This is a genomic window from Shewanella sp. (assembly GCF_041630135.1).
In the GTDB taxonomy this organism is placed as follows: domain Bacteria; phylum Pseudomonadota; class Gammaproteobacteria; order Enterobacterales; family Shewanellaceae; genus Shewanella.
The window spans coordinates 1-57,671 of record NZ_JBFKLW010000002.1 but is presented as its reverse complement, the minus strand read 5'-3'; the positions used below and the strand labels follow the sequence as shown (position 1 = coordinate 57,671).

Genomic DNA, 57,671 nt, shown 5'->3' with positions numbered 1-57,671 from the left:
AAAGACCAAGGCGCCCTTCTGGAAACTGGAGAGCAGCGACAAGGGTCAGGGCTGGGTCGAAGCGCGCGATGCCGACGAACAGGCCGCCAAGGCCTGGGAGAAGTAATTCATGCTGCCGCGCCTGTTGTTATTGCTGACCAGCCTGCTGGCGCCGCTGATCACCATGGCCGATACCATTACAGTCGCGGCAGCGGCCAATATCAAATTCGCCATGGAAGAGATTGCCCGTCAGTTTGAAACAGACAGCGGCCACAAGCTCAGGGTCAGTTATGGCTCATCGGGCAACTTTGCCTCGCAAATTCGCCATGGCGCCCCATTCGAGCTGTTTCTATCGGCAGACGAGCGCTATGTAACTCACCTGCACCAAACCGGCGTGACACAAAACGACGGCGATATCTATGCCTACGGCCGATTGGCTCTGGTGGCGGCCAAGGGCTCACCGCTGAAGCTTGATGACAACCTGAACGGCCTGAGGGCGCTGGTCGCTTCCGGTGAGCTACGCCGCTTTGCGCTGGCAAACCCCGAGCTGGCACCTTATGGCGAACGCGGCCGCGAACTGTTGCAGACTGCCGGCCTATGGGATGATTTAAAAAACAAAGTGGTGTTAGGCGAAAACGTGTCTCAGGCGGCACAATTCGCTATTTCAGGCTCAGCCCAGGGCGGTCTGGTGGCGCTGTCGCTCGCCAAGACTCCTCAGTTTATTGCCCGCGCCAATTATGTGGCCATTCCAGAAGACAGACATGCGCCACTGGCCCAGCGGATGGTGCTGCTGCCCAAGGCATCCGCTGCCACCCGGGAACTGTATACCTTCCTTCAGGGCGACAAAGCCCGCGCTGTTTTTGCTGACTACGGCTTCTCACTGCCGACAAAGGAATCTGCGCTGGAGGCCGGTCACTGATGGATTGGCAGGCGCTTTGGCTCTCAGGCAAGCTGGCACTGGTGACAGTGCTTATTCTGCTGCCGTTATCGATTCTGGCAGCGCGCATGCTGGCTTACCGCCAGTTCCGTGGTAAGAGCCTGATTGAAGCGCTGATCATGGTGCCGCTGGTGCTGCCGCCCACCGTGGTGGGTTATTACCTGCTGGTCAGTTTTGGCAGCCAAAGCGTACTGGGGGTGTGGCTGAGAGACACCTTCGGCATTGAGCTGGTATTTCACTTCTCCGGCCTTGTGCTGGCCTCGGTGCTGGTGAATATTCCCTTTGCGATTCAGCCCATTCAGCGCGCCTTTGAAGCCATACCCATGGATGTGCGCGACGCCGCCGCCTGCTGCGGCATGAGCCGGTTTAACATTCTGACCCGCATCGAACTGCCGATGATCTGGCCCGGGCTGGTGACAGCGCTGGTGCTTACCTTCTCCCACGTGCTCGGTGAATTCGGCGTGGTGCTGATGATGGGCGGTAATATCAGCGGCGAAACCAAAACCATCTCCATTGCCATTTACGACAGTGTGCAGGCGTTTGATTTTGACTCTGCCGGTGCCATGTCGCTTATTTTGCTGCTGTTTGCAATAAGCGCGCTGGCGCTGACCACCAGTTTGTCGCGCCGCATGGGAGGCAGCCATGGCCGCGGCCACTGATTTGCACGTACGCATTCTTCAACAACACGGCATTCGTATCGAAGCTGAGTTTTGCTGCCGTGCAGGGGAGTTTCTGGCGGTGGTCGGTCCCTCCGGTGGCGGCAAGACCACCCTGCTGCGGATGATTGCCGGCCTTGCCAGACCCGAGTCCGGCGAAATCCGCTGCGGAAATACCGTGTGGTTTGATGACAAGACGCATCGTCATCTCAGCCCACAGGCTCGCCATATAGGTTTTGTACCCCAGCACTTTGGGTTATTCCCCAAACTCTCTGCCCTTGGCAATATCGTCGCCGGACTGGATCATTTGCCTAAGGCCGAACGCATGCCAAGAGCATTGGCGGCATTGGAAAAGGTCAACCTGCACGGCCTCACCGACCGGCTGCCAGGGGAGCTTTCCGGTGGCCAGAAGCAGCGGGTGGCTCTGGCACGGGCGCTGGCGCGGGAGCCGAAGGTACTGCTGCTGGACGAGCCCTTTTCGGCGGTCGACAGAGAGACCCGCGAGCGACTGTATCTGGAATTGGCCAGGCTTAAAGCCGAGCTCAATATTCCGGTGATCATGGTGACCCACGACCTCAATGAAGCGCTGTTACTCGCCGACAGTATGCTTTTGATAAGTCAGGGGCAAATGTTGCAGCACGGCGCACCGCAGCAGGTATTTGCCCGGCCGCGCACGGAGGCTGTTGCCCGGCAGATGGGGCTTCGCAATATTTTCGATGCCCATGTTGTGGCTCAGGATAAGCAGAAAGGCGTGACCTGGCTTAAGTTCGGTGAACAACTGCTTGCCTCCGACAGCCTGCCGGATGTGAGCATAGGCCAGAAGGTACGCTGGGTCATTCCCAATCAGGGCATTCGCTTCAATTCCATCGCCAGCGGCCGTTTGTGTCGCAGCTTCAACATCCTGCATATCCGCATCGACACCCTGCTGACTCTGGGCGAGTCAGTGCGACTCGAAGCTACTGTGCTGGGTTCAGGAGAGCAGCTCAACACCGAAATCCCACTACATCTGGCCAAAAAACTTGCCCTTACCACAGGAGTTGAAACTGAAGTGGCGCTCAAGTCAGATCAACTGCATATACTGGAGATGATCAAAGCTTAATCTTGCCACCACAGAAAATTCAGGGCCGCGCCGCTAGACTGGCCTCATAGACAAAACCCATGGCCCCTTATGCACACTACTGATCCTCATACCAGCAGCACTGCCTTTATGGTTTGCTCGACCGACCGGACGTCAAACAACCCAGCCTCGCCGCTACATTTGGGTCCTCACCCTTGTATTCCATCGTCCCGAAAGGCTGATTGGCAGTATTGTCGCTTTCAAGATGGCTGCAGCAAATTAAAATCTGTGATCAATATTTTCCTGCACTCGCGTTCGACAACATGCTCGTGGTGACATCAGCAGATTAGTCTTTTAGGATACGGGCACTGACTTTTTCGGAGGCTTCAATGAGATACTGGCTGCTCGGAGCAATGATGATGGTAGGTGCCGCTTCGGCAAACACCAGTCTGTTCAATTTGCTGAGCTCAGGCGAACGGATAGATCCCCTGACCATGATGGAAAAGGTAGAAGCAGAATATCCGGGATACATTGCCGAGTTCGCGCTGGACCTGAAGGAAGGAGAACTCCTTTATGAGTTCGATGTGATCAATTCCGAAGAAAATACTCTCACTAAACTGACTTTTCGTGCCGCCGACGGCTCTATGGTGGTGCAACGCAACAGTAAACTGGAGGCTGACGATCACGACGAGCTTGAAGCTGTAAAACTGCTTGAACGCAAACAGATGTCGTTTTCAGAGTTGGTACGTCTTGCCACCCAAAAGCATCAGGGTAAGCTGCTGGAAGCTCAACTGGAACACGATCTGGACATCAGCTATCTGGAATTCAAAATGGTAGATGAAAACGGCAAGCGCAAGCACGCATTCGATGTTCACAAACTCAAACCACTGCCTATGCTGCAGTGGGAGAGATAAGCGCCGTTAAGGAGAAACCATGAAAATCCTGTTGGTTGAAGACGACAACACCACATCAGAATACATAGTCAAAGGCTTTTCCGAACAGGGGCACAATATTGAAGCGGCCGCTGATGGTCATCAGGGACTGTTGCTCGCCACCAGCAACCAGTACGACCTGATTATTCTCGACCGCATGCTGCCGGGCCTCGATGGCCTGGCACTGTTGGCGGCACTGCGTGCCAATGCCAACCAAACCCCGGTGTTAATCCTGTCCGCCCTGTCACACGTCGATGAACGGGTAAAAGGGCTTCGCAGTGGCGGCGACGATTATATGACCAAGCCGTTTGCCTTTTCAGAGCTGCTGGTTCGGGCAGAAATCCTGGTGTCTCGGGGGCTGTCTGCTCCGGTACAAACCCATCTGCAGTCGGGACCGCTGGAAATGGAGCTGCTTACCCGTAACGTGACCCTCGATGGTCAGGAACTAATGCTGCAACCCAAGGAGTTTCAGCTGCTCAAGTACCTGATGGAACACCCAAATCAGGTGATAAGCCGCACCCTGTTGTTCGAAGCTGTATGGGACTATCACTTCGATCCACGCACCAACGTAATTGATGTGCACATCGCCAAACTGAGACGCAAATTTGAAGAGCTGGGCCACGGTGAGCTGATTGAAACCGTGCGGGGGGCAGGTTATCGGCTTCGTCAAAGGCATTAAGCCTCACCAGAGTTCCATTTGGGGAATTACCCTTATCTTTACTGCGCTGGTGACTCTGATCACCGGCGCCCTGCTGTTCACCCTGTACCGACAGTTAGTGAAAGAACAGGAATATCAGATAGAACAACATCTTGAAACCGAAAAGCAGCGTTATCTCCAACTTGCACAGACAGTGGACAGGCGTAGCTTTGCGGCTCAAATCCGCGCCGCAGATCCTAAAAGTGTATTGGTGGCCTGGCGCAACAGTTTTGATATCGTCGGCTCCCTGAGTCTGATGCCGGAGGACATCCCGCTACTACCGGACACTGTCGAGTTCCCTATTCTCACCGGTGGCCCGGATAAACTGCATATTCTCACCGGTGGCCTGGTGATCACACGTTACGGCCCTGTACTCATAGCCACCCGAACCGACCAGCTGGCAACCCTGATCAAGAAATTCCTGCGGGCAGCAGTGACAGCCATGACCCTGACCATAGTGCTGACCATGGCGCTGGGGTACCTGTTTTCCAAGGCAATTCTGCGCCGTTTGGTGCAATACAACCGCCTGGCACAACGAATAGAAAAAGGGCACTACGATACCCGCCTGCCCATCAGTTGGCGTCAGGATGAATTCGATATGCTGGCACTGCAATTTAACCGGGTACTGGACACCCTGGAAACCAATCTGCATGCCGTGCGTGGTGTGACCGACAACATTGCACATGACCTGCGCACGCCCCTGTCGCACCTGCGCATAGGTCTTGAACAACTTAGAGATACGCCCACCGAAGAAAAGGCCGAAAAGGCCGAACAACTGATCGAAGAACTGGATTTTTGCCTTGCTACCTTCGATGCCATGTTATCGCTTACCCGCATTGAAGAAGGCCAGCAACAGCTCGATTTACAGCAGGTCGAGCTATCAGAACTCTGTGGCGATCTGGTTGAAATGGCTGAACTGATGGCAGAAGAACGTGGCCAGAGCCTCACCCTGGAATCGGGCCAGCCCTGCCAACTGCAAGGGGATAAGTATTTACTGTTCCAGGCGCTGTTCAATCTGGTGGACAACGCCATTAAGTATGCCGGCGTTGGCGCGGCCATCCACATCAGCCAGAATGACCGCGAAGTGGTGATAAGCGATAACGGCCCCGGGATCCCTGAAGAGAGCCGCGAAAGAGTGTTTGAGCGACTGGTAAGACTCGATCCCAGCCGTCATCATCAAGGCACCGGACTTGGTCTGTCGATGGTGAAAGCGATATTATCGCGGCATCAGGCGGACATTCGCCTCGAAGACAATCAGCCGGGCCTGCGGGTCATAATTGAGTTTAAGTAAATCATGTTCCAACTTGTCCAGGATGAAGCCGATTTTATCGTAATTGATAAAGCGCCGGGGGTGCATTTTCACAGTCAGGATGGCAACGCGGGCGTAGTGGCATATGCCGAGGCCACGCTTGGTTTTAAGCTATATCCTGTGCACCGGCTCGACACCCTCACCTCGGGGCTGATTATTCTGGCCAAGTCCAGCACGGCCGCCGCCGATTTTACCGATCTATTTTCGGCTCACAGGGTGCAAAAGTACTATCTGGCGCTAGCCAAAGGAAAGCCGAAGAAAAAACAGGGCAAGGTGGCCGGTGACATGGCCAAGGCACGCCGCAGTCAGCATAAGCTGTTACGTACCATGGAAAACCCGGCGGTGACCCAGTTCTTTTCCGCCTCGGTAGATGAAGGGCTACGGGCGTATCTGCTTAAACCTCTCACCGGCAAAACCCACCAATTGCGGGTAGCTCTTGCCAGTCTGGGTACGCCCATTTTGGGGGATGAACTCTATGGCGGCGAAGCCGCCGATCGCGGTTATCTGCACGCCTGGCAGCTACATTTCAGCTTCCATGGCCGGGATTATCACATTCAGACTCATATCCCGACTGGCAAGCATTTCAGCTTGAAAGACATGCGGCAACTATTGGAAGCAGATTGGCAACAGCCAGACACGTTGGACTGGCCTAAGCCTTAGGAAAAACATATAGACACGGCCTTTGCATCAAGCCAAACAGGGTTAGCTGGCCACCTGTGGTTCCGAATCCATCACCCTGTTACGACCCGCAGCCTTGGCCTGATACATGGCGTTATCTGCAGACGATATCAACTGAGACACCGACAGCCCCGGCATCACAACTGCACAACCAAAACTGGCGCTCAGGGGAATGTCCTGGCCTTCCCACCTTAACGCCCTTTCTTCCAGGCATGTACGCAACTTTTCTGCGACCTGGTGCGCTTGTTTGATGTTCGCGCCGGACAGAATAACTAAAAACTCTTCGCCGCCAAAACGGCACAATACGTCTGTGTCCCTCAAAGCATGTGACAGCACCAGAGCCGCCTGACGCAGCGCCGCATCACCGGCCTGATGGCCAAATGTATCGTTAATTTGCTTGAAATGATCCAAATCCAGTAACACCAGCGCATACCCTTCACCGCCGCGTTGCCACTTATAGTGTAATTTCTTCATTACTTCTTCGGCACTACGCCGGTTCCAAAGCCCGGTTAGCATATCTCTGTCTGCAAGCATGCGAATTTTTTGAACCAATCTGGTCAGCGCATTGCCAAACGCCAGCACATTGATGGCGATAGCCAGTACCAAATAAAACCAAAGTACCGGTAATGCCTGATTGGATTGAATTGAAATAAATCGCTCTTCGGCTTGCTCATGGTAAAAAATGAATCCCAGGCGCAACACAAACGACAACGCGGCCAAAATCACAGGAGCAACAAGTAACATTGCCATAAATCGTCCGGTGCTCGGTGAAAGCCCCTGAAGTGTCACCATTGCCAGTCTGGCAAACATCGCGGCTGCAGCCAATGAAAACACTATGGCCAAAAATTGCTGGGAACTCTCCTCCGGGGAAACCAATAACATCGCCAGCGCTGCCGCACCCCATAGAAATAAATCCATCCGGTAACTTACGGGCAGGCGAAACAGAAACACGGTACCAAGTCGCAGCATAACAATGCCGGCAAGCAAACTGAGATCGGCACCGAGCCAAGCCACATAACTTGGCCCATCACCCCGCAACGTATTCAATATCAGCCCAAGCATCATCAAAACGTTGGCCACAGCATAACGCCAGCATGCTCGGGGCGCTATCCGCATCGGGCTGGCCATCAATGCCCAAGCAACGGCACTGGTGCCAGTCACCAGAATGATTACCTGAATAAGAAGTTTTGCCTGAAAGTCCATAAGTCAAAAGGCTAAAAAGAGTGCCTTGACTATAGTCCGAATATCTTAAGCCTGATAGTTTTTATTTAACAGCCTTGCAAAGTGCGCAAAGGCTTGCGAATTTGGTACCGATAACAAAAACCAAGGAGACCCCATGGATACCAATAAACTATTACTTGTAATCATCGCCATTTTATTGCCACCAGTAGCCGTTTTTTTAAAAGATGGTGCTGGCAAACATTTGTTGCTTAACATTATCTTATGCCTGTTCTTTTTTATTCCCGGCGTACTCCACGCCGTGTGGGTAATTACCAAAGAGTAACCATCTTTATACCAGCCCTGCGAAGCAGGGCTTTTAATATATAAGTGAATAAAATAGATTCAAAATGATAGACATATCAAAGTGAAGGCAGCAAAATCACACTCATAACTTCTTTTAACTCATCCATAGCATGTACTCTCACCTGCCTTCACTAAATGGACTAAGAGTATTTGAGGCCGCCGCACGGCATCTCAGCTTCAAAATGGCTGCCACGGAACTACAGTTAACTCCGACAGCTGTATCCCATCAAATCCGAAACCTTGAAGCCCACCTGGATATGCCATTGTTTATCCGCCATACCCGCGCCGTCGAACTCACACCTGCAGGGCAGACCCTGTTTGAAACCAGCCGTCAGGTACTGCGCCAAATCGATCAGACCCTCACTGGTCTGGGGGTTGGACGCCAGAGTTTAACCATCAATGCAGCTCAGGGTTTTGCCTCTTTGTGGCTGGCGCAACATCTGCCTGATTTTCAAAATCGCTATCCAGACCTGCGGGTATCAGTCAGTCAATCTGACGAACCGGCAATAGAAGCCACCGACATCAATATCACCAGACAATCCCCAGCTACCTCGCCACCGGCATTGAAATTGCCTGAACAGTTCGGCCTGTATGCCAGCCCTGCGTATCTTGCACGCAAACAGACTCACCAAACCCTGATGCAAGTCCGCCACCAGTCTCAGCCGGAGGTCATCAATTGGCAAAGCTGGCAGCAGGCATACGGAACCTTCCGGGAGGCACAACTCATTGAGTTTGATCGCGAGGATCAATTACTGCAGGCATGTCTGGCCGGGCAGGGGTTGGCGCTCACCAGCTCACTGCTGGTATCGACTCAGGTGGAAAATGGCTGGCTCAAACCCTGTCTGCCGGAAAAAGTGCTGTCCGGCTCCGGCTATCAGGTCATCACATCAGCAGACAATAAGCGGGCTGTCAGGTTACTTTTGGAGTGGCTGTCAGAGCAACTTGGAATAACACAAACGGCGGTTTAACGCGGGGAAATCTTACAGGGATGAATAGAATAATCACCGCCGGAAAATGGTTTTTACTTGCAGCGCTCGTGCTGCTCTGCGGCCTTTATCTCGGCCTCAGGGCCAGCTTACCCATGTTGGATGGGAAGCTGACCCTGCCCGGGCTGGTTAAGCCACTGGAGATTAACCGTGATTCACTGGGCACAGCCATTATTCATTCTGACACCAGAGCAGACGCCGCATATGGACTGGGTTTTGCCCATGGGCAGGACAGATTTTTCCAGATGGACTTGCTGCGACGAAACTCTGCCGGTGAACTGGCTGAGCTGTTTGGCGACGCTGCGCTGAAGCTCGATGAGCGCCACAGGTTTCATCAATTCAGAAAGCGTGCCCAGGCACTGCTGAAGCAGCTGCCCGCCGACGACATGGCCGTGCTTGAAGCCTATAGCCGCGGCGTTAATCAGGCACTGGCACAGCAAACACTGCCAAGCTTTGAATACCTGCTCAGTGGCGCAGCCATTAAGCCCTGGCGCCCCGAAGACAGCCTGCTGACCATATTCAGTATGTATTTGGATTTGCAGGGGAACACCCTTGAACGGGAACTGGTGCTGGAGCGCATCAGGCAACTATATGGCGATGAGATGCTCGCCTTTGTCAGCCAGAACGACCCTATTCAGGCCGCGCTGGATGGCAGTACTTTGCCGACTCAGGCCATGGTGGCACCGCCCCTTTCAGCCAAAGCACTGGAAAATGCCGAGCTGCGCCCTATTGGCAGTGAACTGGACGCCTTTGTCAAAGGCAGCAACAACTGGGCGGTCACGGGTCAGCTCACCCGCAGCGGCCGCGCCATGCTGTCAGACGATATGCATCTGGGTCTGGCCGTACCCATCATCTGGTATCGGGCCCAGCTCAATTACCATCACCACGACAGCGACATTCAGGTCACAGGCGTCAGCCTGCCCGGTGCCCCCGTGATTGTGGTCGGCAGCAATGGTCATGTGGCATGGGGCTTTACCAACGGCTATATCGACACCGCCGACTGGATTGAACTGCCAAAAGGTGAAACCACAGAAACTGTTACCGAGCAGCTCGCCAGCACTGGTGCCGGCAAAGAGATACCGCTGACATTGTCCCGTTTCGGGCCGGTTAAGCGCCTCGGTGATAAAGACTATGCCCTGTCCTGGGTGGCCCATGGCGACTTCGCCATTAACCTGAACCTGATGCGTCTGGAAACCGCCACAGGCGTGGAGCAAGGGCTTGCAGTTACCGAGCACACCGGGATCCCGGTGCAGAATATGCTGATTGTGGATAACGCCGGCAACGCCGCATGGCGACTGACAGGCGCCATTTCGGCACGGGACAATCCGGTTGTGGTGGCGCAATCTGCCACTGACTGGCAAGCCGAAGGCTGGGCAGCTCCGGCAGCCAATGTGCCCCTGGTCGCCAATCCAGCCAATCAGCGGCTGTGGAGCGCCAACAGCCGGGTGCTGTCGGCTGCAGACACCCCAAGATTCGGCGACGGCGGTTATGCCATCGCCAGCCGCGCGGCGCAGATCCGCGACAACTTAAACGCCAAATCCGTGTTTGATGAGTCTGACTTCCTCGCCATGCAGCTGGACAACAGGGCGCTGTTTCTCACCCCGTGGCACCAACTGCTTACCGAAACCCTCAAACATCAACCAAATGAGTTTGAAGAAGATATCAAAGCGCTTGCCGACTGGGGCGCCTGTGCCTGCAGCGAGTCTGTGGGCTACACCCTGGTCAGTAAATTTCGGGGAGCTGTAATGGATACCCTGTTTGCTCCCCTGCAAACAAGGCTGGCGGAAGAAGGGCTGAGTTTGAGCAAGATTAAGGGCAATCTGGAAGTGTCGGCCTGGCAGCTGCTGCAGCAAAAGCCTGACTCCTGGCTGCCGGAGAAAATGACTGACTGGAACGATTTCCTGCTGGATATTTACCGCGCCAATCGCGCCGCACTGCTCAGCCGCCACTCAACTGCTGGCGAGCTTGCAGAACTCAATTGGGGCAAGGTGAATGCACTTAAAATCCAGCATCCCTTCAGTAAGCAAATACCCCTGCTGGCACCGCTGCTGGACATGCCTGAAGTACCCGGGTTTGGCGGCCATTTCGAACCAGCGGTGCAAAGCCCCGGCTTTGGCGCCTCCCAGCGCCTGGTGGTACAGCCCGGACGCGAGCAAGACGCCATCCTGATGCTGCCGGGCGGACAGTCAGGTCATCCGCTGTCGGCCTTCTACCGCAGCGGCTTTGGTGATTACGCCAGCCATACCCCCACACCACTGCTGCCGGGGCAAATACAGCACAGCATCCGCCTGATGCCGCAGTAACCACAACAAAGCCCAATTCGACATTCGGTGGATGACCTTGAACTATCTGCCTTATTCGTGGTGATGGCATACAGCTTCAACATTATTGCCATCGGGATCCAGCAGGAAGGCGCCGTAATAATGTTCATGATAAATAGGTCTCAGGCCGGGTGCGCCATTATCCTGCCCTCCGCTTGCCAAACCTGCATGGTAAAAGTCAGCCACGGCACTGCGGTTGGCGGCAACAAAGGCTGTGTGGCGTGGGGTGGCCGGAGATTTTACCTCTATCACCCAGAAAATTGGCTTATTGTCAGGACCAAAGGCGCACATCCGCCTGGTTGGCCAGTCGTTGTCCAAACTGGCCATCTCTTCAAACAGCATCGGATACTTCAGCGGGGCAAATGCTGCAATATAAAAGTCACGGGTGGCAGTATAGTTGGTCGCGTAGGTGCTCATATGATCTATCACGGCAGGCTCCTGTTCTGCTTATTCAGAGTTTCACACGTTGCCACAGGCAAGCCCGGCAGGCCAATCATAAAGTCAACGCCAATAAACAAGCCGCTCTTTGAGCGGCTTGTTTATTGGCGGGAAACGGTTAACCCGGTGCGCAGCGCAATGGTTATCGCATAGTCACAAACTCTTCGGCGCCGGTGGGGTGAATGGCCACCACGGCATCGAAGTCAGCCTTGGTGGCGCCCATCTTGATGGCCACACCGAAGCCCTGAAGGATTTCGTCCATACCAAAGCCAATACCGTGGATACCCACCACTTTTTCGTCCGGACCGGCACATACCAGTTTCATTTTGCAGGCCTGACGATGGGCTGTTACTGCGGTGTACATGGAGGTAAAGTTTGAGGTGTACACCTTCACCTGATCTTCGCCGTATTGCGCCTTGGCATCGGGCTCACTCAGCCCCATGGTGCCGATGGGTGGATGACTGAATACCACGGTCGGCACCAGGCTGTAGTCCATCTTGGCATTGGGCTGACCGCCGAACAGACGCTCAGACAGGAAGCGACCGGCTTTCACGGCCACCGGGGTAAGTTCAATGCCACCGGCAATGATATCACCCACACAGTAGATGCCGTCTGCACTGGTATTTTGCCACTCATCCACCAACACATAGCCGCGCTCATCCACTTTTACATCGGTGTTTTCAAGGCCAATCTTGTCGGTGGCAGGTTCGCGGCCAATGGCCCAGATAAGGCAATCCACGTTAATGGACTCACCGTTTTCCAGTTGCAGAGTCAGGCTGCCGTCGGCATGTTTTTCCACGGCCTTGGGTACGGCATGGGTGTGCAGAGTCGGGCCGTTTTCGGCCATGGCATCCACCAGCGCCTGGCTCAGCATGGGGTCGAAGCTGCGCAGTGGCGAGTGCTTGCGCACCAGCAAATGGGTTTCACTGCCGAGGGCATGCAGCACACCGGCGATTTCGACGGCGATGTAACCGGCACCAACCACCGCAACCCGCTTGGGCTGGGCGTCGAGGGCAAAGAAGCCGTTGGAATCGATACCGTGCTCGGCACCCGGGATATTGGGGATGCTTGGGCGACCACCGGTGGCGATAAGAATATGATCGGCGGTGTATTCTTCGCCGTTCACCTCGATGGTGCGGTTATCTTTGAAGCGGCCGTAGCCTTCCACCAAAGTCACGCCATTGCCGGTAAAACCACGGCCATAGGCGGCATGAATACGCTCGATATAAGCTTCGCGGCTGGCAACCAGGGTGTTCCAGTCAAAGTTTTTTACTTCAACATCAAAACCATAGTCTTTGGCATACAGGTGCATGGCTTCTGCCACCTGGGCGCCATACCACATCACCTTTTTAGGCACACAGCCTACGTTCACGCAGGTTCCGCCCACGTGTTTGGCTTCAATCAAAAGGACCTTGGCGCCGCGGATAGCAGCGCGGTTGGCGGATGCAATGCCGCCGCTGCCAGCTCCCAGACAGATGTAATCGTAGTGTTGGGCCATGGAAATCTCCGTTGTGACCGACGAGGTAAGGGCTCAATTGTAGGGAGCTTTTTGCCCTGAGGGAAGCAGGGATAAGCCAGCCAAGCCCCCACTCAGACCTAAGACCGACTCAGCACCAGCTTTGTTGCCATTAACGCCGATACATGCAGCGGTCGTGGTCGCCCTGACGGGGACCGTTACTGCCACACTTAAGACAACGCCACTCCTTTTGCCTTGCTTTGAGCTCATCGCCATGATGTTCGCCTGCCCCACGGGAGGTCAGCAGCTTTTCGAGTTGCCCCATGCGGTTATCCAGCCAGCGGCAATTGGGGTCATCGGCCACATAAGGCCTTGAGGCTGTGGCTGCGGCACTCTCCCGCCGCGGAGTGCGCTTGCTGCTGCGCTCGCTCTTTTGTGATTGGTCAACATAGTCGCGGCCACTGAATTCAAGTCCGGGACTGGGGGCGGCAGGAATAACCAAGGGGTTCCCCTGACTGTCCAGCGCCGCAGGTTTATCGGCCAACTGACTGTGATTACCCAGCTGAAAGTGGCCGGGCTCAGCGTGGTCAGGCTCATCGTGAACGGACTGGGTCGATTTTTCAGTTGCGGTGGACGGGGGCGCTTTTTGCATCAGAGCCTGGTAGTCACTGGCGCTCACAAAACTGCAAAACATCAGTGAATACAAGGCGCAAAGCTTACTCACAGAACGCGCCCATGCAGGCGCCAAGATAAAAGCTGACATTCCTTGTCCTCCGGTAACACCGCATCCCGCGGCTGGCAGTACAGCCCCGCAGGGGGCTTCAGCAACAAAGTCTAGTCAAAGCGGGTTAAAACGCCCAATTGAGGTGAACACCGGCAAAGGTTTCATCCAGCCCATCATCACCCAGCTCCAGAGTAATATCATGCCCGGCCTGAGTGCGGCTGATATGGCCTGTAATGGCAAGGCCATCAGCAAGCGCGTACTCGGCCTCTACGCCAAATTGCAGGTGGTTGCGCCCATTATGCGCCTCGGTCACATATTGGTAATCAAGCCCCTGAGTAATATAGGGGCTCAGGGTCAGGCGTTCACCCAAATGCCAATTACTGTGCAGGCTCAGTTCCACAAAATAGCCACCGGCTTCGGTACTGTAGGTATAGGCAAGGGACGGCACCAGATAGTCCCACTGCACCAGAGCCATTTCGGCAAAAAACTCGGTATCGTTGCAACGCTCATCGCCATAGCTTTCAATTCGCTGTAAGCCAACGAAGGCTTCAATCTGGTCATGCAGATGCAGGGCATATTCAACACCAAAGTTCCATTCGGTGTAATGTTCGCTGTCGGCACGACCAACCCGTGCGTAACCGGTAAAATCACCGATACTGGCGGCTAAAGCCCCCCAGCCAATACCGCCACCGGCGAGGTTGTCACGACCTTCAGTGATATAGCGACTGTCCCAGCCGATATCCACCACAAAATCTGGCTCCAGCGCCATGGCAGGTACGCCAGCCAGCCCCAAGGCCAACAGCAACATCGATTTTGCCCCGTTCATTTCACTTATCCTGAAACACTACCTGATCTGCTGCGATCTTATGCTCGCCAATGCGATAGTAAATGCGAATAGCTTGCATTTGCGGCATTGTCAGCAAAGATAACATTGTAAATCACGGGCAGCGCCGATTCGGGATTTGGCTCACGGTTTTTGACCTTTTGACCAGCTAGGAGTGGATAACAAGTAATAGGCTACCTTGATAAATGGCTTGCCAGCCCCTATTTATCCCCTATCGATACTCAGAAAGGTGCGCTCCCCTTCTGCCGGTGGCCAGTCATCACAGAACCGCTCTTTCCTTACAGAGAAAAGGATACCCAATGACCAATCCATTGCTTGAACCTGCCAAGCTGCCTCCATTTTCGGCCATCAAACCCGAGCACATCCAAAGCGCGGTGAAGCAGGCTATTGGCCACTGCCGCGCCGAGATAGAACGCGTACTGGCGGCCGGCGACTTCAGCTGGCAGGGGCTGGTAGCGCCGCTTGAAGAGGCCGACGACCGCCTGAGCAAGCTCTGGTCTCCGGTATCCCACATGAATTCCGTGCTCAGCACCGAAGAATGGCGCGCCGCCCACGATGCCTGTTTGCCGCTGTTATCTGAATACGGCACCTTCGTTGGTCAGCACGATGGCCTGTATCAGGCCTACAAAACCCTGCACGGCTCAGAGGAATTCAACACCCTGCCTCGGGCCAAACAGACTCTGATTGAACACGCCCTGCGTGATTTTGAACTCTCAGGCATTGGCCTGGACGATGCCAAAAAGGCTCGCTACGGCGAAATCGTCAAGCGTCTGTCGGAGCTTTCCAGCAGTTTCTCCAATCAGGTGCTGGATGCCACCCATGCATGGACGAAGCTCATCACTGACGAAGCCGAGCTTAAGGGGCTGCCCGAGTCAGCCCTGGCCGCCGCCAACGCCATGGCCGAAGAAAAGGAACTGCAAGGCTATCTGTTTACCCTCGACTTCCCATCTTATCTGCCGGTGATGATGTACTGTGAAAACCGTGAGCTGCGTGAAGAGTGTTACACCACCTTCGTAACCCGCGCATCCGATCAGGGCCCCAATGCCGGCAAGTTCGACAATGGCCCGCTGATGGAAGAGCTGCTGGCGCTGCGCCACGAACTGGCCACTCTGCTCGGCTTTGAAAGCTTTGCCCACAAGTCGCTGGCCACCAAGATGGCCGAGACACCGGCCCAGGTCATCAGCTTCTTAAACGAACTGGCGCTGCACTCGCGTCCACAGGCCAAAAAAGAGCTGGATGAACTCAAGGCCTTTGCCGCCAGCGAATATGGCGCTACCGACCTCAAGGCCTGGGATTTAAGCTTCTATGGCGAAAAACTCAAACAGCACAGATACGAAATATCCCAGGAAGAACTGCGCCCGTATTTCCCTGAAAACAAGGTGCTGAGCGGTCTGTTCTACACGGTTGAGCGCCTGTTTGGCCTCAAAATCGAAGAGCAAACCGAGTTCGACCGCTGGCATAAAGACGTGCGTTTCTTCCATATTTTTGATGCCGATGGCGAGCACAGAGGCAGCTTCTACCTCGACTTATACGCCCGCAGCGGCAAACGCGGCGGCGCCTGGATGGACGAGTGCAGGGTAAGACGCATCAGCGGCGATGAACTGCAGCGTCCGGTAGCCTACCTCACCTGTAACTTCAACGGCCCGGTGGGCGGCAAACCAGCCCTTTTCACCCACGACGAAGTAGTGACCCTGTTCCACGAATTTGGCCACGGCATCCACCATATGCTGACCAAGGTAGATGTGGCGGGTGTATCCGGCATCAACGGCGTGCCCTGGGATGCGGTGGAACTGCCAAGCCAGTTCATGGAAAACTGGTGCTGGGAAGAACAGGCGCTGCAGGAAATCTCCGGCCATTATGAAACCGGTGAGCCACTGCCCAAAGCCATGCTGGACAAGATGCTGGCGGCGAAAAACTTCCAGTCTGCCATGATGATGGTGCGCCAGCTCGAGTTTTCGCTGTTCGATTTCCGCCTGCATCTGGAATACAACAGCGAAGATGGCGCCCGAATTCAGGAAACCCTGGATGAAGTACGCCAGCAGGTCGCGGTGGTGATCCCCCCCAGCTTCAACCGTTTCCAGCACAGCTTCTCGCACATTTTTGCCGGTGGTTATGCCGCGGGCTATTACAGCTACAAGTGGGCCGAAGTGCTGTCGGCAGATGCTTTCTCCCGCTTTGAAGCTGAAGGGATTTTCAACCCGGATACCGGCCGTGCCTTCCTGACCAACATCCTCGAAATGGGTGGCAGTGAAGAGCCCATGGAGCTGTTCCGCCGCTTTATGGGCCGTGAACCCAACACAGACGCTCTGTTGCGTCACAGTGGCATCAGTCACTGATGGGCAGACAGTAGGACTGCAAAGGGCGCTGTGGCGCCCTTTTTGTTGGCAAAAACGTCGCCGGTTATTGTGGATACGAGCATCGCGAGCGACAGGTTCGATTGCTTGCAGGTACGAGCTCTGATAGCCTTCAGCTTTACGCAATTACTCTAATACAAAGATCAATGAATCTGTACTTTCGACTTATCTGGTTGTTTTTATGGCGGGTTCGCCACTGCAATCGCATTGGATTCCTCGATGTAAGCCGCATCGAGTACCGGGCACTGCCATCAGACTGCGACATCAATATGCACCTGACCAACAGCCGCTATCCGGCCTTTATGGATCTGGCCCGCACCTATATGCTGGCGGAAATGGGCCTGCTGAAGCGCTTTTTGAAGCTCAAGTGGATGCCCATAGTCAATGCCGCCGAATTCACTTATATCCGCGATATCAAGCCACTGCAAAAATTCACCATTGAGAGCCGTGTCGTCGGCTGGGATGATAAATATTTCTATATTGATCAGCGCTTTGTAAGCGAACGCGGCTTGCACTGCATAGTGCACGTTCGTGGGGTGTTTGTGTGCAATCGCAAGCAGGTGCCCATCATCGAGCTGGTTCGCGAGGCGGGTTATGAGGGTGACGCTCCCGAACTATCCCCTGAAGTACAAAAGTGGAAGGCATTTTTGCAACTCAAAAAAGAGCGCAATACCTGACTATCAGGGAATGAACTTCAGTCCGGTCATCTCTTCGGCGGCCGCGAGTGCCGCCTCATCGGCCACCAACTCCCAGGCGCCCCTGAGCCTGGCCTGCTGGCGGTAACGGTTGAGATTTTCCAGTTCCAGTAAATCCAACAGCGTAAAGGCTGGCTCAAGGCAAGGAAGCAAGGCGCAGTCGGCCAGAGTAAAGCCATCACCCACCAGCCAATGGCTGTTGGCAAGCTCTTCATCTATTCCATTGAATACCTGCATCAGCTTCTGACGCACCTGCGCCATAGCAAGTTCGTTCCTGTGTTCCTGCGCCATACTCAGTTGCTGCTCCAACAAAAACAACTGATTACTGATGTCATTGTCGATAATCCGATCCCACAGCCGTACCCGCAGACAATCATCAAGATCAGCAGGCAATAGCCGTGTCCCGGCGCGTATGTGATGGTCCAAATATTCGATGATAATGCTGGATTCGGGCAGCAAACTGCCATCAGCACATTTAAGCAGCGGCAGTTTGCACAGAGGATAGAGCTTACTGAATGCCTGACGCTGTAAAGGGTCTCTGAGTTCAGTGACCCTGGGATAGAAGTTCGCCTGTTTCTCGTACAACCCAAGAAGTACCTTTTGGGAGTAACGGGAAAGCGGATGATAGAAGAGCTCCATGTAATCTGGCCCCCGTTGCATACGCCCGTTCATCAGAAGGCGACTGCCGCACTGGCAAGTTTACGCCTTCCTTAAATTTAGCCCCCTTCAGACGGGTTTGAACAGTTTCTCTTTCAGAAAATCGATAAACACCCGCACCCGTGGCGGAGTATTTTCCTTATAGGGGTGCAGCGCATAGATGCCCCCCTCGCGCAGATGGTAGTCAGGCAACAGCAATTCAAGCTCGCCCGAGGCCAGATGCTGGCCAATAAGATGATCCGGCAATATCGCCACGCCCAAACCTTGAAGTGTCAGTGCCATCAGGCCATTGGTACTGTTACAGCTGATAAAAGGCGTCACCCTCACCCGGTATTGCTCACCCTGACCATTGTGCAGGGTCCAGCTTTTGGGTAAATGGCTGGAGGCATGTGCAAGCCACTGATGATGTTGTAAATTATCAGGGTGTAACGGCCTGCCATGGGCAGCCACATAGGCAGGACTGGCCACCAGTTGCTCATCGAAACTGCCAAGCTTGATGGCCCTGAATTCCGAATCTTCCGGCCAGCCGCCCTGAATAGCCACATCAATCTGATGCTCGAGCAAATTCAGCTTGTTGTCCTCAAGCAGCAATGTCATGCGGATATTGGGGTAGCGCTGATGAAACTCGCCGACAAGCGGTAGCAGGTCATGCTCACCAAGGCCCACCGGGGCGGTGACCCTTAAACTGCCGTGCAAATGCTCATCCGCCGGACGGGTCACAGCTTCGGCCTGACGAGCCAGTTGCAGCAGTTCGCCGCAATAATGGAAAAACTCGCGACCATCTTCAGTGAGACTGATGCGTCGGGTGGTACGATGCAACAGCCCGCAGCCCAAACGCTCTTCCAGCTTTTTCAGATGCTGGCTTACCATGGAGCGACTGATGCCCAGCACCTCGGCGGCCATGGTCAGCGAACCTTGCTCGACAACCGAGGCAAATACCAGCATACGATAGAGTTGGGAAGCGTCCATGGCCCGTCCTTTGTTTAGTTTGAGTTACCAAAGATATAAGTAAATCACTCATTATCTATTTTTTCCACGGAAATACACTGAGCACCTCATCAATCCCAACCTATGAGGTACACACCATGATCCTTATCCTCGGCGCCAGCGGCGAACTGGCCAGCCTGACCACGGCAGCCCTCCATACCCTCGGCAATACAGAAGCAGTACGTCTCGCCAGCCGCTCACCAGCAAAGCTGGCGGCAAATGGCGCTCAGACCCTGTTTGCCGACTACGACCAGCAGGATTCCCTCGAAGCCGCCATGGCAGACGTGTCCAAAGTCTTGTTCATCTCCGGCAACATTAACAACGATGCCCGCCTGGCCCAGCACCTGAATGTAATAGCCGCAGCCAAAAAAGCGGGCGTGAGCCAATTGCTGTACACCAGTTTCCAGTCACCCAGTCTCGACAGTGCCTTTGATTTTGGTGCCAGCCATGCCGCCACTGAAGCTGCCATCCGCGCCGCTGGCGTGCCAGCCACCGTAGTGCGAAACGCCTTTTATGCCGAACTGCAACTGATGAGCCTTGGCCACACCCTCGATAGTGGCGTGCTCACCCATGCTGCAGCCAACGGCCGCTTTGCACCTGTGAGCAAGGCCGACCTTGCCGAGGCGCTGGCCAGACTGCTGATGACCGAAGGCCATGCAGGTAAAATCTATGAGCTGACCGGCCCTGAGCTGATGTCCTACACCGAAATCGCCAAACTTATCAGCGAGCTGACAGGTAAGCACATCCAAACCCATGAAATCACCCCCGACGCACAAATTGCAGCGCTGAGCCAAATGGGGTTGCCCGGCTTTTTGGCCAAGGCGCTGGGCGGCGCCAGCCGTGCCATTGCCGCAGGGGAATACGATACGCGCAGCGATGATTTGGCGCATATCCTCGGCCGCGAGCCCCGCAGCCTTCGCGAGGTGATTGCTGCCGCCCTCGGCTGATACCCCGGATAACCCGACTGCCTGGATTGAAGGCTCCCATGCAAGTACACTGGCAAAGCCATTCATCGTTTCAGGGAAGTCCATGAAAATTGAATCCTTTGCCAGTATTTATCAGCGCGCCGCCGAGCGAAAAGGCGGCGTCGATGCGCTGGAAGCCCTGCTGCCACACTCGTTGTCGGCCGACGAATATCAGGAATATTCTGATGACCGGTTACTGTCGGCCATCAGCAAGCAGATTTTTCAGAGTGGTTTTGTCTGGAAGGTGGTGGACGCCAAATGGGCAGCCTATGAAGAGGCATTTTTTGGCTTCGAACCGCTGAAGATCCTATTGATGTCGCCGGAACAGCTGGATGCCCGCGCCAGCGATCCTGCCCTTATCCGCCACGAAAAAAAGACCCGGGCTATCTACGACAATGCCTTGATGGTTAAAGAAATTGCTGCTGAGCATGGCAGTTTGGCACGTTATATCGGCCTCTGGCCGGGCGAAGAAATCACCTCGCTATGGCAGGTGCTTAAAAAGCGCGGCGCCAGACTCGGGGGCAATACCGGCCCCTACTTCCTGCGCACCACCGGGAAAGATACCTTTCTGCTGACCTCTGATGTGGAGGGCTATCTGAGGGCAACCGGCCTGCTGGATGCCGGGATTGCCACTCAAAAGGGCCTGGCTCAGGCGCAGGCCGCTTTTAACCACTGGCAGGCTGAATCGGGCCGGACGCTGGCTCAAGTCAGCCGCATTATTGCCTGCGGCGTGGGTGACAACCGGATTTAAAACGCCTTGCTTACTCCAATCACGAAACGGTCGCCAAAAATCTCGGTTTGGGTGCCGTATACCTTGTGATCTGTGTCCACAGTGCTGCCGTGGTAACGCAGATCCAGGGTGTAACCGGCCCAGGTCTTGGACACACCCAGGTTCCAGTGGCCCCAGCCTTCGGCGCCTTCACCATCCAGATCCTGATAACCTACTGAGCCTGTCAGCTGGATGCCATTGTCGAAGCTGTAACTTGGATGCACGGCGTAATTCACCCCTTGCCAACCATCCACACCAAACCAGTCATCGATGGTCGGAGTCACTTCCAGTTGCATGTTCAACTTGCCGAATTGTTTGCCCACTTTAAGCCACAACTCGGTGTAATTGCTGTAGGAAGCACCGGGGTACAGATAGGAAAACAGCATCACATCATAGGTGAAACCTGAATCACCAAACTCACCGGCCTTGCCGATAAAGGGGCCTGTTACCACTTCCAGATTGGGATCGGCAAACTTGATATTGGAGCCAAACACACCGGCATACCAGCCAGCGTCATTGCTCCAGCTCAAAGTACCCTGAATAGCGGGAACGTCGCCATCCATTGTCTCGGATTCGCCACGGAATACATAGTCACTGGCGATGGTTAACTTGCCGCCCAGATTGCCGCCAAACACTTTGGCCTCTTCTGCCATGACGCCGTTGGTACATGCAATGGCGGCCAGCGCCAACAAGGTTGTGTTCAATTTCATCATCTACGCCTCTATAGGGTGGGTGCGAATAAGCCAGAGCTGAGCGAGGACTTGTTCGCACCTTCCTTCAATTGGGTTGTCCCCGCTGAAGGTAATGATAAGGAGGTGATATGAATGGCCTTGATGCCAGTCGTGAATAGGTCTCGACAGATTATGAAGAAATATGAACAAACGGTTCCGCGGGTTGCGGCAATCGAGTGGCTGCAGATGTTTTGTTATAAAACCGATAAATATATGCAAATTCAGGCGTTTTTTTTCATTGGTTTACAATTTTCAGACTCAGGTTTACTTGAGCTGCCCTACACGGTGTGAGATAACTGGCGGATCAAATATTCAGTATTAAAAATGGGCAATTTGTCTGGGTATCAAGGTGTTTTTATCTGCACCGCCCCGTGAGCCCAGACACAGAAAGGAGATTTCAATGCGGCAAATGTTAAAAATTGCCTCCGCTGTTGGCCTGGTGCTGTGGGTCAGCGCCTGCGGTCAGGAAGAAGCGCAGCAGGGTGCCCAGCAGGCACGTCCTCCCATGGAAGTTGGCGTAGTTGAAGTAAAAGCAGCTTCCCAGAATATCCTGGTGGAATTGCCGGGCCGCAGCCGTGCTTACCTCGAAGCCGAAGTGCGCCCTCAGGTATCCGGCATCGTTATGGAACGTAACTTCGTTGAAGGCCGTGAAGTAAAAGAAGGTCAGTCACTGTATAAGATTGACGACGCCACTTACAAAGCCACGCTGGAAAGTGCCAAAGCCGATCTGGCCAGTGCTCAGGCATCGCTTGCCAGCGCAAAGGCCCGTGCTGCCCGCTACGAGAAACTGGTGAAGACCAATGCCATCTCCAAGCAGGATTTCGACGAAGCCGACGCCAGTTACAAAGAAGCCCTCGCCCGGGTAAAAGTCGCCGAAGCTCAGCTACACACTGCCGAAATTAACCTCAAGTACACCCAGGTACAGGCGCCCATCTCTGGCCGAATCGGCAAGTCCGCCGTCACCCCGGGAGCGCTGGTAACCGCCAACCAGGGGCAGGTGCTGGCAACGATTCAACAGCTCGACCCCATCAATGTGGACATCACCCAGTCCAGTGCACAACTGCTGGCGCTCAAGGCCAAGCTGCGTGCCGGTAAGCTGCAGGCGGCCGATAACGCCGAAGTGCAACTTGTGCTGGAAGATGGCACCACTTACGAGCACAAAGGCAAGCTGCAATTCGCCGAAGTAAGCGTGGATGAGAACACGGGCTCAGTTATCCTGCGCGCCGAATTCCCGAACCCGGACAATGTCTTGCTGCCCGGCATGTATGTACGTGCCATGCTGAACACAGGCGTGGATCCCAATGCCATTCTGGTGCCGCAAAAAGCCATTACCCGCAACACCCGCGGTGAAGCCGTGGCCATGGTGGTGAACGCCGAAAATCAGGTGGAAGCCCGCAACGTGACCACAGCCGAGGTAATAGATCACCAGTGGCGGATCACTTCAGGTCTTCAGGCCGGTGACAAGCTCATCATCGAAGGACTGCAAAAAGTTCGTCCCGGCTCCCCGGTAACAGCCACACCAGCCGGTTCGACTCAGGCACAGTAATTCAGACCAAGCGAGTTTCAGGAATAAGCTATGGCACGTTTTTTTATCGATAGACCCATCTTTGCCTGGGTGATCGCGATTCTGGTGATGTTGGCGGGTGTACTCGCCATCAAGGGCTTGCCCGTATCACAGTATCCGAACATTGCACCGCCCAAGGTAGTGATCTCGGCCAGTTATCCCGGCGCATCCGCCAAAACACTGGAAGACTCGGTAACTCAGGTGATTGAGCAGCGGATGACTGGCCTTGATCACCTGCGTTACATCAACTCCACCAGTGATGGTTTTGGTAATGCCGAAATCACCCTGACCTTTAACGCTGAAGCCGATGCGGATATCGCTCAGGTACAGGTGCAAAATAAGCTGCAATCAGCCATGCCGCTGCTGCCACAGGAAGTGCAGGCACAGGGCGTACGGGTGAACAAGTCCACCTCCGGCTTTTTGATGGTTCTGGGTTTTGTATCCGGTGATGGCAGCCTGACCAAAAGCGATATCGCTGACTATGTAGGTTCCAACATTCAGGACCCTTTAAGCCGGGTAGCCGGTGTGGGTGACATCACCCTGTTCGGTGCCCCCTACGCGATGCGGATATGGTTAGATCCCCTCAAGCTGACCCAGTACAGCCTGACCACCCAGGACGTAGTGGCCGCGATTCGCGAGCAAAACGCTCAGGTATCGGCGGGTCAGCTCGGCGGAGCCCCTTCGGTTCAGGGACAACAGCTGAATGCCACAGTATCGGCACAGAGCCGTCTGGAAACGCCTGAGCAGTTTCGTAGGATTATCCTCAAGTCCGACACCAACGGTGCCAAGGTTTACTTAAACGATGTAGCCCGGGTGGAACTGGGGGCAGAAAGCTATGTGGTTGAATCATACTATAATGGCCGTCCGGCTGCCGGTCTGGCCATCAGCCTGGCCACGGGGGCTAATGCGCTCAACACTGCCGAGCTGGTTCGGGCCAAAATCGATGAAATGAAGCCCTTCTTCCCTGCCGGGATGGAAGTGGTTTACCCCTATGACACTACCCCCTTTGTTAAGAAATCCATTGAGGGCGTGGTGCACACCCTGCTGGAAGCAGTGGTACTGGTATTCGTTATCATGTACCTGTTCCTGCAAAACTTCCGCGCCACCCTTATCCCCACCATCGCGGTGCCGGTAGTATTGCTGGGTACCTTCACGGTGCTGTCAGCCTTTGGCTTCTCCATCAACACCCTCACCATGTTCGCCATGGTACTGGCCATTGGCCTGTTGGTAGACGATGCCATCGTGGTGGTAGAGAACGTCGAGCGGGTAATGCAGGAAGAGGGCCTAAGCCCGCTGGAAGCCACGCGTAAGTCGATGGATCAGATCACCGGCGCCCTGGTGGGTATCGGTTTGACCCTGTCGGCAGTGTTTGTGCCCATGGCCTTTATGTCAGGCTCTACCGGGGTGATTTACCGTCAGTTCTCCATCACTATCGTCTCGGCCATGGCGCTGTCGGTACTGGTGGCACTTATTCTGACTCCGGCGCTGTGTGCCACCATGCTCAAGCCACTCAAGCCCGGCCATGCCCATGGTCAGCACGGCTTCTTTGGCTGGTTCAACCGCAGTTTCGACAAACTCACATCACGCTACGAAGCCAGCGTGGCAGGCATTCTCAAGCGTACTGTGCGGGTGATGGCGATTTATCTGGCGCTGGTAGTCGCCACCGGCTGGATTTTCATGCGCATGCCCACCGCCTTCCTGCCCGATGAAGATCAGGGCATCCTGTTTGCCCAGGTGATCCTGCCCACCAACTCCACCCAGGAGTCTACGGTGAAAGTGCTTGAGAAAATGGATAAATATTTTCTCGAAGATGAGCAGGAAAACGTAAACTCCGTGTTTTCTGTCGCCGGTTTCTCCTTTGCCGGTATGGGTCAGAACATGGGTATCGCCTTCGTCGGTATGAAGGACTGGGCCGAGCGTGAAGGCGCAGGGCAGGATGTGTTCTCCCTTTCCGGCCGCGCCATGGGTGCCTTCTCGCAGATTAAAGAAGCCTTTGTGTTTGCCTTTGCGCCGCCGTCTGTGATTGAACTCGGTACCGCCAACGGTTTCGATTTCTACCTACAGGATAAAAATGGTCAGGGGCACGACAAGTTACTGGCAGCCCGTAATCAACTCTTGGGTCTGGCCGCACAGAATCCGAACCTGGTGGGCGTGCGCCCCAATGGTCAGGAAGATGCGCCCATGTACCAACTGGATATAGACCACGCCAAGCTGCGGGCTCTTGGTGTGGACATAGGCTCGGTTAACAGCGCCATTGCCACCGCCTGGGGCGGCGCCTATGTGAACGACTTTATCGACCGAGGCCGGGTAAAGAAGGTATTTGTGCAGGCCGATGCCCAATACCGGATGCAGCCTGAAGATCTCAACAGCTGGTATGTGCGTAACGCCAAAGGCGAAATGGTGCCCTTCTCTGCCTTCGCCACCGGTCGCTGGGAGTTTGGCTCACCGCGCCTCGAGCGCTTCAATGGCTTGCCGGCGATGAACATTCAGGGTGCCACCGCGCCGGGATACAGCACGGGTGATGCCATGCTGGACATCGAAAAGATAGTCGAGCAGCTGCCACCGGGCTTTGGTATCGAATGGAACGGTTTATCCTACGAGGAACGTCTGTCGGGTAATCAGGCGCCGGCGCTGTACGCACTGTCGATTCTGGTGGTGTTCCTGGTACTGGCAGCCCTGTATGAAAGCTGGTCTGTACCCTTCGCCGTGGTACTGGTTGTACCGCTGGGCATTATTGGTGCCTTGATCGCCATGAATGGTCGCGGCCTGTCCAACGACGTGTTCTTCCAGGTGGGCCTGCTCACCACTGTGGGTCTGGCCACCAAGAACGCCATCCTGATTGTGGAATTCGCCAAAGAGTTCTACGAAAAAGGAGCAGGTCTAATCGAAGCCACCCTGCACGCAGTGAGGGTGCGTCTGCGTCCCATCCTGATGACCTCGCTGGCCTTTGGTCTGGGTGTGGTGCCGCTTGCCATCTCCACCGGTGTGGGTTCAGGCGCCCAGAACGCCATAGGTACAGGGGTACTCGGCGGTATGATGAGTTCGACCTTCCTCGGCATCTTCTTCGTGCCGCTGTTCTTCGTGATTGTTGAGCGTATCTTCAGTAAGCGCGAAAAGCACAAGTCACCGACGTCCAGGTCACAGGCAAACCTGCCGACAACGCCGGATGAATCGGCTTAATTGCCCTAGGTACACAATACCAAAGCCCCGCAAAGCGGGGCTTTTTTTATGGATATCTGCAGCTAAAAGCCCCATCGGTTTTCATGAAAACTCCGCAGCCCCTCATTACCAGCATTGACTGCTTGTCACCAAACCCCGCCCAACAGCACCCACAAATAGAACAGTATTCGAATTAAAACCTTGTCTGAACTGTCAGAATCTTGGACTCAAAACGCTTTGCATGTTATAAAACTTGGCTGCTGATTTGGCCAAATTGTTAATCAGCCAATGCTCATATTCAGGATTCTATTTTATCAGGCACATTCTATGGATAGAAAACGACTAACTCTGGCAAGCATGCTAATGCTGGTCAGCGCATGCGCAGCCACAACCAAATCAAGTGATGTCAAACCATTAACAACAAATGGTGCCATTTTAGAATCGCCTGAAGAAGCTAAGTTGCTCAAAAAGTCACAACAGACTCACGATGAATTACTGAGTAAAGGTTTGATAATCAGGGATGAGGAAGTAAATGATTATATTGCCAATTTGGCAGCCAAAGTCAGCCCTGACTTCACTCATCCATCCATTAACCTGAACTTTTATGTGTTAAGGGACGCCTCTGTTAATGCGACTGCATTTCCTAATGGCAATATTTATCTGAATGCAGGTTTAATATCCAAACTTACATCTGAAGAGCAGCTGGCATTTGTCATCGCCCATGAAATTGTGCATGTCATTAACAGACACAGTTTGCTGATGAATATCTCCAGCAAAAACACCATCGCCTCTTCTCATGTTGCAAACATGCTGTTGATGGGCACCAACTTAATTTATTTTGCCACCCTAAGCGAATTATCATCCTTCAGCAGAGAAAAAGAAGACGAAGCAGATTATGGAGCCATGAAACTCCTGCACGCATCGGCCATTAATCTATCTGAAGGTGCCAAAGCAATCAGTAATCTTCGCATGGGAAAGAATAACAACGAAAGTGCCTCTATTTGGAGTTCCCATCCCGATATAGATGAAAGACTCTCGAACTTCAGCAAGCGGGTTGAAAGCAATAATTGGCAGGAACAAATACCTGCAACCGACGTGGCTCAATATCAAAAAATCAGAGCAAAGCTGGCAGACCAGGTCATTAATATCAGATTACGCCACAAACAATTTGCACTGGCTGAAGATGTGGTAACACAAGAGTTGGTTATTACCCCTGACAACCCTAAGTTCTACTTTTACATGGGTGAAATTCAAAGGCTTAAAGTGAAGCATCCGGATGCCACTGCAATTGAACACGCATGGCTTTACGGTGTGAAAGATGATGAAAAGCTCAGAACGCTGCTAAGCAAAAAACATGCTGACTTACTCACGTCTGCACAACAGAATTATGAAAAAGCCTTGCTCGTGGATGATAACTTTACTCTGAGCTATCGTGGGCTGGCCATGCTCGCTTTGCATAGAGGGGAAAAAGACCAGGCAAAAGCGTTTTTTGACAAATACTTAAGCACGAAAAACATCAGCGATCGCCGCTACATTACATCTATTAGAGATAGTATTCATTAAGGGAAATAAAATGAAGAAATTGTCCATTAACTTGTTCATGGCCGTTTTGGTCGTCGTATTGACAGGGTGTTCAAATACAGCAGTAAGACATCACAAAGATTATCAGGAAGCAGCAAAGAACGTCGGTTCTGTTGTTATTTTCCCAGCCGATGCAGAAGTCGAACTGGTCGTGTTTGATGGCGATAATGAAAGACTCACTGAAAAAGAAGTCATTATAAAAAATGAGCTTTACAAAATTGCTAAAGCCAAGCTTGAAAAGGAAAACCTGCAAGTTATTGAGTTTGATTTCCAGCAAGAAGCTGAAAAAGATGAAAATTTTGCTTATGCCATCACTCAGGCAAAAGAAGCCTGGAATGTCGCTAAGCAAGACATGTACAAAAAAGGCGTTGTCAGCGAAAAAAACAAAGCGGACTTTCAAACCAACCTGGGCAGTATTTTGAATTTTGTTGCCGAAAAAACCAATGCTGATTCGGCATTGTTGATGCACTTCAATGCGTTTGAAAAATCTGACGGGGTTATTGCCAAAGATGTTACCACCAGCATTTTAGTTGGCCTGTTAACCGCTGGTGCAGTGGTGCCTGTGCAAACAACCCAGGGCTCATTCCTGGATGTGGCACTGGTTGAAACAACCAGCGGCAAGATCCTCTGGGCCAACCGCAGAGCCGGCGCGGCAGCTGACTCAAGCGTTGCCAAAGGCGTTCTGAAAGAATTACCGGATCTGGTTTGGAAAACTGAAGTTGTCACGCCGGAATTGGCCACAGGGGAAGTAAGCAACAGCTCCAAGCAATAAGGAGACAGCTATTCCTGCTCAACACGAAATAAGGCCTCAGCAGAGGCCTTATTTCTCCCCGCTTTTCAAGCTATGCAGGTCGGCATTACAAATGAAAACCCCGCAGCAAAGTGCGGGGTTTTCACAACATCGGTATATATCAGTTGGCTGAAACAGCTTTTCTTGGATTAGCGGCTTTACCCGGCATTACCAATCGATTTTTATGACCGACAAATGACTGTGACTGTACCGCTTCCTGGCTGACAACCTGCGCACTGTGAGTAGTTGCACAGCCGCTGGCAAAAATGACAAGGATCGCTGCAATAGCGTATTTCATGAGTGTCCTCGAGATTTACTGGATCGTTATTGTTATTACTGCAATAGCTTTATATTCCCGAAAGCACCCGCTTCGGCCGCCTTCACAGACGCAGCGCAGTATTCAGGAGGCCGTCGACTTGCCCGGCGGGCGCAAGATACAGCGCATCCGCTCAATTGTCGAGCAAAAGCCGCTTAAAAATTCACATATTGAACACGGGAAAGGTAAATTCACCACAATCAACATGATATGCGGTTATGAACACTGCATATAGGGCATCAAAAAACATGTTCAAGAGCCCTCAGTTCCTTGATGCGGAACCATCTCGTCGGTATTGGCTGACATAATCTGGCGGTCTAAAACAAGCTCTCTTTCTTTTCATTAACCAGGGTTTGCCAACAAGTCGACCTTAAAGAACTCAAAGCAGGGAGAGCCTGGTCAGGCTCCCGGTTGTTTTTTCAAACTCAGCCAATTCTCTGCCTTGTACAGCACATGGCACAGGGCGCAACCTACTCTGGTTTCTTTTCGATAAAATCAGCACTGAATACCAAAGATATGCCGAATTAGCAGCGGTTAGCTGTCTTCAGGATATACCTTTACACTTTTGGCAACTTGGCGAGCCAACGATCCAGCTGATTGGCAAAGGCCTGTCTGTCGGCCTGGGACAGAGGCGCCGGGCCACCGCTCTGAATGCCACTGGCTCGCATGGTTTCCATAAAATCGCGCATATTGAGCCGCGCCTTCACGTTTTCGACTGTGTAAAGCTCACCACGGGGATTGAGCGCCAGCGCGCCCTTGGCGATGACCTCAGCAGCCAGCGGAATATCAGCGGTAATCACCAACTCGCCCTTGCTGACAAGTCGGACAATTTCGTTGTCGGCCACATCGAAACCCGATTCGACCCGAACCGACTTAATGAAAGGAGAAGGGGGCACCCGCACGTTCTGGTTGGCCACCAATGTCAGCGGGATTTGCCTGCGCTCCGCGGCGCGGAACAGTACTTCTTTAATCACCGATGGACAGGCATCGGCATCGACCCAAATTTGCAAAAAGAACTCCTCAATTCGCCACCCTCACTGGAGTGTCAGAGTATAACGGTAAAACTCTGTATCCCGCAGCCAGCCTTCAGCCTGGTAAAGCCCTTGAGCCCTTAAGTTGTCAACGGCGGTTTCGAGCTGCAAACTGCAGGCTCCCGAAGCCAGCCCTAAGTCCCGGGCGGCGGCCAGTAACATTTTACCAAGCCCCTTACCTCGGTGAGAATCACAGACAAAGAGGTCATTCAGGGTCCAGCAGGGTTTGGCTGACAGCGATGAAAAGCCCGGGTAAAGCTGCATAAAACCCAATGCACGGCCATCGGCATCCAACACCAGGAATACTGCCGATTCGTTGTTCAAAAGGCGCTGCTCCAAAAATCCACGGGCAAGCGGCAAGTCATCTGCCAAATCGTAAAAGCAGCGGTATTGATTAAAAAGCTGCGCGGCCAATTCAAGCTCAGCCAGAGTAGCGCGAATAACCGTGAATTCTCTCATCTGTCCTTCCTTTTTTTGCCGCTCGGCTTTCAGCCATAGATTGCCGACAGCCTAACACAATCACTGGGGTAACAAAAAAGGAGGCCGAAGCCTCCTTTTGTGATTCCAGCCAAATTAAGGGATGTAGTAAGTGGCGGCACCCGGCCCTACCGGCAAGCCAAAGCCAAATACCCACAGGAAGAAGAAACTGGTCCAGCCGACGAAAAACACCAGGGTATAAGGCAGCATGGTGGCAACCAGGGTGCCTATGCCCATGTCCTTCTGATATCGGCAGGCCACGGCGAGGATGAGTCCAAAATAGCTCATCATCGGGGTGATGAGATTAGTCACCGAATCACCAATACGATAAGCCGCCTGAATGGTCTCCGGGGCATAACCAACGAGCATCAGCATGGGCACGAAAATTGGTGCAGTTACCGCCCACTGGGCCGAAGCCGAGCCCAACATCAGGTTGATAAAGCCGCACATGGCGATAAACAGCAAAAACAGCAACGGGCCTGTGAGCCCGATGGCGCTGAGGGCATCGGCGCCCATCACCGCCAGCACGGCGCCCAGATTGGTCCACTTGAAGAAGGCCACGAACTGGGATGCGAAGAACACCAGCACTATATACATGCCCATGGTGCTCATGCTGTGGCTCATGGCATTGATCACATCCGTGTCTTTCTTCATGGTGCCAACCACCTTGCCGTACACCAGACCCGGAATGGCAAAACAGACAAAAATAAACACCACTATGCCCTTGAGAAACGGCGATCCGGCAACCAGCCCTGTGTCGGGATGACGCAGCGGCGCGCCTTCCGGCACCACGGTCAGCGCCAGAACAGCGCCCAGCACCAATGCTGCCAGACCGGCCATCTTCAGGCCACGGCGTTCGATGTCAGTCACCTGTTCCATGGCCTGCCCGGCAAGGTCAATGGACGCTTCACGGTCGTCGTACTTGCCAAGTTTGGGCTCAACGATTTTCTCGGTGACCCAGGCACCCATAATGGACACCAGGAAGGTGGAGGCAAACATAAAGTACCAGTTCACTTCCGGACCAACGATATAGTCAGGGTCAATCATCTGCGCCGCGGCTTCGGTGATACCCGACAGCAGAGGGTCTATGGTGCCCAGCAGCAGGTTAGCGCTGTAACCACCTGAAACACCGGCAAATGCAGCCGCAAGACCCGCTAAAGGGTGACGCCCGAGGGAATGGAAAATCATCGCCGCCATGGGGATGAGCACCACATAGCCCAGCTCAGAAGCGGTGTTGGAGACGATACCGGCGAACACTATGGTCACGGTCACCAGCCGGCGGGAGCGGCCAATCACCAGCGCACGCATGGCAGCACTGAGCAGGCCGGAGCGTTCGGCAATCCCCACCCCCAACAAAGCCACCAGTACTGTGCCCAGTGGGGTGAAGCCGGTGAAATTGGTCACCAGATTGGAAACTATCATCCGCAGCCCTTCGGCATTGAGCAGGCTGACCACAGAAATCATGCCATCGGCACTGCGACCGGAGGCGCCTTCGGGGCGCGGGTCGGCCACCGACAGCTCAAGGTAACCCAGCAGGCCAGAGAGCAATACCACACCGAGACAGAACAGGGCGAACAGAGTGATGGGATGGGGCAGTAGATTACCCAGCCGTTCCACCACGTTCAGAAATCGGACAAACCAACCGCTGTTGGCGATGTCTTCCGGGGTTTCAGAGGCGGTAACCTCCTGGGCGTTGGTGCTCATGGTCTTTCCTTCGGGCCTGGGCTGCTTTGCAGCACTCGTTATGGGTATTATCCGCGGGAGACGCCATGCAAAATGTGGCTGCTGACAGTCCTCAGCGGACCCGGCACGCTAGCACAACAGGGTTAAGTCAAACTTAAGTGGCTGGAAGCCGCAAAGACCATAAAGGCGGGGACGGGTAAAAAAAAGGATCCCTGCGGGATCCTTTCACGGCAAATTGGTCGCCAAATATAAATGTTGTTCATCCGTTACTTTATAAAACCCAAACTGAACTGAAGCTTAACCATCTTTAGGTATTCTATGACGTTCATGTAAAAAAGCCGCTTAGCACGCTAATTTTTGCAGCATATTGCAGAAACCCCACTCTTACCCAGCGGATAACTTTGCAGCAGAGCTGTTTTTTTCACCCCTACGAACCGTGCAATAAACCCTTTTATTTCATATGGATATTGTAGATGCGCCATATATTTCCATCTTTAAAAGTCTTTTTTACCCGACTCACACCAATTGCCAACAAAAGCAATTAAAATCATAACTTTACACATCAGATACCAGCTCCTTGTTAAACATCACCCCGGAAAGCTGGTCAGTTTTCCGCCGTGTAAAGATGCAATTTCTGCCGATTTATGGTTAGCTTTGGCTGCAATGGCCCAGCGGGTGTCTGTAATATAAGGATTTAAGATGGAAGGATTGTTAATCGGTCTTGGATTGGTATTGATAGTTTCCTACCTTTGGTACGTCAGCCTGATCAAAAAGCGCAACACCGCCCGTGAAGCGCTGTCTGGTGTCGATGTTCAGCTGAAAAAGCGTGCCGATCTGGTGCCGAACATTCTGACCATTGCGCAGAAATTTATGGATCACGAAAAATCACTGCTCACTGAAATTACCGCGCTGCGAGCGCAAATGTCAGCTGGCTATGATAAGGGTGATGCCGAAGCTGTTCGTCAGCATCTGGCACAGGCCGATGCTCTCAACAGCAAAATGGGACAACTGATGGTAAATGTTGAAAATTACCCAGAACTTAAAAGCGACCAAACCATGGTGCAAGCCATGCAAACCTACAACGAGGTTGAAGCCCATATCAGCGCGGCACGTCGCTTTTACAATTCAGCCGTGTCTGAACTGAACACAGCGGTAGAAATCTTCCCCGGTTCTCTGATTGCCAACATGGCATCGGTACAGGCTATGCCCTTCTTTGAGGCTCACGAAGCCGACCGTGCGCCGGTAAACGCCAGCGACTACCTGAAGTAAACCATGAATATGTTGTCGTTTCTGCTCGGTGCGCCCATTAAGGCGCAGCGGGCAGCCAAAGGGCTGTTTGCCGATGCCAATGACCTTGACGCCCTCAAAACCTATTACGAATCAGAAATAGCCCCATTATGCCGTAAATTTGAAAATCAGCGGTTAGGGGCATTAAAGCAAGCCCGCAAAAGACTGTACCTGGGTGCCGCCATCTACCTTGGTCTGTTGTTGCTTGCCTTTCCCATGATGCGTACCAACGCCGATTTCGCACCATTTATTTGGATGCTTGCCATCATGTTTGCCTTTGCTGTGTGGCATATCGGCAGCCGTCCGCTGCGGCAATACAGTGGTGCCGTGCGGGCAGAAATTTACCCTCGCATCTTCCGCTTCTTCGGCCCTGATTTTGTGTTTTGCAAAGGTCAGGACATGGGGCTGCGCCACTTTAAAAATGCCAGCATTTTACCCTCCTATGACAAAGCTCGCTTCGATGACGGAATACTGGGCAGCTATCGGGGTGTCGAGATTGTCATTAACGAAATTCATCTGCTCAAAGAAGTACGGGATAAAGACAACCGCACCAAGCAAATAACCGCATTCAAGGGATTGACCATTTCGCTCTCAAGCCATAAACCTTTCAAAGGGCACACAGTGGTCATTCGTGCCCGCGGCGCCATTACCAACTTTTTCTCTGACAGCCATAGCGGCCTTGAGCGGGTGCGGCTGGAAGATCCCCGCTTTGAAAAACAATTTGATGTATTCTCAACTGACCAGATAGAAGCAAGGGTACTGCTGACCACCGCCTTTATGGAGCGGATGCTGGAGCTGGCGGGGTTCTTTCAAAGCCGTATCCAATGTGCCTTTTATCAGGACAGGTTGCTTATTACCCTCGAAAGCAGCAAAAATCGCTTCGAGCAAGCCTCAATCTTTGATGGGGCTACCTTCGAATATGAATTCAGCCAAATCCATGCCGAAATGAAGCAACTCTTTGCTATTATTGAATTACTTAAACTTAACGAATATACGGGTCTTTAATGTCAGCTCTTCGCGCCCTGCTGCCAATACTGCTGTTGCCGCTCCTGATGGGAGCGGCGTTGGCCAATGGCGCTGAGACCAAAGAGAAAACCCGCATCACTGCAAAATACTCAGATCAAGGCACCAGCAACCAAACCAAGGTTTACCGCTACGTTCAGCCCAATGGCACTGTAAGCTTCAGCGATAAAGCGCCCGCCAACAGCAAATACGAAATCCTGCTTTTTGACTGCTACGCCTGCAACCCCTCATCCAAGGTAAACTGGCGCACCATTCGGCTAAATCGCAGCTACGAACGCGACATACTGCTGGCGGCAGAAACCTTTTCACTTGAGCCGGCGCTGATCAGGGCCGTTATTCACGCAGAGTCCAATTTTGATCCAAAAGCGATTTCCCGCACCGGAGCTGTGGGTTTAATGCAACTGATGCCCGGCACAGCCAAAGATATGGGTGTACGCAATGCATTACTGCCCAAGGACAATATCCAAGGTGGAAGCCGTTATCTGTCGCAAATGCTGGTGCGCTTTAAGGGCAATCTAAACCATGCACTGGCGGCCTATAATGCAGGCCCCACCAGGGTAGAGGAATACCGGGGTATTCCTCCTTACCCGGAAACCAAAGCCTATATTGAAAGGGTAAATATTCTATTGAGCCGTTATCGCAATTTGCGCATTTGAAAAAAGCACTTCACTTCATTACGCTGGAACAACCTGCGCTTACAACCAATAAAAAACGGGCATGAAGCCCGTTTTTTAGATTCAGTAGCCAGCGTTACTCGCCCACTTCCCATTCAACCCGCACATTGCCGCCTTCAACATTCAGCACCGGCTGTAAATAATCCAGCATCTCAGTGGCAAGGGTATCAAGCTGCCAGGGTGGGTTGATGACCCAAAGGCCTGCGGCTGTCATGCCAAACTCGTCTGAGTCGGGCTTGATGGCTTGCTCAATGCGCAGCTGACGACGAATACCGCTTTGTTTCAGCTTGTCCAGCATGGCTTCAGTCTGGGCGCGATTCACCACTGGATACCAAAGCATGTACACCCCAGTGGCAAACTTGCGGTGCGCCTTGATGATGGCATCGGCCACCGCATCATAGTCGGTTTTAATTTCGTAACTGGGATCAATCAGCACCACACCACGGCGCTCAAGCGGCGGCACATTCGCCAGCAAGCCACTGAGGCCATCCCACTTGGTGACCTGTACCTGACGGGCCGTTTCGAAATATTCGTTCAGCAGCTCAAAATCGGTACCGTGCAATTCATGCAGTACCATGCGGTCATTATCCCGAAGGTGCATATCCACAAATGCCGGTGAGCCGGGATACCATTCCAGATCATCACCACCATTTTCGTTACCTGCATTAAAGTGCCGCACCGCCTCTACATAATGAGCCAGCGAAGCAGGCAGGTCGGTGCGGTTCCACAACCGGGCGATGCCATCCTTGTATTCACCGGTCTTCTGGGCAAACTCATCCTTCAGACTATAGCCACCGGCACCGGAGTGAGTGTCGATATAGACAAATGGCTTGTCCTTTTTCTGCATCAGTTCAATTGTTTGTAGCAAAATGGCGTGTTTAAGAACGTCAGCATAGTTGCCGGCGTGAAAGCCATGGCGATAACTCAGCATAAAAATTTCCGAATTGGTCGGCAGAGTGAAAACTGCGGCTATTATAACCTCAGCGGTAGCATCTGTATCCTTAAAGGGGTCGCTTTTCCCCACAGGCTTTAGTTCCGGGCAAAGGCCACAAAGGGTATACTGCCACCAACTTCCGTTGAGGGTCTTCACTGTGTTTGCAATCCATATCGACAAAGACGACAACCGCCTGAGTGACATTTGCCAGCGTTGGCAGCTGCTGCCCGCGGATAACGCCGACTTTGCGCTGCTGTTTGAAGACGATGCCTTAACTTTAAAAAAGCGGGATGAAGCCAAGCTAGGCGGGATCTCGGTGGACTTTGTCTCGGGTGCCGTAGCCCACAGACGCAAGTTTGGCGGCGGTCGCGGTCAGGCCATTGCCAAGGCCGTGGGTCTCAAGGCCGGTGCCAATCCCAGCGTGGTGGATGGCACCGCCGGGCTTGGACGGGACGCCTTTGTGCTGGCAAGCCTTGGCTGCAATGTGCTGTTGATTGAGCGGCACCCCGTGGTAGCCGCCCTGCTTGAAGACGGCCTGCGCCGCGCCTATCTCGATACCGAAATAGGCCCCTGGATGGCGCAGCGGATGCAGCTCGTTCATGGTTCCAGCCTGGATGCACTGGATAATCTGCAACACAAGCCCGACGTGGTGTATCTCGACCCCATGTATCCCCACAGGGACAAATCTGCATTGGTAAAGAAAGAGATGCGGGTATTTCAGTCATTGGTTGGTGCCGATACCGACGCCGATGGGCTACTGCAACCTGCATTGAAGCTGGCGCAAAAACGGGTGGTGGTGAAACGCCCCGACTACGCCGAAGATCTCGATGGCATCAAACCCAGTACCCGAATTGAAACCAAAAAAAACCGCTTCGACGTCTATGTCAAAGCAGCCATGGGTTGAGCATTCGTTAGCGTTTAAAGCGCTGCCACTGTCTCTGAATCCATAAGTTGACATAAAAAACCCATAAGCTGACAAATTAAATCCATAAACTGACACAAAACCATCATTAGAGTAGTTTGCCTGTGATTTAATTTCATATTTAAATCATTGCCTTAATACAGAATTAAATCTATAAGTTGCCAAATTCACGTTCCAACGTACGCTAGCAATATCGCATCGATTAAAATTTGCCCATGTATATTCGAAATCTACGTAAGCCGTCACCGAACGAAAGTGTGTTTAAGTTCGCCAGCGCTAAAGTGGGGGAAAGGTCATTCTCGTATCTCATGGTGCTAAATGACCACCTGATTGAACAGGTTTTGTATGATGAATAGTCCGATAAAACAGGCAACGGCTGACATTATTGGGGTGATCACCCAACCTATAATTATTCTAAAAAGTATTTTCCAGCGAATAGGTAATCGTTTCAGTAGTGCGATACCGACAACGGCACCGATGACCGCTTGAGAACTTGATACGGGCACTAGCGGGATGGGCGGCAATCCGATACTCACGAAAGCATTCGACAAGGTTTGCGATGAAAAAACAAACAGCACAATAGAGTGAGCCATTACTACCACCCAAGCGGTGACGGGGGTCATGGCAATGAGGTTGTCACCCACCGTCAGCATCACTTTTTTTGAGTAAGTAAACACCCCTATACTGATCGCGACCGCACCGATAAAAAACAGCTGCATTGCTGCTGTGAGTTCAATGTTGAACATTTTAATGGGATCAATCGGTGTACTCAGCACAAAGACGCCCATGACATTGGCGATATTATTGGCGCCTAGGCTATAGGAGCCAAAAGCCCCTGCCAAAATAAGGCCGATACGGGTCCACTTGTCGAGTTGAAACAGCCCCGGGCGAAGTTTGGCAATCGCAGATGTGACGCACTTAAACAGGATAACGGCAGTGATCGCCGCGAGTATTGGGCACAAAACCCAGGTACTTAATATTTTTGATAGCACCTGAGGTTCGGTTTTCATGCCGCTAAACAGGTTCCAGCCAATAATGGCACCAACAATGGCTTGCCCTGTAGAGACAGGCAAACCTGATTTCGTCATGAAATAAACAGTTGTTGCTGCGGCGAGTGCAACGGTAAATGCACCACCTAGTGCTGAGACTTTGCCGAGCGCACCTAAGGTATGTGATGCACCCGCACCACTGATCACAGCGCCTAAGATGACCATCACTGAGCAGATCATCGCAGCGGTCGAGAACTTAACCATGTTTGAGCCGACTGCGGTACCAAAGACGTTCGCAGCATCATTGGCTCCGAGAGACCAACCGAGAAACAGGCCGCTGGAGAGGAAGATCCAAATTGCGATATCCATATTAAAACTCCCTACTGAACGCGTTTCAGAGTAAAAATGGCTATCCGGTCACTAATGTCTTCCGCAAGGTTCGCGACTTGGTCGATACGGTCGCAAAAATAGCGCAGCTGAATTTTGTTGACTAACGGGAGATCGGTATCAAATAGCATCACTTTGGTGCGGGTGCATAGTTGGTCGGCTTGGCTTTCAAAAGCGATAACTTTGGTGTGGTACTCTTGCACTCGCTGTAAATCGGTGAAGAAGCTTTTAGCACACAGCAATGTGTGATCTATGGTGTCGCTGACGGTGTTAAGTAAACTTAACAGTTCATCGCCAATCTCTTTCGAAATAAGCGGCTGCTCAATTTTTAGGTGTAAGCCTATGGTTTCTTGTTTGTTGATTAAACGGTCGGTGAGATCAATTAATGATGCCACGTCAGAGCGTAAGTCAGGGATAAGCGTCTTTTTGTAAAGCGTATGCTCTATCTCTCTTTTTAATAGATCAGCTTGATGCTCAATACTTTGAAGTTCGGCCAGTGATTTTTCAAACTCATCGCTTTTGGCACCGTAATTTAAATAGTTTTTCCACATCTGGATGGATTTATGGTGAGATAAGGTGACCTGTTCGAAAAAGAGGTAAACCTTTGTTTCTGTAGACTCGCTCTTTGAAAGAAGCGAACTGATCCGAGAAAAGCCAAACATGGCATCTCCTTATTCTTGTGTAGATAACGCTGAGGGGAAGGCCAAATATCACAAAAGGGAGCGATTTAGTAGTATTTGGCCTTGGTCTGGCTTAATTAAACCCTTTTGACATCTTAAAAGTTTCGGATGTCTTAGAGCCGTTGTTTTCACTCGGCATGTTCACTTTATTAACTTCTTCTGACAGGTAGTTATAGGCTTCTTCCAGGTAGCTCTTATCGTTAACGTGGCCTTTAAACGAGAACTCGGTAAAGGTCACTCTTGGCTTGCGGTAATAAGGGGTCCACAATTGAAAATCGATCTCTAGATTTTCGTAGCGAGAGTCTTTTAGGCTACCTTCCCAGCCGTGCGTTCTCATGACTAATGTTTGTTGTAGCTTTTCTTTGTTACTTTCGTAGACAGGGCCAACGATTTTCCAGACGGCTTCATTGTTTTTCAATGTATGGAAGACCCGTTCGATATCGACTTTTTTGACATCAATATCAGCTGGAGAGTACGGCACATCGTAACTGACACTGTATGCTGCTTTACCATCAGTAAAATCAATCTCGGCTTTTTTGTAGTGACTTATTTCGCCAAAATCTTCAGGGTTTGCGGCTCTAAGTTTGACCGTTATCTTACTTTTTCTGGGTTTAGTGACATCTTCCCTAACGCGGATCTGAATGTTATCTGCTTTAAAAGCACGATCGGCCGTATCGATATAAGTCACAAGCTTGACTGAAATATCATCATTCAAATTGATAAAGTTAAATGCTTTTTTAAAGGCATCAGTTTGTTTGTCGGCGGCGTAGGGAAGTGTTTTTCCTACTCCCGTGTTGACATGGTATTCGAGTTCTGTAAATGCGTCTGGTGATAATGCATAAGCACTCGCACTGAGGCAGAGGTTGATAGCACCGATTAGAAATAAATTATTTCTCATAATATTGGCTCCTTACCTTAAAATGCGAACTGTAGACGAGCCTGGAAAATGTCACCGTCTTGGTCGTATTGTTCTAAGCCATTGATATCTGTATATGGCGAGACATAATCAGCCTGTGTATGTACGTAGTTAAGCTGGGCTTTAAGGTTTTCTTCTAGATACCAGTTTAACCCCAGTACGTAATCAGTTTTCTTACCGCCTTCGATACCGGCAGCAATATCATCAAAGTTGGCTTGGTCGACTCGAGCTGCTATTTCCCACGCTCCCCAGCCACCTGCAGAGATAGGGTTATCGGGAGAGACCGTTTTGAAGGTGCCCTTTTTGCCGCTGTAACGCCATTTTTCACCAGTGATGGTATAAACAGCCTGGGCATAGTAGGAGTTAACGCTCACTTTAGGATCGTTAATTTGGTCCACTGACGCGGCCATGTATTCTGCTTGTAACAATAAGTTACTATATTGATAAGCGAGCTCTACGCCGTAGTGAATGCCTGATTCAGCTTTGATTTTTCCGGTATCAACAATACGTTCTGTAGGTTTAGTATTAGGGCGTGCACGATAGCGCAGTGCTTTGGCAGCATCATCATTAAGGTCGTTGTAGAGTCCGCTCGCTCCAACATGGAAGAGGTGACCATTACTATTGATGGGAGCCATGGTGAAACGCGCATTAAGCAACTCCATTTTTGCGTGGTTCTGCTCGTCAGTTGATTCAAACTCATTTTCTGTGATCACGCCATAGCCTAAATGTAGGTTGTAGTTATTACCCACATAGCGCCACTGTAAACCTAAAGTTCTTTCTGGAGAAAAACTATCAGTTGAGGCGCGTTCTAAAAAGGCAAGGTCTGCAGAGCTACCCGTGGCTTCCATACCAAAGGCAAATTTTTGGAAACCCATTTTTAAGATTGAATTGTCCCAGCCTTTATATGTAACGTTGGCATCTTTAACTTCTACCTCGGCAAGTCCATCGAAATCAAGTTCCAGTTCATATTCCCAAGAGTTTGAAAAGTATCCCTCTATGCCAAAACGTAGGCGGCGAATACTTGCATCGGTAAAGCTTTCTACATAGTCACCGCCATTTTTGTATAGCTCATCAGCTTTGACGTAATCAGCTTGAATACGTGCTTTGAACTCTAACGTAGAGCGGCCATCTTGGGAAATAAAAGCTGGGCTTGGTGAGTCTTTAGAGAATTTTAGGCGGTCGACTTTATTGGCGGCATCTTTGGCTTCAATCAACTCCATTTCTAATGCATTGAGTCTTTCTTCTAGCTCTAAGACCTTATCTGCCTCCGTGGCCATGACTGCAGATGAAAAACATAGCACTGAGGCGGAAATTGCTAGCGCGACAGGTGAGATTTTAAATATATTTTTAGTGTTCATAAAACGCTTCCTTCAGTAACTTTTCATTGTATACGATTGGTGTTAAACGCTTTCTAAACTTGATGTGTTAAGAGTATGCTTTATACGTGATAAAAAACATGATCGATGTCAACTAATCACTACCAAATCGTACAGATCCGTTCTTTTTTGTGACTGGTTTTTCTTAAGGGCAGGAGAGCTTATGTATAAATGCTGCGATATACAGAGATGCTATCTTACACAGGGGGGATGCGGGTCGTTAACCACTCTGGTGTTGGTTGAAAATGTTGTCAGATTAGGTACGTTTTCTTCATGAGGAATTAACTCGTAGCGCCATGTTTTATATCTACTTTATCTATGCGGTGTATCCCCTTGCGGCTGACAAAAAGCTTGTAGTGATCATGGGTTGTTTGCTCGCGATGTTGCAGTGTAACAATGAGATGTATCGTATTGACTTTGTGGATGTTGGTATATTTGATATTTGACTCATTTTCATACCAGTGTTGACTGACTACCTTGGGAAGGGCTCGCAAGGGCCTGCTTAGGTTTATTGTAAGTTCATCTAAAAGCTTCATGCTTTCATTTAGTGATCTTTTTTGCACAAAGTAGTAACTGCGCTGGTGGATTAGAGCGGTATTTAACTGATTGCTTTCGATATTTTTTATGTGTCTAATGATTGCCTTTACCTCATCGCTAAACTGATGCTGATTTTGTCGGTAATAGGTCTCTTTAATATCGCATAAACTATTGTTATCATTAGTATAGAAACGATAGTGATGTTGAAAACAATTTGAAAAAAACTTCTGCATTAAGTAATTGCGACCAAGTTCTTTAATGCGATCTTTAAAAATATACGAGAGGACTAAAGATACAAAGAAGGGAGTGGAAAAGTTACCAAAAGCTTTCTGAGTTGCGAAGGCTACACCTGTCGCAAATGCCATTGCTAATGCTGCGGAAAATCCAAATATCAGTTGTTCTACAACTACACCATCTTTTAACTTTTTACGACGGATTTTATAGGGGCTATTAATAATCCTACGCCCCATATGTAAACGGCGCAGCAGCTTCTCTAGTCTATCTTCGGTTATTTCTGTTAATTTAACATGATGCTGACTAGCATAATCTTTAATTCTGGTGATGTGTTTTTCAATCTCATCCTTTTCTGTTTTACAGGCTTTGTGTTTATGCCGGATTAGTACTTGGTGGAAATTGTAGATGAGTTGATGATTCGCGAGTTGGAAACGCTTATGGTGAGTTAGGTTTTTCTCATTTTCATGAATACCTTGGAAGGATTCAATCATGTCGGCAATGAGCTCTAACTGCGGAGTATCACCTGTCGATAGCATGTGATTAATGCCAGAGATAAAGTCAGACAACGCGTGAATATAATTGTTGGAGTTATGCTTTGCTTTAGCATATGCGGTTTGTTTAAGGATGAGCAAGTCGCGTTTGACTGAATCGATATCTATCGGAGTCGCTTTTATTAATGACTGCTTTTGCAATAGTGATTCATAGAAGTAAGATTGGGAGAAGAGGTCGCTATGATCGGCCAATTGTGTAGGATAAAAGTAGTGTACTTTTATCCGAGCATTTTTAACGGGAGCAGCAAGCTCAACGTTAATGGCTAAGTGGTATCGGTCGGCAATCGATAGCGACAACATAAATTTTATTCTTACCAGGTGCTATAAGGTTGCTTCATTAACATCGAGTTGTAGTAGCGAGCGTCACCTGTCACTTCTTCTCCTAGCCAGCTAGGTTTGTTAACTGTTTCGGCTTCAGTTGTCAGTTCAACTTCTGCGACAATTAATCCTTGGTTACTTTGGTAGAACTCATCGACTTCAAAAATATGATTTTCATATTCCACCAAATAGCGGGTTTTATCAATAACACCAGGTTCGCAAATTTTGAGAAGCTCTTGTGCCTCATCGACAGATATTTCATTTTCCCATTCGTAACGTGAAGCACCTGATTCACTACCGATGCCTTTGATGGTGAGAAAGCCTTTATCGCCCTTAACCCTCACTCTAACGGTCCTCTCGGGCACGCTACTTAAGTACCCTTGAATGATTCGCACTGAGCGGGCAGCTTGCTGTTTGAATTCATTGCTTCTAACTAAATATTTACGCTCAATTTCTTGTGCCATGATTTTTTCCCTTAAGATTAATTAGCTAGTGGTAAGTTTTTCATGCCAATGACACGCTTTATCGCTTGCAGATAATTAATGTTCTCTACGCCTTCGAGTTTTACATCTTTAATGGTTTTCTGGATATCTTCGAGTTCGGTTGACTCACTGTTAATACTGACAATTCGTGCGCCGTTAACCAGTACATTTGCTACTTCACAAATGGTGTTATTGACCATGTAGCCATAACGCTCTTTATGAATTTTTACTGCTTGTAGATCGGGGTGGGCATCGATAATTGCGAGGAACTCTTCAAAAGTGTAACTCTCCTTATCTAAGGTTGGTTGTTCAACCATGAATGCTGGAAAAATTTCTTCTATTAACTGTGCGGCACTGATGGGAAATTCAGCTTTTAGTTTCGGATCCCACTGCTCAAGACCATCAATAGTTTGCACGTAGCATTTTACGTCCATTTTTCCGTCCCGAATTTTAGTGTTATTTAGGTCGTTAGTTCGAGACATGATGTAGATCTCATCGCTTTCTCGGTGCCAGACTTTTTCTGGGACAGGAACAGACAGACGGGCCATGCGTTTAGCTGCTTCAGTAAAATCTTGACCGAACGTGCGGAATTCGAAACGAGGCTTTGAAATTTCACCAATTTTAAGTTCTGACATAGATGCTTCCTTGATGTGTTTTTAGGTGGCTAAGTACGCTATTTACACTACTCCTAAAAAAATAAAAAAAACCGATCCAGATCAAATTTAACAGATCTAGTTACCACCTGATCTTACACTCCATCACCGAAACCACCACAAGCTAGTATGGAAATCATTGATATCATTTGCTTTTTGTGATTTTATGTTGTGACAAATATTTTTAAAGGATGTTTATGTAATAACTAACTTACATTTATGTTGATCTGGATCCAGTTTCGTTGAAACGCATGATAGTAAGGTTTGCTTATTCACTATCCAGATTAAGGGCGCAGTTTGATGACTAAAGGAAACGTTAGTGCAGCCAATCCGCTAGATATGCATCAAGATTCAACAGGTGGGCTTGCTGTAAGATATAACCCTAGTAACAAAGCGAAGGTAGAAAAGGCTATGAGTGTGGAAAAAAAGGAGGTGAGCCAAGTCGATCCACTCGATATGAATCAATACCGTATGGAAAAGTTACCCGTTAGACATAAAAGCATTATTGAAGTATGGCTAGCTAGGGCGGGTATCTGGATTGCGGCGGCGGTATTCGTATTGTTACTGAGCAGTCAGCCGCTCAGTTTTCTTGTGGATTTTGATCCGAACATGCTGAGTAAAACTGCTGCAGCCCACTTTGCTGAAGTCGGTGGTGTGCTATTTAGTTCGCATGGCCAGGCTATGCTGGCTGTTTTTTGTGCAGCCGTTATTTTATGGATTACAGAGCCAATTCCAAACTATTTGACCTCATTAATGGTGATCATAGCGATGGTCTTAACGGGTGTTCTACCGGAAAAAGTTGCTTATGCTCAGTTAGGCCACCCGATTATGTGGCTGAATATATTGTCTTTTATTTTAGCCTCTATGCTGGTGTCATCGGGTGCTGCTAAACGTTTCGCTCTATGGTTTATTTGTCGATTTGGCACCAGTGCTACTCCTATTTTTTATAGCTTTATGGTCATTAACCTCGCGTTGTCTGCATTTATCTCGGCGACAACCGCGAAAGCTGCGATTTTGATGCCCATTTTTATGGTCGTAGCTGCAGTTTATGGCGCCAGAGGCGGAGATAACAAGAATAACTTCGGTCGTAATTTAGTTTTACAAAATCTGTTGCAAATAAATCTCTGTGCAGGTGCGTTTGTGACCGGATCTGGGGCAAACCTCCTGGCGGCGAGTTTAATTGCAGGGGCTATTGGCGGCAGTTTTTTCTTTGCCGATTGGATGATAGTGGCGATGCCAATTGTCATTTGCATGGTGGTGATTGGTTGGTTAATTGCCACCAAAATTTTCTTCCCATTGGCTGAAGAAGAACGATTACCACAAATTGAGGGAGGAATGGAGCGTCTAAAAGAAGAACTGGCTAAAATGGGAACAATCTCGACGCGAGAGATAAAGTCTATTGTGATTTTTGTGACCATCTTAATATTTTGGGCAACCGATAAGTATCATGGTGTTAGTGCAACCGCAATTGCGTTTATTGGTGCCATTGTCGCTTTAAGCCCTAGAATTGGTGTCGTCAATTGGAACCAAGTGGATGTGCCTTGGCATCTACTGCTGTTTTCGGCAGGTGCTTATACGTTGGGAGCAGGGTTTAAACAGACGGACTTACCTAATTTAGCGGTGAATTTTAGTTTAGAGTACTTTGGTTTAGATGAAGGTACGCCATTTAGTGTCTTCTATATTTTGCTCACCGGGGCCATGCTGTTTAGTTCATTGGTATTTCAGTCTAAAACCATGAGGACTATGCTATTCGTGCCAATAGCCATTGGTATAGCACAACGTTTTAATTTTCCGATTATAAGCTTGGCATTACCTGTCGCATTATTGATTGAGCATGTGTATGTATTACCCTTTAATAGTAAGCCTGCGTTACTTTTGTATTCAACAGATCATTATAGTTTGAGCGATACCTTTAAGTTTGGGTTTACTATGTTATTAATTGGCTGGGTGACAAGTATTTTAATGGGTGAAACCTGGTTTAGATGGTTGGGCTATACACCAAATGGTGTGTTTGGCTAAGGCCGCTCTTCATTGTGAAATTGAATATTATTGAGAGTTTGCTATGAGCGCAAAGAATAATGAAATCCGCAGTAAGCTAGCCCTATTACAATTGGCAACTGAACTTGGCAGTATCAGTAAAGCCTGTGAAATTATGGGATATAGCAGGGACAGTTATTATCGCTTCAAAAAGCAATACGAGACTGTTGGTGAGAGAGGGTTGAAGAATCTGTCGCGGAAAAAGCCTGCGATGAAAAACAGAGTTTCTCAAGAAGTTGAAGATCAAGTTATTGAGATTGCACTCGATTATCCGAACTACGGACAAGCTAAAGTCGCAGAGTTACTCGGTGCGAGAGGCTGTAATATATCTGCCAGCGGTGTCAGAACGATTTGGCTAAGGCATAACTTAGAGACCAAAAAGAATCGCCTGTTGGCATTACACAACAAACTCAAGCAAAATCAAATTATTGCACCATTAGAGCTTCAGCACATTGAACAGCTTTACAAGCAAGATCCTAATGACCCCAATATTGAGTGCCTTTACCCTGGCGACATATGTGTGCAAGATACTTTTGATCTAGGTGTCATTTCTCCACTAGGGCAGCTGTATCTACATACCTTTGTGGACGGGTATAGTCAGTATGCGATATCGACTGTCATGACCGATAACAGTTCGGCGAGTGTAGTTCAATTTTTGCGTGAGGTTGTGCTGCCTTGGTATCGAGATAAATCGATTAACATCAACAGTATTTTGACAGATCGAGGACCTGAATTCTCAGGTAAGAAAAGCCAAGAATTTAGTCAGTTCTTGAGCGAACAACAGATTAACCATATTCAGATGAGGGCGTATAACGGCCCTGTTGTTAACGGGTTAGCGGCAAGATTTCAGACATTTGCCTATAGTGAGTTCTTTGAGCCTTACTTTAAGGCGAATAAAGTCGAATCATTGGCACAGGTCAATCATCAATTTACTGCATGGCAAGCTGATTATAATCAATATCAACCATTGTCGGGGCGCTACACCTTAGGCAGAACCGCGAAGGAGGTCTTAAGTATTAGTCTTCACTTGATTGAAACCAAAGTTTAGTTCAGCTTGAATTTCATTGGCCAGATACATATTTGTCAGCTTATGGATCTAGTTTATGTCAGCTTATTCTTTCAGCGACAACAAACTTGGCAGCAGTGACGACGCTATCATACCGGCCATCAGTAAATACTGTGTCAGGGAATATTGCTCTCCAATCAGCAAGACCCCCAGGGCAATCCCGGTAATCGGATTGGCGATGCCACCAAAGGTAAAGTCCACAATACTCATCCGCTGCATCAAAAACACGTACAGACCGTAAGCCAGCACTGTGTTGAACAGCACTATCCAGCCAATTCCGGCCAATTCGCGGCCGCTGAAACCATCTGCCACAGCAGCAAAACCAGCAGGTGCCAGCAACCACTGCACGGCACTGATCAGTGCAAGGATGGCGCCACCCAGAATAAGCTGCCATACCAGCACGTCCCACCAATGCAGCTTACCACTCAGAGTTTGCGTCATCCGGCTGCCAACAATAATGCAGCCAATTGCCGCCAGCATCGCAACCAACCCTACCGGATTGAGGGTAAGGCTGCCCGGATTGAACAGCATTAACCCGAGCAGTAACAAAGACACACCGGCCACAATTTGTGCAACTGAAGGCTTATGCTTCAACACCAGAAATTGGAAAATCATCGCAAACAATGGCACCGATACCATGCCAACACCTGAGATAGCAGAGGGCAAAGTATGGGCCATCACAAAGATCAAACTGAAGAATAATGCGATGTTCACCGCCCCCAGTTTGAGCAGTGGCCAAAGCTGTTGACCAGAGGGCAAGCGGGGGCGAACACTCCACAGGATAAGTCCGGCGGGCAACGCCCGAATCGCCCCTAAAAGCAGGGGTGGCCAGTCGGGTAAGGTGTACTGAGTGACCCCGTAGGTAGTTCCCCACAAGGCAGCCGTGAGTAAGGCTAAAATTATGTTCATATAAAGTATCTTCACATCAAGATTTATTTCAGCCTATCTCAGAAAAATCTTTCCGTAAAGTATCTTTATGCTAAGATACTTTTATCCCAATGAAAAATTGAGAATTATTATGGATTCTGTAGATAAGATTTTGGCGCAGTGGGAAAAAGAGAAACCCGACATGGATACCCTTCCAATGGGTATCATGGGTCGCCTGGCAAGACTTACCAAGCATCTGGAGCAGGAAATTACTCAGTGCCACAAGGCTTATGGTCTCAAACCCGGCGAGTTTGATGTGCTCGCAACCTTGCGTAGAAGTGGGGCGCCATACCGGCTTACACCGTCCGATTTGTTGGCTGCCATGATGCTGACATCCGGTGCCATGACCAACCGACTCGACCGCCTGGAAGCCAAAAAGCTGATAGCCCGCGAACCAAGTCAAAAAGACAGACGTAGCGTCGAAGTCTGCCTTACCCCCAAGGGTATTTCGACTCTGGCACAGGTGTTATCAAGTCATGTAGAAACCCAACAACGGTTACTAAGCAAGCTCGCTCGCAATGACCAGCAAATTCTGAGTTACTTGCTTAAAAACTGGCTGCAGAATTTCGAATAAGCAGATTCAGAAACCAAACAGAAACCAAATAAAAAAATGTGCGATGTAAACATTTAGATTACTGTCGGGCAATACGGGCAACAATCTAACACGGTTTCCGAATCGCCAACCCGTCGGTGCTTTTGCGACCGGCTCTCTCTGTTAATCCCCGCCGCAAATAAAACCAATTAATTCACCCATTAGTATAGGGCATGCTTTCTGTCTGGCACAAAAGCCTGCACTGGCACATATCTGCATCGTGATAGTCCCAGGCAAATTTTTCTCGCTGATCGCAAACAATGCCCAGCACCGGCTGGAAAAGTTAACAATTGGCAGTATCAAAACCAGCATCATCCTTACTGGTATATGGCAGAGTTTGTTCAGGAAGTATGCAACCAGAGACGCCTAACTAAAGGCCCGGCAGCCAAACATGCATGGAATCCCCTAACTCAACCATAGACATGATGAATTAACATTTTTCACCCGTTAGATTGTAATCTACCAATTTAAAATGCATTTTTGTCGAACAGCACGTTTAAATTCATCCATAAAAATAGGCAGGAATACGTCTGATGCTACCTTGCCACAGCAGCGTCTGTTAAGTGGCCGGTACCACACTATTCGTTTTTAAAGCGTCAGCAAATGTTCATTTAAGCGGAGGGAAGAACTTGCGATTGATATGTGATAGCAAGTGATGAATTTTATAGACCAGGGTGAACAAGCCGCAGCAGGCCACGGGCCTGACAATACAGACAGATATATGACGAGCAAAATCGCCTGTCCGCTGAAAAGTCCAACATAACGAATGAAAATAACTCACCAATAAAACACCACAGCGCAACACTTATCCGATCCATATCATGGGCAGGAAAAATCCGTGGCTTAGCTAAATTGCTATTGTGGCAGTTTTACATTGTATTTTTTGAAATACCAAATGACGGCGGGTAACTCGAGCACGAAGTAACTCAGCAGCGTAAACCAGAACCAATTCACATCGGCGACAAGCAAACTGAACTCAGTATCCGTGCCCCAATATTTAGTACCAACGATAAGTAACGCCAACGCCGAGGCGGCCATGTCGCAAATGGAAATCCGCTGAAAACTGTTACCTGCGATTTTGGGATATACCGAAATATAGGCAACCAGAATTATTGCCAGATTTAACAAAACAACCGCCAATTCAGGCGTAAAACCGTTCATCTTAGATTCCACCAAATACTGTCGGCCCAATAGTAACCGCGAGCGTCAGTAACTGAAAGTACATCGCCGCGTCTATTGGCAACAAAGCAAAATATGTGACATCAGTAAGCGGTGGGAAGAACAGCTTTCTTCGGCGGGGTAACTAAAGACTGCTGTCTGAATTTTTCTATTAATCCGTCTTCTGTCATTTGCCTCAAAACCGCCTCAAAAGGCACGGCAAGTGATGCATTTTTTGAGTGTAATATCGGATAGCCGTACACATTCTCCAAAGCGCCGGCCTTATACAGCGTCAGACCATAAAACTCACCCTGCTCGAGCACCGAACCTACATCTATCTCTATATCTATAAAAACGTCTGTGCGCCCAGCAACCAATCTTTTAAGGCCTGTTTCCCAATCATTTGCCGCTGACAAATGACCTGGTTTGATTAAAGGTGTCAGCCGAGACTCGGCGAGGAGTACACCTCGGCGATATTCAACCTTCAGATCCAACTGGGCCAACTCTTCCCAACTGTGCACCTGCAAGTCTTTTTGCAGTGTGTAAGCAACCATATCGCTCCAGGCGACAGCGACCGGAACCAGTATAAGGTCGGGATGCCGCTCAACAAACACTTCGGTTCTGGCAAGCTCTCCATCCACTTTACCCTGAAGCAGCAGCATCTCTCCTCTTTTCTCTGGGAAACGCTGAATTTCATATTGCAAATTCATACGTTTAAACGCCTCGTCATAAACGAGACTTAACCATCTGAAGGCGCTTTTATCTTCATCCCTGGAATTAGTGAAGATAAGTGGTTGATCGCTGGCCCGGACTCCAATGCCAAAGCCCACATACACTAAAGTGATCCAAAATAGCCAATGATAACGCTTCACTGCTGCCCTCTTGTCTTCCCTGTGTTTACGGCTTTTTAAAGTATAGGTCGATATTTTTATGTCCATTGAGGGTATTCGACTATATACGCCCGCAACAGTTGGAATAAATCCAAGACACCCACTGCAAAAAAGCCGATAATTACGCTAATTTTTCAGCGGTTTTGCCGCGGGGCAACTGCACTTGCCTGCCACATCTGGAATTATCCCATGGAAATCAAAGTTAATTTTCTCGACAACCTGAGACTCGAAGCCAAATTCGACGACTTCACCGTAGTCGCCGACCAACCCATTCGCTACAAGGGGGATGGCTCAGCTCCCAGTCCATTTGACTACTTCCTTGCTTCTTCAGCCCTTTGTGCCGCCTATTTTGTAAAGGTGTACTGCGTATCGAGAGACATCCCAACCGAAGGTATCCGCCTGTCGCAAAACAACATTGTCGACCCGGAGAACCGCTATAACCAGCAGTTCAAAATTCAGGTGGAATTACCAGAGAGCATCAGCGATAAAGACCGCGAAGGCATTTTGCGCTCCATCGACCGCTGCACCGTGAAGAAAGTGGTGCAGACCGGCCCCGAGTTCGTTATCGAAACCGTGGAAAACCTCGACGAAGACGCCCAGGCTATGCTGATGGTGAAGCCGGATGGCGACCACAGCACCTTTATTGTGGGTAAGGATCTGCCGCTGGAGCAGACCATCGCCAATATGACCGCCAAGCTGGCTGAGCTGGGAATGAAGATTGAAATCTCCAGCTGGCGTAACCTGGTGCCCAACGTCTGGTCGCTGCACATCCGCGACGCCGCCTCGCCCATGTGTTTCACCAACGGTAAAGGCGCCACCAAAGAAAGCGCCCTGTGCTCGGCACTGGGTGAATTTATCGAGCGTCTTAGCTGCAACTTCTTCTATAACGATCAGTACTTTGGTGAAGAAATTGCCAATGCCGAGTTCGTGCATTACCCCAACGAAAAGTGGTTCCCGCTGGAGGAAGACGACTCGCTGCCGACAGGCCTGCTGGACGAGTATTGCCTCGATATTTATGACAACGATGGCGAGCTGTGTGGCTCACATCTGGTGGATACCAACTCGGGCAACTATGAGCGCGGCATCTGCGCCATCCCTTACACCCGCCACAGCGATGGCGAGACCGTGTACTTCCCGTCCAACCTGATTGAAAACCTGTTCCTCAGCAACGGCATGAGCGCGGGCAACAACCTGGCCGAAGCCAAGGTGCAGTGTCTGTCGGAAATCTTCGAGCGCGCGGTAAAACGCCAAATTATCGAAGAAGAAATTGCCCTGCCGGACGTGCCTAAAGAGGTGCTGGCCAAGTACCCTTCCATAGTAGCGGGTATCGAAGCGCTGGAGGCCCAGGGCTTCCCTGTTGTGGTGAAGGATGCCTCCCTCGGCGGCCAGTTCCCGGTAATGTGTGTAACCCTGATGAACCCACGCACCGGCGGCGTATTTGCCTCCTTCGGCGCCCACCCAAGCCTGGAAGTGGCGCTGGAGCGCAGCCTCACCGAGCTGCTGCAGGGCCGCAGCTTCGAGGGTCTGAACGATGTGCAAAAACCCACCTTCAACAGCATGGCGGTGCAGGAGCCGGAGAACTTCGTTGAGCACTTTATCGACTCTACCGGGGTGATCTCATGGCGCTTCTTCAGTGCCAAACACGACTACGAGTTCGTGGAGTGGGATTTCTCCGGCAGCAATGAAGAAGAGTCCGCCGCCCTGTTCGGCATTCTCGAAGATCTGGGTCTGGAAGCCTATGTGGCCGAGTTCACCGCCCTTGGCAGCGCCTGCCGGATTCTGGTGCCCGGTTACTCCGAGGTATATCCGGTGACCGATCTGATTTGGGACAACACCAATAAGGCATTGGATTTCCGCGAAGATATCCTTAACCTGCACCGCCTGAGCGACGCCGAGCTTGCCGATTTGGTTGAGCGTCTCGAAGACAGCGAACTGGATAACTACACCGACATTATCACCCTTATCGGTATCGAGTTTGATGAGAATACCGTTTGGGGTCAGCTGACCATCCTCGAGCTCAAGCTGCTGTGCTATCTGGCGCTGGGCGAGTTGGAAGCGGCCCAGGAGCTGACCGAGACCTTCCTGCAGTACAACGACAACACGGTTGCCCGCGGCCTCTTCTATCAGGCCATGTCGGCAGTGCTGGAAATCAGCCTCGACGACGAGCTGGCGCTGGACGACTACCGCCACAACCTCGGCCGCATGTTCGGCGAGGAGACAATGGCCGCCGTTATCGGTTCAGTGGAAGGTCGGGTACGCTTCCATGGCCTCACCCCAACCAGCACCAAGCTGGAAGGGCTGGATCGCCATCGGCGTTTGATTGAAAGCTACAAGAAACTGCACGCCGCCCGCGCCAAACTGGCTGGGCTGTAATACGTAGCGCTGATTTTGTGCGTTACTGACGCTTAACCGGACATCAAAAAGCCAACCCCTGGGGTTGGCTTTTTTGTTGGCGCAAAAACTGACCTCAGGCGCTGAGGTAGCTGCCGAGCAGCTCGCGGATATCGGCGGGGATCGCCACGCTCTTTTCGGTCTGGTAGTCGTAATGAACCAGGGTGGTCTTGGCTTCGGCGGTCATCTTGCCGGCCTGAAAGCTCTGCTGCAGCACTTCAAAACTGGAGTTACCGATACGGGAGATGCGGGTAACCACCTCAACCGGCTTACCGTAATAGGTGGGTGCGGTGAAGGCGATAGTAAAGCCAGCCACAATCAGGTTCCAGTTGTTCAGGTCCAACTCGGGGTTGAAGATGGCAAAAATCGGCTCGCGGGCGGCCTCAAACCACACAGGAATAACTGTGTTGTTGATGTGACCGAGGCCATCGGTTTCATTGAATCTGGGTTGAATACTGAGGTCAAACTGGGCCATATCATTTCTCTGAAAATGCTTGTTGTTGTCGCAGCCGAGTATATCAGCAGATGAAATAAGCAAAAGGCCGCAATGCGGCCTTTTTGTTTTGATCAACCGCCGTACATGGCACTGATTTCCCGTTGATATCTGTGGTAAATCACCTTGCGTCTGAGCTTGAGCGTTGGGGTAATAAGCCCCGACTCCATGGTGAAGGCATCGGGCAACAGGGTAAATTTCTTGATTTGCTCAAAACCCGCCAACTCTTCCTGCATCAGCTTAAGCCGCGCTTCGAAGTGCTCCAGCACATGGCTGTGACGAATGAGCTCCAGCGGCGATTCGTACTTCAGTCCTTTCTCCCCGGCCCAGGTTTCCAGCGCCTCAAAGGCAGGCACAATCAGCGCCGTTACATAGTTGCGGGCATCGGCGACAATGGCTACCTGTTCGATAAAGGGACAACGGCCCACCATGCCTTCTACCCGCTGCGGCGCAACATATTTACCGTTGGAGGTTTTCATCAACTCCTTGATACGGTCAGTAATAAAAAGATTCCCTTGTGCATCAAGGCGCCCTGCATCACCGGTTTTAAACCAACCATCATCAAAGGCGGCGGCAGTATCTTGCGGGCGCTTGTAGTAGCCGGTCATTACGGTATCGCCACGCACCAGAATTTCATCGTTTTCGCCAATTCGCACTTCAACATCTGGCAAACACTGACCATTTGAGCCGGGCACCCGATTATCTAAAGTATTGCAGGTTACCGTAGCCGTGGTTTCTGTCAGGCCGTAGCCGCAGAGTACGGGCACATTCACCGCATCAAAAAACGCACTCACATCCACATTCAACGCTGCGCCGCCGCAGGGCATAAACTTAAGCCGGCCACCCAGCACTTCGCGGATTTTGCTGCCCACCAGTTTATCGGCAAGTCTGGCCTGCAAAGACAACAGCAAACCGCCCCTGCGACGCCCCTGAGCCACTTCGAACTGGCGAGAACCCACATTCATGGCCCAGCCAAACAAGGCCTTGCGGGAAGCCGGTGCGCGGGACAGCTTGTCCTGCACCGCACTGTAGATCTTTTCGAGGAAACGCGGCACCACACACAGCGTATGGGGGCGTACTGCGGCAATGGCTTCTTTCACCTTATTGGTGTCGGCCAGATACACGTTGCGGCCGCCACGGCCGAGCACATAGAAACTCCAGCCGCGCTCAAATACATGGCTTAACGGCAAAAACGCCAGCGATACATCGCCTTCGGTAAAGGCCAGCCGCTTATCGTGCTGATAGATGGTGGAAGCTATGGCGCGATGGGGCAGCATGACGCCCTTGGGATCGCCGGTGGTACCCGAGGTGTAAATCAGGGTCAGCAAATCATCCAGCGAGGTGCTGTCCAGGCGTACGCCCAGCTCTTTGGCAGCATCACCAATGGGCTCGCGAGCCAACACTGCAGACAGATGGCAGTCATTAACATGTGTCAGACTTACGCTGTCACCGAACAGGATCACCGATTTCAATGCCGGGCACAGAGTTCGCAATTGGCTGGCAAGTTGATAACGCTCGGCGTTATCCACAAACATCACAGCCACTTCGGCATCATTAAGAATGTAAGCCGCCTGTTCCAGGGTATTGGTGGGGTAAATTGGCACCACCACGCCACGGGCTTTAAGAATCGCAACATCGGCAACAGTCCATTGTGGACAATTGTTCGACATAATCGCGACCCGATCCTGCACACCAAGACCTTCAGCGATAAGTTGCATTGCCAGCTGATCACTGCTGTGATCAAATACGTGCCGGGAAACCTGATCCCAGGGCGCAGCCATTTCAAAGCCTTCCAGGGCGATGGCGTCGGGGTTTTGTTTGGTTTGGGCTTTCAGCAACCGAACCAGATGAAATTGTTCTAGTGACATGGGAATACCTGCCTGATGACCGGAAATGACCAAACAACTTTTGGCGTACATCTGTTCCTGTTTTGGCGGCATTCTAGCCCAGCTAAGGGGCAAAGGTAAGAGTTATTGCTCTAATTTTGTCGAAAAAGCGAACTGCACCATCAGCCAAATGCCGCAACAACTCCCATCAGTCACGCGGCAGGTGTCTGCGGGTCAGGTACATCACAAACAACGACAGCAACACCAAAGCGGCATTCACAGCCAGCCATAACTGTGGGTTTACATTGCCCTTATCACTAAGCCGAATAGCAACATCCACTGTCACCAACGGGAAAATCATCAACAACATTAAACCTGTAGTGTGCAGGCTGGTCTTACAAAACACCCCGAAAGCCAGAGTAAAACCAGCACCCCAAAGTGTCGCAAGAATTGCTAAAAGCCAGATCCACACCGGCAAATCAAACAGGGACACACTGATAACACTGCTCAGTGTTATCGACAGGCCGGTCAATCCCAAAAACTTAAGCTGTGCCCAAAAGAAGCGATCACAGAAATGATTCCAACCAGAAAAAACCGGCAATACCAGCAGTGGGTCTGCTGATCGCCAGCGCATGGTACGTGTCCAATGGGACATACCACTCATCATCACTGTAAATTGCACCCATAAATGCAAAAAGCTCACTTCGCTGCCTTTCATTTTCAGCAACAAAGTCACCAGCAGCACCAATACCGGCATCAACACCAACACAGCATTGATAGCTGGCCCACCAAAATAGCTCATGGGAAACAAGCGAACATCAAGGGATTGAGTGACACCAAGCCAACGCCAACTGGGCAGGAAAAAGCCACCGGTAGTCATACCGTTGCAATAAAGACTAACTGCATCTTTTTGCCAGAGCGTGCCCCACAGGCGAGAGTCCAGCCACAGCCAAACCAGAAATGCCAGTGGCAGCGCCAGAATATTCAGTACAGGCAGCATCGCCAGCAAAGGTTTAAGTAATACCACAACCAAAAAGGCGACCATGGACAAGTAGAAGCTGCCGGGCCGTCGCTGACACAGAAATACAAACAGGGCGCCAATCAGCAGTGCCAGACCGCCATATCCCAACGGCACATCAAGGAAATACCAGGCCAGCAGAGAACCCCCAAAGGCCGCACCGAGCAAAAATCTGGCATGCCCCCGCACCAGCGCCACAAAACCCGGGTTAACCAGAGTCCACTCGGCGGCATGCAGCCGGTTGCGTTGCCAGGCAATGGCTGAGCACAGGCCTATCATGGCAAAGGCCAGCATAAACCCTGCCTCATCCAGGCGTTGGAACAGTAAAGCTACAGGTACGAATACCACAAAAAACATCACCGCCATGCCGATAAAACTGGCACTGCCGATATCTCGGCACCACAGCGGCCAGAATCCCCTCAGGGCGCTCATGGATGCAGCTCCATAAACAGCTGTTCCAGGTTCAATTTTTCCGCCTTAATAAGTCCGCTAATTGACTGTTCGGCATAGCCATCCACCACCACGCGGTTGCCATTTTGCCCCAGCACCTTAAGCTGCGGCGGCAGTTTGGCATCGCGTTCAAGGGTCAGTAAACGAATCGATTCACGGACACTGTCCAGCTCTCCGCAAATCAGCAACTTGCCATCTTTCAGCAGCGCCACATGGCTGGCAACCCGCTCCAGATCCGAGGTGATATGGGATGAAAACAGCACCGCCGAACCCGATTCCAGCGCCAGCTCAAACAGGTCGCCCATAAAACGGCGTCGGGCAGAGGGGTCGAGACTGGCCACGGGTTCATCAAGGATTAACAAACTGGGACGATAGGCCATGGCCATGATGATGGCCAGCGACTGGCGTTGCCCCACACTGAGCCGGTTGACCTGAGCTTTGCTTTCCAGCCCGAACCGATTAAGCCAGTTGTGTTCAAGCTGTCTATCCCAGTCAGGATAAAAGCTGGCATGCAGCGCCAGCGCGCGCTCAACACTGAAACCCTCGTAGCCAAAATGCTGCTG

Annotated in this window: 54 protein-coding genes and 1 pseudogene (1 of these 55 running past the window's edge); 28 read left to right on the top strand and 27 right to left on the bottom strand. The window is 51.0% G+C overall.

Annotation, left to right across the window (positions count from 1 at the left end; genetic code table 11):
- From moaE to ABYK60_RS00945, 8 genes are all read left to right on the top strand, one after another.
- Nucleotides 1-106: the 3' end of a molybdopterin synthase catalytic subunit MoaE gene (moaE, locus tag ABYK60_RS00980; RefSeq protein WP_372869993.1), read on the top strand. It extends 353 nt beyond the left edge of the window; the window shows 106 of its 459 coding nt (coding positions 354-459); its start codon lies off the left edge, out of view; the stop codon is at nt 104-106.
- Nucleotides 107-163: 57 nt separating this feature from the next.
- Entirely contained in the window at nt 164-898 is a 735-nt protein-coding gene (gene modA, locus ABYK60_RS00975; protein WP_372870120.1) for a molybdate ABC transporter substrate-binding protein, read from the top strand.
- Nucleotides 898-1,575: a molybdate ABC transporter permease subunit gene (gene modB, locus ABYK60_RS00970; RefSeq protein ID WP_372869991.1), complete on the top strand. Its 678-nt coding sequence runs from the start codon at nt 898-900 to the stop codon at nt 1,573-1,575. Before modA ends, modB begins: the two co-directional genes overlap by 1 nt.
- Nucleotides 1,559-2,671: an ABC transporter ATP-binding protein gene (locus ABYK60_RS00965; RefSeq protein WP_372869989.1), complete on the top strand. Its 1,113-nt coding sequence runs from the start codon at nt 1,559-1,561 to the stop codon at nt 2,669-2,671. Before modB ends, ABYK60_RS00965 begins: the two co-directional genes overlap by 17 nt.
- A gap of 347 nt (nt 2,672-3,018) precedes the next feature.
- Nucleotides 3,019-3,543, top strand: a complete 525-nt coding sequence (locus tag ABYK60_RS00960) for a hypothetical protein (RefSeq protein WP_372869988.1) — start codon at nt 3,019-3,021, stop codon at nt 3,541-3,543.
- Nucleotides 3,544-3,562: 19 nt separating this feature from the next.
- Nucleotides 3,563-4,240 carry a response regulator transcription factor gene (locus tag ABYK60_RS00955; protein WP_372869986.1) on the top strand — a complete coding sequence of 226 codons (678 nt, stop codon included), beginning with the start codon at nt 3,563-3,565 and terminating at the stop codon, nt 4,238-4,240.
- Between the two features lie 49 nt (nt 4,241-4,289).
- Nucleotides 4,290-5,549, top strand: coding sequence for a sensor histidine kinase (locus ABYK60_RS00950; protein ID WP_372870119.1), 1,260 nt, complete (start codon nt 4,290-4,292; stop codon nt 5,547-5,549).
- 3 nt (nt 5,550-5,552) lie between these two features.
- A complete protein-coding gene (locus tag ABYK60_RS00945; protein ID WP_372869984.1) occupies nt 5,553-6,227 on the top strand; it encodes a TIGR01621 family pseudouridine synthase in 675 nt (224 codons plus the stop codon).
- A gap of 42 nt (nt 6,228-6,269) precedes the next feature.
- Here the strand turns inward: ABYK60_RS00945 and ABYK60_RS00940 are convergent, their stop codons facing one another.
- On the bottom strand, nt 6,270-7,448 hold the full coding sequence (locus ABYK60_RS00940; protein ID WP_372869982.1) for a GGDEF domain-containing protein: 1,179 nt from the start codon (nt 7,446-7,448) through the stop codon (nt 6,270-6,272).
- A gap of 133 nt (nt 7,449-7,581) precedes the next feature.
- On the opposite strand from ABYK60_RS00940, the gene ABYK60_RS00935 reads away from it, so the two are divergent.
- The 3 genes from ABYK60_RS00935 (at nt 7,582) to ABYK60_RS00925 (ending at nt 11,058) form a co-directional block, all read left to right on the top strand.
- Complete coding sequence (locus ABYK60_RS00935; protein WP_372869980.1) at nt 7,582-7,749, top strand: YqaE/Pmp3 family membrane protein; 168 nt, start codon at nt 7,582-7,584, stop codon at nt 7,747-7,749.
- Between the two features lie 130 nt (nt 7,750-7,879).
- Entirely contained in the window at nt 7,880-8,737 is an 858-nt protein-coding gene (locus tag ABYK60_RS00930) for a LysR family transcriptional regulator (protein WP_372869978.1), read from the top strand.
- A 20-nt stretch (nt 8,738-8,757) separates the two neighbouring features.
- On the top strand, nt 8,758-11,058 hold the full coding sequence (locus ABYK60_RS00925; RefSeq protein WP_372869976.1) for a penicillin acylase family protein: 2,301 nt from the start codon (nt 8,758-8,760) through the stop codon (nt 11,056-11,058).
- 51 nt (nt 11,059-11,109) lie between these two features.
- On the opposite strand, the gene ABYK60_RS00920 is transcribed toward ABYK60_RS00925, so the two are convergent.
- From ABYK60_RS00920 to ABYK60_RS00905, 4 genes are all read right to left on the bottom strand, one after another.
- Complete coding sequence (locus tag ABYK60_RS00920) at nt 11,110-11,505, bottom strand: VOC family protein (protein ID WP_372869974.1); 396 nt, start codon at nt 11,503-11,505, stop codon at nt 11,110-11,112.
- A 151-nt stretch (nt 11,506-11,656) separates the two neighbouring features.
- A complete protein-coding gene (gene gorA / locus ABYK60_RS00915) occupies nt 11,657-13,012 on the bottom strand; it encodes a glutathione-disulfide reductase (protein WP_372869972.1) in 1,356 nt (451 codons plus the stop codon).
- Between the two features lie 130 nt (nt 13,013-13,142).
- Nucleotides 13,143-13,733, bottom strand: a complete 591-nt coding sequence (locus ABYK60_RS00910) for a hypothetical protein (RefSeq protein WP_372869970.1) — start codon at nt 13,731-13,733, stop codon at nt 13,143-13,145.
- Nucleotides 13,734-13,818: 85 nt separating this feature from the next.
- On the bottom strand, nt 13,819-14,520 hold the full coding sequence (locus ABYK60_RS00905) for a hypothetical protein (protein ID WP_372869968.1): 702 nt from the start codon (nt 14,518-14,520) through the stop codon (nt 13,819-13,821).
- Nucleotides 14,521-14,837: 317 nt separating this feature from the next.
- On the opposite strand from ABYK60_RS00905, the gene prlC reads away from it, so the two are divergent.
- Both prlC and ABYK60_RS00895 read left to right on the top strand, forming a co-directional pair.
- Nucleotides 14,838-16,874 carry an oligopeptidase A gene (gene prlC / locus ABYK60_RS00900; protein WP_372869966.1) on the top strand — a complete coding sequence of 679 codons (2,037 nt, stop codon included), beginning with the start codon at nt 14,838-14,840 and terminating at the stop codon, nt 16,872-16,874.
- 164 nt (nt 16,875-17,038) lie between these two features.
- Nucleotides 17,039-17,569 carry a thioesterase family protein gene (locus ABYK60_RS00895; protein ID WP_372869964.1) on the top strand — a complete coding sequence of 177 codons (531 nt, stop codon included), beginning with the start codon at nt 17,039-17,041 and terminating at the stop codon, nt 17,567-17,569.
- A gap of 3 nt (nt 17,570-17,572) precedes the next feature.
- Here ABYK60_RS00895 and ABYK60_RS00890 read toward each other — a convergent pair whose 3' ends face one another.
- Nucleotides 17,573-18,226, bottom strand: a complete 654-nt coding sequence (locus tag ABYK60_RS00890; RefSeq protein ID WP_372870118.1) for a glutathione S-transferase family protein — start codon at nt 18,224-18,226, stop codon at nt 17,573-17,575.
- 87 nt (nt 18,227-18,313) lie between these two features.
- Nucleotides 18,314-19,213 carry a LysR family transcriptional regulator gene (locus tag ABYK60_RS00885; RefSeq protein WP_372869962.1) on the bottom strand — a complete coding sequence of 300 codons (900 nt, stop codon included), beginning with the start codon at nt 19,211-19,213 and terminating at the stop codon, nt 18,314-18,316.
- Between the two features lie 116 nt (nt 19,214-19,329).
- Here ABYK60_RS00885 and ABYK60_RS00880 point away from each other — a divergent pair, with 116 nt between their 5' ends.
- The gene (locus ABYK60_RS00880) at nt 19,330-20,178 is read left to right on the top strand and encodes an NmrA family NAD(P)-binding protein (RefSeq protein ID WP_372869960.1); all 849 of its coding nucleotides are present in this window, start codon (nt 19,330-19,332) and stop codon (nt 20,176-20,178) included.
- Between the two features lie 82 nt (nt 20,179-20,260).
- Nucleotides 20,261-20,947 (top strand): DNA-3-methyladenine glycosylase I, encoded by a 687-nt coding sequence (locus ABYK60_RS00875; protein ID WP_372869958.1) that lies wholly within the window; start codon nt 20,261-20,263, stop codon nt 20,945-20,947.
- Here the strand turns inward: ABYK60_RS00875 and ABYK60_RS00870 are convergent.
- Nucleotides 20,944-21,675 (bottom strand): TorF family putative porin, encoded by a 732-nt coding sequence (locus ABYK60_RS00870; RefSeq protein WP_372870116.1) that lies wholly within the window; start codon nt 21,673-21,675, stop codon nt 20,944-20,946. The two genes, ABYK60_RS00875 and ABYK60_RS00870, sit on opposite strands and share 4 nt — an antisense overlap.
- 114 nt (nt 21,676-21,789) lie before the next feature.
- On the opposite strand from ABYK60_RS00870, the gene ABYK60_RS00865 reads away from it, so the two are divergent.
- From ABYK60_RS00865 to ABYK60_RS00845, 5 genes are all read left to right on the top strand, one after another.
- Nucleotides 21,790-21,987: a hypothetical protein gene (locus tag ABYK60_RS00865; RefSeq protein WP_372869956.1), complete on the top strand. Its 198-nt coding sequence runs from the start codon at nt 21,790-21,792 to the stop codon at nt 21,985-21,987.
- 109 nt (nt 21,988-22,096) lie between these two features.
- The gene (locus ABYK60_RS00860; protein ID WP_372869954.1) at nt 22,097-23,242 is read left to right on the top strand and encodes an efflux RND transporter periplasmic adaptor subunit; all 1,146 of its coding nucleotides are present in this window, start codon (nt 22,097-22,099) and stop codon (nt 23,240-23,242) included.
- Between the two features lie 30 nt (nt 23,243-23,272).
- Entirely contained in the window at nt 23,273-26,440 is a 3,168-nt protein-coding gene (locus ABYK60_RS00855; protein ID WP_372869952.1) for an efflux RND transporter permease subunit, read from the top strand.
- Between the two features lie 306 nt (nt 26,441-26,746).
- Entirely contained in the window at nt 26,747-27,982 is a 1,236-nt protein-coding gene (locus ABYK60_RS00850; protein WP_372869950.1) for a DUF2225 domain-containing protein, read from the top strand.
- A gap of 10 nt (nt 27,983-27,992) precedes the next feature.
- Nucleotides 27,993-28,772 (top strand): hypothetical protein, encoded by a 780-nt coding sequence (locus tag ABYK60_RS00845; protein WP_372869948.1) that lies wholly within the window; start codon nt 27,993-27,995, stop codon nt 28,770-28,772.
- Nucleotides 28,773-28,911: 139 nt separating this feature from the next.
- On the opposite strand, the gene ABYK60_RS00840 is transcribed toward ABYK60_RS00845, so the two are convergent.
- The 4 genes from ABYK60_RS00840 to ABYK60_RS00825 all read right to left on the bottom strand — a co-directional run bounded on the left by ABYK60_RS00840 (nt 28,912) and on the right by ABYK60_RS00825 (nt 32,318).
- Nucleotides 28,912-29,088, bottom strand: a complete 177-nt coding sequence (locus ABYK60_RS00840; RefSeq protein ID WP_372869946.1) for a hypothetical protein — start codon at nt 29,086-29,088, stop codon at nt 28,912-28,914.
- Nucleotides 29,089-29,663: 575 nt separating this feature from the next.
- On the bottom strand, nt 29,664-30,116 hold the full coding sequence (locus ABYK60_RS00835; RefSeq protein WP_372869944.1) for a YaiI/YqxD family protein: 453 nt from the start codon (nt 30,114-30,116) through the stop codon (nt 29,664-29,666).
- A gap of 24 nt (nt 30,117-30,140) precedes the next feature.
- A complete protein-coding gene (locus ABYK60_RS00830; protein ID WP_372869942.1) occupies nt 30,141-30,596 on the bottom strand; it encodes an N-acetyltransferase family protein in 456 nt (151 codons plus the stop codon).
- 114 nt (nt 30,597-30,710) lie between these two features.
- A complete protein-coding gene (locus ABYK60_RS00825; RefSeq protein WP_372869940.1) occupies nt 30,711-32,318 on the bottom strand; it encodes an AbgT family transporter in 1,608 nt (535 codons plus the stop codon).
- Nucleotides 32,319-32,996: 678 nt separating this feature from the next.
- Here ABYK60_RS00825 and ABYK60_RS00820 point away from each other — a divergent pair.
- Genes ABYK60_RS00820 through ABYK60_RS00810 form a run of 3 tightly spaced genes read left to right on the top strand, consistent with a single transcriptional unit; the run spans nt 32,997 to nt 35,263 of the window.
- Nucleotides 32,997-33,566 carry a LemA family protein gene (locus ABYK60_RS00820; protein WP_372869938.1) on the top strand — a complete coding sequence of 190 codons (570 nt, stop codon included), beginning with the start codon at nt 32,997-32,999 and terminating at the stop codon, nt 33,564-33,566.
- A gap of 3 nt (nt 33,567-33,569) precedes the next feature.
- A complete protein-coding gene (locus ABYK60_RS00815) occupies nt 33,570-34,589 on the top strand; it encodes a DUF3137 domain-containing protein (protein WP_372869936.1) in 1,020 nt (339 codons plus the stop codon).
- A complete protein-coding gene (locus ABYK60_RS00810; protein ID WP_372869934.1) occupies nt 34,589-35,263 on the top strand; it encodes a lytic transglycosylase domain-containing protein in 675 nt (224 codons plus the stop codon). The genes ABYK60_RS00815 and ABYK60_RS00810 overlap by 1 nt, the downstream gene beginning before the upstream one ends.
- Before the next feature lie 94 nt (nt 35,264-35,357).
- Here ABYK60_RS00810 and ABYK60_RS00805 read toward each other — a convergent pair whose 3' ends face one another.
- Nucleotides 35,358-36,212, bottom strand: a complete 855-nt coding sequence (locus ABYK60_RS00805) for a 23S rRNA (adenine(2030)-N(6))-methyltransferase RlmJ (protein WP_372869932.1) — start codon at nt 36,210-36,212, stop codon at nt 35,358-35,360.
- A gap of 196 nt (nt 36,213-36,408) precedes the next feature.
- On the opposite strand from ABYK60_RS00805, the pseudogene ABYK60_RS00800 reads away from it, so the two are divergent.
- Nucleotides 36,409-37,119: pseudogene (locus ABYK60_RS00800) on the top strand (class I SAM-dependent methyltransferase); the annotation flags it as partial.
- Between the two features lie 332 nt (nt 37,120-37,451).
- Here ABYK60_RS00800 and ABYK60_RS00795 read toward each other — a convergent pair.
- From ABYK60_RS00795 to ABYK60_RS00765, 7 genes are all read right to left on the bottom strand, one after another.
- The gene (locus tag ABYK60_RS00795; RefSeq protein WP_372869930.1) at nt 37,452-38,495 is read right to left on the bottom strand and encodes an inorganic phosphate transporter; all 1,044 of its coding nucleotides are present in this window, start codon (nt 38,493-38,495) and stop codon (nt 37,452-37,454) included.
- Between the two features lie 11 nt (nt 38,496-38,506).
- On the bottom strand, nt 38,507-39,175 hold the full coding sequence (locus ABYK60_RS00790) for a DUF47 domain-containing protein (RefSeq protein ID WP_372869928.1): 669 nt from the start codon (nt 39,173-39,175) through the stop codon (nt 38,507-38,509).
- A gap of 91 nt (nt 39,176-39,266) precedes the next feature.
- Entirely contained in the window at nt 39,267-40,091 is an 825-nt protein-coding gene (locus tag ABYK60_RS00785; RefSeq protein WP_372869926.1) for a hypothetical protein, read from the bottom strand.
- A 17-nt stretch (nt 40,092-40,108) separates the two neighbouring features.
- Nucleotides 40,109-41,467 carry an OprO/OprP family phosphate-selective porin gene (locus tag ABYK60_RS00780; protein WP_372869924.1) on the bottom strand — a complete coding sequence of 453 codons (1,359 nt, stop codon included), beginning with the start codon at nt 41,465-41,467 and terminating at the stop codon, nt 40,109-40,111.
- A 299-nt stretch (nt 41,468-41,766) separates the two neighbouring features.
- The gene (locus ABYK60_RS00775) at nt 41,767-43,107 is read right to left on the bottom strand and encodes a hypothetical protein (RefSeq protein WP_372869922.1); all 1,341 of its coding nucleotides are present in this window, start codon (nt 43,105-43,107) and stop codon (nt 41,767-41,769) included.
- Nucleotides 43,108-43,118: 11 nt separating this feature from the next.
- Complete coding sequence (locus tag ABYK60_RS00770) at nt 43,119-43,589, bottom strand: CYTH domain-containing protein (protein ID WP_372869920.1); 471 nt, start codon at nt 43,587-43,589, stop codon at nt 43,119-43,121.
- Between the two features lie 17 nt (nt 43,590-43,606).
- On the bottom strand, nt 43,607-44,242 hold the full coding sequence (locus tag ABYK60_RS00765) for a hypothetical protein (RefSeq protein WP_372869918.1): 636 nt from the start codon (nt 44,240-44,242) through the stop codon (nt 43,607-43,609).
- Between the two features lie 318 nt (nt 44,243-44,560).
- Between ABYK60_RS00765 and ABYK60_RS00760 the strand changes: the two genes are divergently transcribed.
- Complete coding sequence (locus ABYK60_RS00760; protein WP_372869916.1) at nt 44,561-46,279, top strand: DASS family sodium-coupled anion symporter; 1,719 nt, start codon at nt 44,561-44,563, stop codon at nt 46,277-46,279.
- A gap of 43 nt (nt 46,280-46,322) precedes the next feature.
- The gene (locus ABYK60_RS00755) at nt 46,323-47,345 is read left to right on the top strand and encodes a helix-turn-helix domain-containing protein (protein ID WP_372869914.1); all 1,023 of its coding nucleotides are present in this window, start codon (nt 46,323-46,325) and stop codon (nt 47,343-47,345) included.
- A 63-nt stretch (nt 47,346-47,408) separates the two neighbouring features.
- Here the strand turns inward: ABYK60_RS00755 and ABYK60_RS00750 are convergent, their stop codons facing one another.
- Entirely contained in the window at nt 47,409-48,272 is an 864-nt protein-coding gene (locus ABYK60_RS00750; protein ID WP_372869912.1) for a DMT family transporter, read from the bottom strand.
- 109 nt (nt 48,273-48,381) lie between these two features.
- Between ABYK60_RS00750 and ABYK60_RS00745 the strand changes: the two genes are divergently transcribed.
- Nucleotides 48,382-48,864 (top strand): MarR family winged helix-turn-helix transcriptional regulator, encoded by a 483-nt coding sequence (locus ABYK60_RS00745; protein WP_372869910.1) that lies wholly within the window; start codon nt 48,382-48,384, stop codon nt 48,862-48,864.
- Between the two features lie 873 nt (nt 48,865-49,737).
- Here the strand turns inward: ABYK60_RS00745 and ABYK60_RS00740 are convergent.
- Nucleotides 49,738-50,043 (bottom strand): hypothetical protein, encoded by a 306-nt coding sequence (locus tag ABYK60_RS00740; protein ID WP_372869908.1) that lies wholly within the window; start codon nt 50,041-50,043, stop codon nt 49,738-49,740.
- A 101-nt stretch (nt 50,044-50,144) separates the two neighbouring features.
- On the bottom strand, nt 50,145-50,912 hold the full coding sequence (locus tag ABYK60_RS00735) for a substrate-binding periplasmic protein (protein ID WP_372869906.1): 768 nt from the start codon (nt 50,910-50,912) through the stop codon (nt 50,145-50,147).
- Nucleotides 50,913-51,119: 207 nt separating this feature from the next.
- On the opposite strand from ABYK60_RS00735, the gene ABYK60_RS00730 reads away from it, so the two are divergent.
- Nucleotides 51,120-53,303: an OsmC domain/YcaO domain-containing protein gene (locus ABYK60_RS00730; RefSeq protein WP_372869904.1), complete on the top strand. Its 2,184-nt coding sequence runs from the start codon at nt 51,120-51,122 to the stop codon at nt 53,301-53,303.
- Nucleotides 53,304-53,397: 94 nt separating this feature from the next.
- On the opposite strand, the gene ABYK60_RS00725 is transcribed toward ABYK60_RS00730, so the two are convergent.
- The 4 genes from ABYK60_RS00725 to ABYK60_RS00710 all read right to left on the bottom strand — a co-directional run.
- Nucleotides 53,398-53,796 (bottom strand): acyl-CoA thioesterase, encoded by a 399-nt coding sequence (locus ABYK60_RS00725; protein WP_372869902.1) that lies wholly within the window; start codon nt 53,794-53,796, stop codon nt 53,398-53,400.
- Between the two features lie 92 nt (nt 53,797-53,888).
- The gene (locus ABYK60_RS00720) at nt 53,889-55,682 is read right to left on the bottom strand and encodes a long-chain fatty acid--CoA ligase (protein ID WP_372870114.1); all 1,794 of its coding nucleotides are present in this window, start codon (nt 55,680-55,682) and stop codon (nt 53,889-53,891) included.
- A gap of 166 nt (nt 55,683-55,848) precedes the next feature.
- On the bottom strand, nt 55,849-57,090 hold the full coding sequence (locus ABYK60_RS00715) for a hypothetical protein (RefSeq protein WP_372869900.1): 1,242 nt from the start codon (nt 57,088-57,090) through the stop codon (nt 55,849-55,851).
- Nucleotides 57,087-57,671: AAA family ATPase (locus ABYK60_RS00710; protein WP_372869899.1), on the bottom strand; the 585-nt coding region annotated here is incomplete at its 5' end. The genes ABYK60_RS00710 and ABYK60_RS00715, both read right to left, overlap by 4 nt.

Coding starts and splice junctions, on each gene's coding strand:
- modA (WP_372870120.1), top strand. CDS start 164: ATGGCCGATACCATTACAGTCGCGGCAGCGGCCAATATCAAATTCGCC.
- modB (WP_372869991.1), top strand. CDS start 898: ATGGATTGGCAGGCGCTTTGGCTCTCAGGCAAGCTGGCACTGGTGACA.
- ABYK60_RS00965 (WP_372869989.1), top strand. CDS start 1,559: ATGGCCGCGGCCACTGATTTGCACGTACGCATTCTTCAACAACACGGC.
- ABYK60_RS00960 (WP_372869988.1), top strand. CDS start 3,019: ATGAGATACTGGCTGCTCGGAGCAATGATGATGGTAGGTGCCGCTTCG.
- ABYK60_RS00955 (WP_372869986.1), top strand. CDS start 3,563: ATGAAAATCCTGTTGGTTGAAGACGACAACACCACATCAGAATACATA.
- ABYK60_RS00945 (WP_372869984.1), top strand. CDS start 5,553: ATGTTCCAACTTGTCCAGGATGAAGCCGATTTTATCGTAATTGATAAA.
- ABYK60_RS00940 (WP_372869982.1), bottom strand. CDS start 7,448: ATGGACTTTCAGGCAAAACTTCTTATTCAGGTAATCATTCTGGTGACT.
- ABYK60_RS00935 (WP_372869980.1), top strand. CDS start 7,582: ATGGATACCAATAAACTATTACTTGTAATCATCGCCATTTTATTGCCA.
- ABYK60_RS00930 (WP_372869978.1), top strand. CDS start 7,880: ATGTACTCTCACCTGCCTTCACTAAATGGACTAAGAGTATTTGAGGCC.
- ABYK60_RS00925 (WP_372869976.1), top strand. CDS start 8,758: ATGAATAGAATAATCACCGCCGGAAAATGGTTTTTACTTGCAGCGCTC.
- gorA (WP_372869972.1), bottom strand. CDS start 13,012: ATGGCCCAACACTACGATTACATCTGTCTGGGAGCTGGCAGCGGCGGC.
- ABYK60_RS00910 (WP_372869970.1), bottom strand. CDS start 13,733: ATGTCAGCTTTTATCTTGGCGCCTGCATGGGCGCGTTCTGTGAGTAAG.
- ABYK60_RS00905 (WP_372869968.1), bottom strand. CDS start 14,520: ATGAACGGGGCAAAATCGATGTTGCTGTTGGCCTTGGGGCTGGCTGGC.
- prlC (WP_372869966.1), top strand. CDS start 14,838: ATGACCAATCCATTGCTTGAACCTGCCAAGCTGCCTCCATTTTCGGCC.
- ABYK60_RS00895 (WP_372869964.1), top strand. CDS start 17,039: ATGAATCTGTACTTTCGACTTATCTGGTTGTTTTTATGGCGGGTTCGC.
- ABYK60_RS00890 (WP_372870118.1), bottom strand. CDS start 18,226: ATGGAGCTCTTCTATCATCCGCTTTCCCGTTACTCCCAAAAGGTACTT.
- ABYK60_RS00885 (WP_372869962.1), bottom strand. CDS start 19,213: ATGGACGCTTCCCAACTCTATCGTATGCTGGTATTTGCCTCGGTTGTC.
- ABYK60_RS00880 (WP_372869960.1), top strand. CDS start 19,330: ATGATCCTTATCCTCGGCGCCAGCGGCGAACTGGCCAGCCTGACCACG.
- ABYK60_RS00875 (WP_372869958.1), top strand. CDS start 20,261: ATGAAAATTGAATCCTTTGCCAGTATTTATCAGCGCGCCGCCGAGCGA.
- ABYK60_RS00870 (WP_372870116.1), bottom strand. CDS start 21,675: ATGAAATTGAACACAACCTTGTTGGCGCTGGCCGCCATTGCATGTACC.
- ABYK60_RS00865 (WP_372869956.1), top strand. CDS start 21,790: ATGGCCTTGATGCCAGTCGTGAATAGGTCTCGACAGATTATGAAGAAA.
- ABYK60_RS00860 (WP_372869954.1), top strand. CDS start 22,097: ATGCGGCAAATGTTAAAAATTGCCTCCGCTGTTGGCCTGGTGCTGTGG.
- ABYK60_RS00855 (WP_372869952.1), top strand. CDS start 23,273: ATGGCACGTTTTTTTATCGATAGACCCATCTTTGCCTGGGTGATCGCG.
- ABYK60_RS00850 (WP_372869950.1), top strand. CDS start 26,747: ATGGATAGAAAACGACTAACTCTGGCAAGCATGCTAATGCTGGTCAGC.
- ABYK60_RS00845 (WP_372869948.1), top strand. CDS start 27,993: ATGAAGAAATTGTCCATTAACTTGTTCATGGCCGTTTTGGTCGTCGTA.
- ABYK60_RS00840 (WP_372869946.1), bottom strand. CDS start 29,088: ATGAAATACGCTATTGCAGCGATCCTTGTCATTTTTGCCAGCGGCTGT.
- ABYK60_RS00830 (WP_372869942.1), bottom strand. CDS start 30,596: ATGAGAGAATTCACGGTTATTCGCGCTACTCTGGCTGAGCTTGAATTG.
- ABYK60_RS00825 (WP_372869940.1), bottom strand. CDS start 32,318: ATGAGCACCAACGCCCAGGAGGTTACCGCCTCTGAAACCCCGGAAGAC.
- ABYK60_RS00820 (WP_372869938.1), top strand. CDS start 32,997: ATGGAAGGATTGTTAATCGGTCTTGGATTGGTATTGATAGTTTCCTAC.
- ABYK60_RS00815 (WP_372869936.1), top strand. CDS start 33,570: ATGAATATGTTGTCGTTTCTGCTCGGTGCGCCCATTAAGGCGCAGCGG.
- ABYK60_RS00810 (WP_372869934.1), top strand. CDS start 34,589: ATGTCAGCTCTTCGCGCCCTGCTGCCAATACTGCTGTTGCCGCTCCTG.
- ABYK60_RS00805 (WP_372869932.1), bottom strand. CDS start 36,212: ATGCTGAGTTATCGCCATGGCTTTCACGCCGGCAACTATGCTGACGTT.
- ABYK60_RS00795 (WP_372869930.1), bottom strand. CDS start 38,495: ATGGATATCGCAATTTGGATCTTCCTCTCCAGCGGCCTGTTTCTCGGT.
- ABYK60_RS00790 (WP_372869928.1), bottom strand. CDS start 39,175: ATGTTTGGCTTTTCTCGGATCAGTTCGCTTCTTTCAAAGAGCGAGTCT.
- ABYK60_RS00785 (WP_372869926.1), bottom strand. CDS start 40,091: ATGAGAAATAATTTATTTCTAATCGGTGCTATCAACCTCTGCCTCAGT.
- ABYK60_RS00780 (WP_372869924.1), bottom strand. CDS start 41,467: ATGAACACTAAAAATATATTTAAAATCTCACCTGTCGCGCTAGCAATT.
- ABYK60_RS00775 (WP_372869922.1), bottom strand. CDS start 43,107: ATGTTGTCGCTATCGATTGCCGACCGATACCACTTAGCCATTAACGTT.
- ABYK60_RS00770 (WP_372869920.1), bottom strand. CDS start 43,589: ATGGCACAAGAAATTGAGCGTAAATATTTAGTTAGAAGCAATGAATTC.
- ABYK60_RS00765 (WP_372869918.1), bottom strand. CDS start 44,242: ATGTCAGAACTTAAAATTGGTGAAATTTCAAAGCCTCGTTTCGAATTC.
- ABYK60_RS00760 (WP_372869916.1), top strand. CDS start 44,561: ATGACTAAAGGAAACGTTAGTGCAGCCAATCCGCTAGATATGCATCAA.
- ABYK60_RS00755 (WP_372869914.1), top strand. CDS start 46,323: ATGAGCGCAAAGAATAATGAAATCCGCAGTAAGCTAGCCCTATTACAA.
- ABYK60_RS00750 (WP_372869912.1), bottom strand. CDS start 48,272: ATGAACATAATTTTAGCCTTACTCACGGCTGCCTTGTGGGGAACTACC.
- ABYK60_RS00745 (WP_372869910.1), top strand. CDS start 48,382: ATGGATTCTGTAGATAAGATTTTGGCGCAGTGGGAAAAAGAGAAACCC.
- ABYK60_RS00740 (WP_372869908.1), bottom strand. CDS start 50,043: ATGAACGGTTTTACGCCTGAATTGGCGGTTGTTTTGTTAAATCTGGCA.
- ABYK60_RS00730 (WP_372869904.1), top strand. CDS start 51,120: ATGGAAATCAAAGTTAATTTTCTCGACAACCTGAGACTCGAAGCCAAA.
- ABYK60_RS00725 (WP_372869902.1), bottom strand. CDS start 53,796: ATGGCCCAGTTTGACCTCAGTATTCAACCCAGATTCAATGAAACCGAT.
- ABYK60_RS00720 (WP_372870114.1), bottom strand. CDS start 55,682: ATGTCACTAGAACAATTTCATCTGGTTCGGTTGCTGAAAGCCCAAACC.
- ABYK60_RS00715 (WP_372869900.1), bottom strand. CDS start 57,090: ATGAGCGCCCTGAGGGGATTCTGGCCGCTGTGGTGCCGAGATATCGGC.